Origin of the sequence: Micromonospora sp. RP3T (assembly GCF_003027925.1) — a bacterium.
Lineage (GTDB): Bacteria > Actinomycetota > Actinomycetes > Mycobacteriales > Micromonosporaceae > Micromonospora.
The window spans coordinates 1-57,671 of the sequence record NZ_PYPS01000044.1 but is presented as its reverse complement, the minus strand read 5'-3'; the positions used below and the strand labels follow the sequence as shown (position 1 = coordinate 57,671).

Genomic DNA, 57,671 nt, shown 5'->3' with positions numbered 1-57,671 from the left:
GCCGGGTCGGCGCGCAGGTGCCGGGACAGCCGCTGGGCCTGCCGGGCGAGCCCGTCGCGGGTCCGCGCCGACACCGGCCAGGCGGTGACGGCCGCGTCGAGCAGGCCGGGCCGGACGGCGTCCGCCTCGGTGGACGCCTCGTCGGGCAGTTCGAGGATGACGTGCGCGTTGGTGCCGGAGATGCCGAACGAGGACACCGCCGCCCGACGGCCGGACCCGCTGCCCGGCCACTGCCGGTTCTCGGTGACCAACTCCACCGCGCCGGCCGACCAGTCGATGTGCGGCGAGGGCGCGTCCACGTGCAACGTCATCGGGACCACCCCGGCCCGCATGGCCAGGATCATCTTGATCACGCCGGCGACGCCGGCGGCGGCCTGGGTGTGGCCGATGTTCGACTTCACCGAGCCGAGCAGCAGCGGTTCGACGTCGGCGCGGCCCTGCCCGTACGTGGCGATGAGCGCCTGCGCCTCGATCGGGTCACCGAGCGTGGTGCCGGTGCCGTGCGCCTCCACCACGTCCACGTCGGCCGGGGACAGCCGCGCGGCGGCCAGCGCCGCCCGGATCACCCGCTGCTGCGACGGGCCGTTCGGGGCGGTCAGCCCGTTGGACGCGCCGTCCTGGTTGACCGCGCTGCCGCGCAGCACGGCGAGCACCGGATGCCCGTTGCGGCGGGCGTCGGAGAGCCGTTCGACCAGGAGCATCCCCACGCCCTCCCCCCATCCGGTTCCGTCGGCGGCGGCGGCGAACGCCTTGCACCGCCCGTCGGCGGCGAGGCCACGCTGGCGGGAGAACTCGACGAACAGCCCCGGGGTCGACATGACGGTCACGCCACCGGCGAGCGCCAGGTCGCACTCGCCGCGTTGCAGCGCGGCCGCCGCCAGGTGCAGCGCGACCAGCGACGACGAACACGCCGTGTCCACCGAGACCGCAGGTCCTTCCAACCCCAACACGTACGCCACCCGCCCCGAGACAACGCTCGCCGCGTTCCCGGTGCTCGCGAACCCTTCGACCTCGTCCGCGGACACCATCAACAGGGCCCCATAGTCCTGTCCGTTCGTGCCGACGAACACCCCTGTTCGTGAACCCCGCAAGCCACCCGGGTCAACCCCTGCCCGCTCGATGGCCTCCCACGACGTCTCCAGCAGCAGGCGCTGCTGCGGGTCCATGGCCACGGCCTCACGGGGTGAGATGCCGAAGAACCCGGCGTCGAAGTCAGCCACGTCGTAGAGGAACGCGCCGGTGCGGACGTAGGAGGTGCCGGCGGAGTAGGGGTCGGGGTCGTAGAGCCGGTCGACGTCCCAGCCGCGATCGCCGGGCAGGTCCGAGACCGCGTCCCGGCCGGCGTGCAGCAACTGCCAGAACCGCTCCGGGTCGGTGACGCCGCCCGGGAACCGGCAGGACATGGCGACCACCGCGATCGGCTCGTCGTCGGCCAGCGGCGCGGGGCCGGCGACCGCCTCGGTCTCGGCGCCGCCGCCCAGTTCCTCGTCGAGGTGGCGGGCCAGCGCGGTGGCGGTCGGGTAGTCGAAGACCAGCGTGACCGGCAGGCGCAGCCCGGTGGCGGTGCCGAGCCGGTTGCGCAGCTCGACCGCGGTGACCGAGTCGAAGCCGAGGTCCCGGAACGCGTGGTGCGGGTCGACGGCCTGGCCGCCGTCGTACTTCAGGACCGTGGCCGCCTGGTCGCGGACCAGGTCGAGCAGCGCCTGCCGGCGCTGCGCGGACGCCATCCGGGCGAACGCGCCGACCGGCTCGACCTCGGTGGTCTCCTCCGGTTCCCGTTCGGCGGCGAGCCGCCGCACCTCGGGGATCTCGGCGATCAGCGGGGCCGGGCGGGTGGCGGTGAGCGCGACCCGGAACCGGTCCCAGGCGATGTTGGAGATGGTCAGGAACGTCTCGTCGTGGGCGAGCGCCTGGTGCAGCGCGGCGATCGCGAGCCGGGGCGGCATCTCGGGCGCGCCGTGCCGGTGCAGCATCCGGCCGAACTCGCCGTCGGCCATGCCGCCGCCGCCCCAGGCGCCCCAGGCGATGGAGGTGGCCGGCAGGCCGAGGTCGCGGCGGTGTTCGGCGAGCGCGTTGAGGTAGGCGTTGCCGGGGGCGTAGTTGCCGACGCCGGAGCTGCCGACCGTGCCGGCCATCGCGGAGAACAGCACGAACGCGTCGAGGTCGAGGGCGCGGGTCAGCTCGTGCAGGTTGACCGCGGCGGTGACCTTGGCGGCGAGGGCGTGGTCGAGCTGGTCGAGGGTGAGCGCGCCGATCACCGCGTCGTCGAGCACGGCGGCGGTGTGCACGACGGTGCGGAGGGGATGCTCGGCGGGCACGTCGGCCAGCACGGCGGCGAGCGCGTCCCGGTCGGCGGCGTCGCAGGCCGCCACCGTGACCCGGGCGCCCGACGCGGTCAGCTCGGCCTCCAGCTCGGCGACGCCGTCACCGGACCGGCCGCGCCGGCTCAGCAGCACCAGGTGGTCGACGCCGTTGGTGGCGAGCCAGCGGGCCACGTGCCCGCCGAGCGCGCCGGTGCCGCCGGTGACCAGCGCGGTGCCGGTGGGTCGCCAGTCGCGCGGGGCGGGGGTGTCGCCGAGTGGGGCGCGCCGCAGCCGCCGCCCGTACGCGCCGGTGGGGCGCAGCGCGACCTGGTCCTCCCCGTCGGCGCCGGCGAGGACGCGGGCGAGCCGGACGGCGGTGCGGTCGTCCGGGGTGTCGGGCAGGTCGATCAGGCCGCCCCAGCGGTCCGGGTGTTCCAGCGCGGCGATCCGGCCGAAGCCCCAGGCGAGCTGCTGCGTCGGGTGGGTCAGCGGGTCGCCGGGGCCGGTGGCGACCGCGCCCCGGGTGAGCGTCCACAGCGGCGCGCGGACGCCGGCGTCACCGAGCGCCTGGGTGAGCGTGACGGTGCCGGCGAACCCGGCCGGCACGTGCGGGTGGCCGGGCAGCGGCGCCTCGTCGAGCGGCAGGAGCGAGACCACGCCGGCGGGCGGCGTGTCCCGGTGCGTGTCGCGCAGCCGGTCGGTGAGCGCGTCCCGGTCGGGCGCGCCGGTCAGCGCGATCTCGACGACGGTGGCGCCGTGCCGACGCAACGCGTCCGCCACGAAGCCGACCGCGGCGTCGGCGGGGGCGTCCGCGTCGGCCCCGGCGGCGGTGACCAGCCACCAGGCGCCGGTGAGGGTCGGCGCGGCGGAGCCGTCGGGGGCGACCGGGAGCCAACCGTCGCGGTAGCGCCACGAGTCGATGGTGGCCTGGTCGCGGTGGCGGCGACGCCAGGCGGCGAGCGCGGGCAGCAGCGCGGTGAGGGCGTCCTCGGACACCTCGGCGACGTCGGCCAGCTCGGCGCCGACCGCGGCCGGGTCCTCGGCCTCGACGGCCGCCCAGAAACGGGCGTCCACCTCGTCCACCTCGACCGTGCCGGCCGTGGTCGCGGCGGTCGCGGCGGCGGCCGGGCGCGGCCAGTAGAGCTGCCGCTGGAACGGGTACGTGGGCAGATCGAGCCGGCGGGTGGGGCGGCCGGCGAACGCGGGCCGCCAGTCGACGGCGGCGCCACCGGCGTACACCTCGGCGACCGCGCGGTGGAAGCGGGCCAAGCCGCCCTCGTCGCGGCGCAGCGTGCCGGTCACGGTGACCGCGGCCGGGTCGACGGCGGCCGACTCGACGCTCTCCTGCATCGCCATGGTCAGCACCGGATGCGCGCTGACCTCGACGAACGTCTGGTGGCCGGTGGCGGCGAGGTCGCGGACGGCGGCGTCGAAGCCGACCGTCTGCCGCAGGTTGCGGTACCAGTAGTCGGCGTCCAGGCCGGCGGTGTCGGTCCACTCACCGGTCACCGTGGACCGGAACCGGATCCCGCCGGTACGCGGGCGCAGGCCGGCGAGCAGCTCCCGCAGCCGATCCCGCAGCGGTTCGACGTGCGCGGAGTGCGACGCGTAGTCCACCGGCACCCGGCGTACCCGCACGTCCCGCCCCTGGTAGTGGGCGACCAGCTCGTCGAGCGCGGCGGAGTCGCCGGAGACCACCACCGCGGTCGGGCCGTTGATCGCGGCGAGCGACACCCGGCCGTCCCAGCGGCTGATCGTCGCGGTGACCTCGTCGGCGGTGGTGGCGACCGAGACCATGCCGCCGTCGCCGGCGATGCCGGCGATGATCCGGCTGCGCAACGCCACCACGGCGGCGGCGTCGTCCAGGCTGAGCCCACCGGCGACGTACGCGGCGGCGATCTCGCCCTGGGAGTGGCCGACCACGGCCGACGGGTGGACGCCGTAGGAGCGCCACAGCGCGGCCAGGGACACGCCGACCGCGAACAGCGCCGGCTGCACCACGTCCACCCGCTCCAGCGACGGCGCGCCGGGTACGCCGCGCACCACGTCGGTCAACGACCAGTCGACGTGCGGGCGCAGCGCCGCCGCGCAGGCGGCGAACGTCTCGGCGAACACGCCGGCGGTGTCGAGCAGCTCGGCGGCCATGCCGGTCCACTGCGAACCCTGGCCGGGGAAGACGAAGACCACGTCGCCCGGCGTACCGGGGGCGCGGGTGACGGTGTCCGGCGCTCCACGGCCGTCGGCGAGCGCGCCCAGCGCGGCGCTCAGGTCGTCGCGGCCGGCGGCGAGCACCACCGCGCGGTGCTCGTGGGCGCTGCGGGTGGTGGCCAGCGACCAGGCCAGGTCGGGCAGCGCGGCGTCCGGCACGGCGTCGAGGTGCGCCCGCAGGTCGCGGGCGCGGGCGGCGAGCGCGGCGGCGCTCCGCCCGGACAGCGCCCAGGGCAGCTCCCCGGCGGGCCCGGCGTCGTCGTCCGGCGCGGTCTCCTCCGGCGGCGCCTGCTCCAGGATGGTGTGCACGTTGGTGCCGCTGATGCCGAACGAGGAGACGCCGGCCCGGCGGGGCCGGTCGTCGGCCGGCCAGGGGCGGGCCTCGGTGAGCAGCGCGACCGTGCCGGCGGACCAGTCGACGTGCGGGGTGGGCTCGTCCACGTGCAGCGTGGGCGGCAGCACGCCGTGGCGCAGCGCCAGCACCATCTTGATCACGCCGGCCACACCGGCGGCGGCCTGGGTGTGGCCCAGGTTCGACTTGACCGAGCCGAGCCAGAGCGGCCGGTCGGCGTCGCGGGCCTGCCCGTAGGTGGCGATCAGGGCCTGCGCCTCGATCGGGTCGCCGAGCGTGGTGCCGGTGCCGTGCGCCTCGACGGCGTCGACCTGGTCGGGGGCGAGCCCGGCGTTCGCCAGGGCCTGTCGGATGACCCGCTGCTGGGCCGGCCCGTTGGGGGCGGTGAGCCCGTTGGACGCGCCGTCGGAGTTGACCGCGCTGCCGCGTACCACGGCCAGGACCGGGTTGCCGTCGCGGCGGGCGTCGGAGAGCCGCTGGAGCACCAGCAGGCCGACGCCCTCACCCCAGCCGGTGCCGTCGGCGGCTCCGGCGAACGGCTTGCAGCGGCCGTCGGCGGCCAGGCCGCGCTGCCGGGAGAAACCGACGAAGATGCCGGGCGTGGCCATCACCGTGGCGCCGCCGGCGAGCGCCAGGTCGCACTCCCCCGCCTGCAACGCCTGCGCGGCGAGGTGCAGCGCGACAAGCGACGCCGAGCAGGCGGTGTCGACCGTGACGGCCGGGCCGTGCAACCCGAAGGTGTACGCGAGCCGGCCGGAGATGACGCTGGCGGAGACACCGGTGGCGAGGTAGTTCTCGTCGCCGTCCCCGGAGGCCAGCAGCAGCGAGCCGTAGTCCTGCCCGTTGGTGCCGACGTAGACGCCGGTACGGCTGCCGCGCAGCGCGGCCGGGTCGAGCCGGGCCCGTTCGAACGCCTCCCAGCTCGCCTCCAGCAGCAACCGCTGCTGCGGGTCCATGGCCAGCGCCTCACGCGGGCTGATGCCGAAGAACGCCGGGTCGAACTCGCCGGCGGAGTCGACGAAGCCACCCTCCCGCACGTAGCTGGTGCCGAGGTGCTCGGGGTCGGGGTGGTACAGCTCGGCGACGTTCCAGCCGCGTTCCTCGGGCATCGGCGACAGCGCGTCGGCGCCGCCGGCGACCAGGTCCCAGAGCTGCTCGGGGCTGGCCACGCCGCCGGGGAAGCGGCAGCTCATCGCCACGATGGCGACGGGTTCGCGGTGCCTGTCGACGTCGGCGGCGACGACCGCCCCGCCGGTGTGGTCGTCGGCCTGGCCGTGCAGGTACGCGGCGAGTTCGGCGACCGTGGGGTGGTCGAAGACCAGGGTGGCGGGCAGCGTCATGCCGGTCTCGGCGGCGAGCCGGTTGCGCAGCTCGACCGCGGTGAGCGAGTCGAAGCCCAGGTCGCGGAACGTGCGGTCGGGCAGCGGCCGGCCGGCCGGGTGGCCGAGCACCAGCGCGGCCTGGGTGCGGACCAGCTCGGTGAGCTGCGGCAGGGACCGGCCGACCACCATCGCCGGGGCGACCACGGCGGGTCCGGTGGGCACGCCGGGCAGGCCGGCGAGCAGCGGCGCGGGCCGGCCGCGTACGGCGGCGAGGCGTCCCCAGTCGACGTCGGCGACGGTGACGGCCGGCGCGGCGGCGCCGACGATCCGGCCGAGCGCGGCGGCGGCCGACTCGGCCGGCAGCGGGTTGACGCCGCCCCGGGTCAGCCGCGCGGTCAGCTCGGCGCTGGCGGCGGCCATGCCGTCGGCGGACCAGGCGCCCCAGGCGATCGCGGTGGCCGGCAGCCCGAGGTCGCGGCGCCAGGCGGCGAACGCGTCCAGGAAGGCGTTGGCCGCCGCGTAGTTGCCCTGCCCGGCGCTGCCGATCACGCCGGCCAGCGAGGAGAACAACACGAACGCGTCGAGCCGGCGGTCGGCGGTGGCGTCGTGCAGCACCCGCGCGGCGCGGACCTTGCCGTCCAGCACGGCCGCCAGGCGGGTCAGGTCGAGGCCGTCGAGGATGCCGTCGTCGACGACGCCGGCGGTGTGCACCACGGCGGTCAGCGCGGGCAGGTCGGTGACCAGCGCGGTGACGGCGGCGGGGTCGGTGACGTCGCAGCGCACCACCCGGGCGCCGGGCAGCTCGGCGGCCAGGTCGGCGGCGCCGGGCGCGTCGGGGCCGCGCCGGGAGGCGAGCACCACCTCGGTCGCGCCGGCGGCGAGCAGCCACCGCGTGACCTGCCGGCCGAGCGCGCCGGTGCCGCCGGTGACCAGCACCGTGCCGGTCGGCCGCCAGCCGGGGCCGGCGGGGACTGCGGCGGGGACGAGCCGGCGGCCGAACGTGCCGTGCGGGCGGACGGCCACCTCGTCGTGGCCGCCGTCGGCGAGCACCGCGCGCAGCGCGTCGGCGTCGATCCGCTCGGGCGTGGCGTCGGCGGGCAGGTCGACGAGGCCGCCCCAGCGGTCGGGTTGTTCCAGCGCGACCGTCCGGCCGAGGCCCCAGGCAGCCGCCGCGTACGGGTCGGTGAGCGGTTCGCCGCCGCCCACCGAGACCGCGCCCCGGGTGACGCACCAGAGCCGGCCGGCCCGGCCGGTGTCGGCGAGCGCCTGCACCAGCGTGAGCAGCAGCGCGGTTCCGGCCGGCACGGCGGGCGCGTCGGGTCGCGGCGCGTCCGGGCCGGGCAGCACGCAGAGCACGCCCCGCCAGCCCGCCTCGTCGTGGCCGCGCAGCAGGCCGGCCAGGTCGCCACGGTCGGTGTCGGCGGGCACGGTGAGCACGTCGACGTCGGCGCCGGCCACCGCGAGCGGCGCCGCCCAGGTCGCCGGGTCGTCGACGGCGACGACCAACCAGCGGCCGGTCAGCGTCGGGGTGGGCGCGGGACGGACCGGCTCCCACTCGATCCGGTACGACCAGCCGTCGAGCACCGCGTCGCGTTGCCGGGCCCGCCGCCACGACGACAGCACCGGCACGGCCGGGCCGAGCGCGGCCACCGCGTCCGGGTCGTCCTGCACGGCCAGTTCGGACGCCACGGCCGGCAGGTCGCCGCGTTCCACGGCGGCCCAGAAGTCGCCGTCGGCGGCGTCCGGGCGGGGCTCCGGCCGGATCGTGCCGTCACCGGCCCAGTAGCGCTCCCGCTGGAACGCGTACGTGGGCAGGTCGACCCGGTTCGCGCCGGTGCCGGCGAACCAGTCGGTCCAGGTGACCGGGTGGCCGTGCACGTGCAGCTCGGCCAGCGCCGCCAGCAGCGCCTCGACCTCGGGACGGTCGCCGCGTTGCGCGGCGACGGCACGGACCGGCTCGCCGGGCAGGATGTCGGCGGTCAGCGGGGTGAGCACGGCGCGGGGGCCCAGCTCCAGGAACGTGTCGGCGCCGGCGGCGCGCAGCGCGTGCACGCCGTCGGCGTGGCGGACCGCCTCCCGGACGTGCCGCACCCAGTAGTCAGCGGTGCGGATCTCGTCCGGGTCGGCCAGCTCGCCTGTCACGTTGGACACCACCGGCAGCGTCGGCGCGGCGAACGTCAGCCGCTCCAGCACCGCCCGGAACCGCGCCAGCACCGGCTCCATCAGCGGGCTGTGGAACGCGTGGCTGACGGTCAGCCGGCGGGTGCGTACACCCCGGTCCCGCCAGAGCTGCGCCAGCCGGTCCACGGCGTCCACCGTGCCGGAGAGCACCACGGCGGCCGGGCCGTTGACGGCGGCCACGTCGACCGGCTCGTCCGGGTCGGTCAGCGTGGCGCGCACGTCGGCCTCGGGCGCGGCCACGGCGAGCATCGCGCCGCCGGCCGGCAGCGCCTGCATGAGCCGGCCCCGCGCGGCGACCAGCGCGGCGGCGTGCTCCAGCGTCAGCACGCCCGCCACGTGCGCGGCGGTGACCTCGCCGATGGAGTGGCCGCCGACCAGGTCGGGGGTCAGCCCGAACGACTCGACGAGACGGAACAGCGCCACCTCGACCGCGAACAGGCCGGCCTGGGTGAACTGGGTCTGATCCAGCAGGTCGCCGTCGTCGAACAGCACCTCCTTCAACGGCCGGGGCAGCGCCCGGTCCAGAAAGGCGCACACCTCGTCGAGCGCGGCGGCGAAGACCGGGAACTGCGCGTACAGCTCGCGGCCCATGCCGGCGCGCTGCGCGCCCTGCCCGGAGAAGAGCACCGCGAGCTGGCCACGGGGCGTGCCGGTGCCGGTGTGCACGGTGCCGGCCGGCTCGCCGGCGGCGAGCGCGCGCAACGCGGCGAGCAGGTCGTCCGGGCCGGCGGCGGCGACCACCGCCCGGTGGTCGAGCACGGACCGGGACACCACCGAGGCGTACGCGACGTCGAGCGGGCGCGTGTCGGGCGCGGCGGCGAGCCAGGCGGCCCAGCGGCCGGCCTGGGCGGCGAGCGCGTCGGCGGACCGGGCGGAGAGCAGCACCGGCGCCACCGGCCGGGCGGTCGGGGTCGGTGCCGGCTCGTCCTCGACCGGTTCCGGCTCGGGCGCCTGCTCGATGATGGTGTGCGCGTTGGTGCCGGACACGCCGAACGAGGACACCGCGGCGCGGCGCGGCCGGTCGGTGGCCGGCCACGGCATCGCCTCGGTGGCGAGCGTGACCGCGCCGGCGGTCCAGTCGATGTGCGGCGAGGGCGCGTCGACGTGCAGCGTGGGCGGGACCACGCCGTGCCGGACGGCCAGCACCATCTTGATCACGCCGGCCACCCCGGCGGCGGCCTGGGTGTGGCCCAGGTTCGACTTCACGGAGCCGAGCAGCAGCGGCGTCTCCCGCTCCTGCCCGTACGTGGCGAGCAGCGCCTGCGCCTCGATCGGGTCACCGAGCGTGGTGCCGGTGCCGTGCGCCTCCACCACGTCGACCTGCTCCGGGGTGAGCCGGGCGTTGGCGAGCGCCTGCCGGATGACGCGCACCTGGGACGGGCCGTGCGGGGCGCTCAGCCCGTTCGACGCGCCGTCCTGGTTGACGGCGCTGCCCCGGATCACCGCGAGCACCGGGTAGCCGTGCTTCTGCGCGTCGGAGAGGCGGGCCAGCAGCAGCATGCCGACGCCCTCGGACCAGCCCGTGCCGTCGGCGGCGGCGGCGAACGGCTTGCACCGGCCGTCTGCGGCCAGGCCGCGCTGGCGGCTGAAGCCGACGAACACCGCCGGGGTGGGCATCACGGTGACGCCGCCGGCCAGCGCCAGTTCGCAGTCGCCGTTGCGCAGGCCCTGCACGGCCAGGTGGATCGCCACGGACGACGAGGAGCAGGCGGTGTCGATGGTGACCGCCGGCCCTTCCAGGCCGAGCGTGTACGCGATCCGGCCGGAGACGATGCTCGTCGAGTTGCCGGTGAGCGAGTGGCCCTCGGCGTCCTGCCCGGCCTGGGCGAGGATCGCGTCGTAGCCGTGCGCGGCGGCGCCGACGAACACGCCGGTGCGGCTGCCCCGCACCGCCGGCAGCGGCAGCCCGGCGCGTTCGAACGCCTCCCAGCTCGCCTCCAGCAGCAGCCGCTGCTGCGGGTCCATGGCGACCGCCTCGCGGGGGCTGATGCCGAACAGGTCGGCGTCGAAGTCCCCGGCGTCGTAGACGAAGCCGCCCTCCCGCACGTAGCTGGTGCCCGGGTGGTCCGGGTCGCTGTGGAACAGTCGGTCGAGGTCCCAGCCCCGGTCGGCGGGGAACGGGCCGATCCCGTCGCGGCCGTCGCGGACCAGCTCCCAGAGCTGCTCGGGCGAGCCGACGCCGCCCGGGTAGCGGCAGGTCATCGCCACCACCGCGATCGGCTCGGTGTCGCGGGCCTCCAACGCCCGCAGCCGCCGCCGGGTGCGCCGCAGCTCCGAGGTCGTACGCTTCAGGTACTCGACGTACTTCTCGTCCTCGCTGTTCACCGTGGTCCTACCCTCACTCGGCGTACCGATGTCGTCGCGGCCGGCGGTCAAGACGTCTCCAGCTCGCGGTCGATCAGGTCGAAGATGTTCTCGGTGGTGGCCGACTCCAGGTCGCCGTCGTCGGCGGTCGTCTCCCGCGCGGTCAGCCGGTCCAGCAGACCGTGCAGCCGCTCGGTGATACCGCGGAACGCCTCGTCGTCCGGGTCGAGCCCGGCCAGCGCCGCCTCCAGCCGGTCGAGGTCCCGGCCGACACCGCCGGTGGCGTCGGTCGCGCCGTCGGGCACGGCGATCCGGGTGGCGAGGTGGGCGGCGAGCGCGGCCGGCGTCGGGTTGTCGAAGACCAGCGTGGCCGGCAGTCGCAGCCCGGTGGCCGCGCCGAGCCGGTTGCGCAGCTCGACCGCGGTGAGCGAGTCGAAGCCGAGTTCCCGGAACGCGCGGTCCGGTTCCACCCCGGCGGCGTCGCCGACGCCGAGCACCACGGCGACGTGCGCCAGCACCAGGTCCCGCAGCGCCCGCTCGCGTTTCTCGCCGGACAGGCCGCGCAGCGTCTCCGCGTACGCCGGACCGCCGGCCGCCTCGGTGACCGCGCCGCGGCGCGTGCCGGCGCGGACCAGCGCGGTGAGCAGCGGGTGGACCGGGCCGCCGGTGCCCTGCGTGCTGATCTTCGCGGGCATCAGCGTGGGTCGTTCGGAACGCCAGGTGGCGTCGAACAGCGCCAGCGCCTCGTGGTCGGCGAGCGCCACCAGGCCGCTGCGTTCCAGCCGCCGCCGGTCGACCGCGCCGAGGTGGCCGGTGATCCCGCTGGCGGTGGCCCACAGGCCCCAGACCAGGGAGACCGCCGGCAGGCCGGACGCGCGCCGGTGCTCGGCGAGGGCGTCGAGGAACGCGTTGCCGGCCGCGTAGTTGCCCTGGCCCGGCCCGCCCATCAGGCCGGCGGCGGCGGAGTAGAGCACGAACGCGGTCAGCTCGTGGTCGCGGGTGGCGCGGTGCAGGTTCCAGGCCGCGTCGACCTTGGGGCGCAGCACCGCGGCGAGCCGCTCCGGGGTGAGCTTCTCGACGGTGGCGTCGTCGACGACGCCGGCGGTGTGCACCACGGCGCGCAGCGGGTGCCGCTTGTCCACCAGGGACAGCACGTCGGCGACCGCCTCCGGGTCGGCCAGGTCGGCGGCGACGAGCTGCACCTCCGCGCCGCCGGCCTTGAGGTCGGCGAGCAGCTCGTCGGCGCCCTCGGCGTCCGGGCCGCGCCGGCTGACCAGCAGCAGGTGCCGGGCCCCGTGTGCGGCGACCAGATGCCGGCAGAGCAGCGCGCCGAGCGTGCCGGTGGCGCCGGAGACCAGGACGGTGCCGTCGAGCCGGGGCGTCGGCGGGATGGTCAGCGTGAGCTTGCCGACGTGCCGGGCCTGGCTGAGGAAGCGGAACGCCTCGGGCGCGCGCCGGACGTCCCAGGTGCGGCGCGGCAGCGGGCGCAGCGTGCCGGCGGCGAACAGCGCCATCAGCTCCGCCAGCATCCGCCCGACCGTGGCCGGGCCGGCCGCCATCAGGTCGAAGCCCTGGTAGCTGACGCCGGGGTGGTCGGCGGCGACCCGGGCCGGATCACGCGGGTCGGTCTTGCCCATCTCGACGAACCGGCCGCCGCTGTCGAGCATCCGCAGCGACGCGTCCACGTACGCGCCGGCGAGCGAGTTGAGCACCACGTCGACGCCGCGCCCGGCGCGGCGGGCCCGGAACTCGTCGACGAAGTCCAGGGAGCGGGAGGAGGCGATGTGCGCGTCGTCGAGGCCGGTGGCGCGCAGCACCGGCCACTTGCCGGGGCTGGCCGTGCCGTAGACCTCGGCGCCGAGGTGCCGGGCGATCTGCACGGCCGCCATGCCGACGCCGCCGGTGGCGGCGTGCACCAGCACCGACTCGCCGGCGGTGAGCCGGCCCAGCTCGACCAGCCCGTACCAGGCGGTGAGGAAGACCACCGGCACGCCGGCCGCCTCCGCGTACGACCAGCCGTCCGGGATGCGGGTGACCATGCGGTGGTCGGTGACGGCGACGGTGGCGAACGAGCCGGCGAAGATGCCCATCACCCGGTCGCCGGGCTTCAGGTCGGTGACGCCGGGGCCGACCTCGCGGACCACGCCGGCGCCCTCGCTGCCGAGCACCTCCTGGCCGGGGACCATGCCGAGCGCCAGCACCACGTCCCGGAAGTTGAGGCCGGACGCGCGCATCTCGACCGCTACGTGTCCGGCCGGCACCGCGCCGGCCTCGACCGGCACCGGCAGCAGCGCCAGGTTCTCCAGCGTGCCCTTCTCGGTGACGTCGAGCCGCCACGGCTGCCGGTCGCCCGGTGGCGTCAGCACGCCGGTGTCCCGGGCCCGGCCCAGTCGGGGGGTCAGGGCAGCGCCGTCGCGGAGCGCGAGCTGCGGTTCGCCGGACGCGAGCGCGGCGGGCACCGCGTCGAGCGTGGTGGCGGCGTCGTCCAGGTCGAGCAGCGTGAACCGGCCGGGGTGTTCGGACTGGGCGGAGCGGACCAGCCCCCACACCGCGGCGCGGGCCGGGTCGCGGGGGGCCTCGCCGGGCGCGGCGGCGACCGCGCCCCGGGTGGCGAGCACCAGGCGGGCGGCCTCCAGGCGGGGTTCGGTCAGCCACCGGTGCAGCAGCGCGAGCGTGTCGCGGGCCGCGGCGTGGGCGTCCGCGTCCACCCGCTCCGGGTCCGGGCCGGGGCCGCCGCGCAGGTCGACCACGATCTCCGGTACGTCGTCGCCGCCGTCCACGGCGGCGAGCAGCGCGTCCAGGTCGGGGTGGACGGTCACCCGGTGCCCGGCTCCGGTCAGCGCGGCGGTCAGCCCGGCGAGGTCGCCGCCGGGCGCGCCGACCTGATCGCCGCCGGCCGGGTCGGTGCGGTCGCCGGTGAGCAGCGCCCAGCGGGTCGGTGCCGGGGTGTCGGTGGCCGGCAGTGGCGTCCAGTCCAGGTGGAACACGGCGGTGCGGCGCAGCGCGGCGGCGGCGTCGTCCTGACCGGCGGCGACCGGGCGGAACGTCAGCGACTCGACGGTGGCGACCGGTCGGCCGGCCGGGTCGGCGAGCGTGACGGCGACCGTGTCCGGGCCGAGCGAGCGGATCGTCACCCGCAGCCGGGTGGCGCCGTGGGCGTGCAGCGTGACCGCGCGGAGCGTGAACGGCAGCCAGCCGCTGCCGGCCTCGGCGGGCGTGCCGAGCAGCGCGGTGGGGCCGGTGGCGTGCAGGGCCGCGTCGAACAGCGCCGGGTGCAGGCCGAACCGGGCCGCGTCGGCGGCCTGCGCCTCGGGCAGCGCCACCTCGGCGTACACCTCGTCGCCGTGCCGCCAGACGCGGTGCAGGCTGCGGAACGCGGGACCGTAGGTGAGGCCGGCCTCGGCGGTGCGGGCGTACCAGGCGTCCAGGTCCGCGTCGACCTCGACGGCGCCGGCCGGCGGCCACTCCCCCGGCCCGGGTTCGGGTTCGGGAAGCTGCGGCAGCAGCAGACCCTCGGCGTGCCGGGTCCAGTCGGCGTCGCCGTCGTCGGCGGGCCGGGAGTGCAGCGTGACGGCCCGTTCGCCGGTGTCGCCGGGCGCGCCGACGCGTACCTGCACCTGGACGGCGCCGGTGGCGGGCAGCACGAGCGGGCTGATCAGCGTGAGGTCGCCGACCTGGCCGGCGTCGACCTCGTCGCCGGCTCGGATCACCATGTCGGCGAGCGCGGTGCCGGGGACGACGACGGTCCGGCCGACGACGTGGTCGGCGAGCCACGGGTGGGTACGCGTGGACAGCCGTCCGGTGAGCACCACGGTCCGGTCGTCGGCGACCGGCAGCGCGGCGCTGAGCAGCGGGTGCCCGGCGTCCTGGAGGCCGGCGGAGGCGACGTCGTGGGTGGGGCGGGCGGTGGTGGTGAGCCAGTACCGCTTCCGGTCGAACGCGTACGTGGGCAGGTCGACGGTGGTCGCGGGGGCGAGCACGCGGGTCAGGTCGACGGGCAGGCCGAGGGTGTGCGCGGCAGCGAGGCTGGTCAGCAGCCGGGTCGCGTCGTCGTCACCGCGGCGCAGCGTGGACAACGCGTGTCCCGCCGTGTCGGTGTCGTCGAGGATCGCGGTCACCGGCATGGTGAGCACCGGATGCGCCGACACCTCCACGAACGTGCGGTGCCCAGCCCCGAGCGCGGTCCGCACCGCCTCCTCGAACCGCACCGGCTGCCGCAGATTCGTGTACCAGTACCCGCCGTCCATACCCTCCGGATCGGCCCAGTCCCCGGTCACCGTCGACACCATCCCGATGTGACCCGCCTGCGGCGACAGCCCCGCCAGATCCGCGAGCATCCGGTCCCGGACCGGCTCCACGCCCGGGTTGTGCGAGGCGTAGTTGAACGGCACCGGCTTCGCCCGCACCCCCTCGACCACCCACCGCTCCCGCAGCTCCGCAAGCGTCTCCGGCGGACCGGACACCACCACCTGCCCCGGACCGTTGAGCACCGCCACCACCGTGCCGGGCACACCCTCGATCCGCGCCTGCACCTCATCGGCGGGCAGATCCACCGCCAACATCCCGCCCGAACCGGCCAGCGTCGCCAGGGAACGCGCCCGCAGGATCACCGCCTTCGCCGCATCGTCCAACGACAGCACCCCGGCCACACACGCCGCGGCCATCTCCCCCTGCGAATGCCCGATCACCACCGACGGCTCCACCCCGGCAGCCCGCCACACCTCCGCCAGACACACACCCACCGCGAACAACACCGGCTGCAAGATCTCCACCCGGTCCAACCAGGCGTCGTCGTCGCCGGTCAACACCGACACCAGATCCACGTCCAGCAACGGCGCGAACGCCCGCTGACACTCCGCCAACCGCGCGTCGAACGGCGCGCACCGACCCACCAGACCGGCCGCCATCCGCACCGACTGACCACCCTGACCCGGAAACACGAACACCGGACCCGGGCCGTGCTCGACGACCGAACCCGACACCACGTCTCCCGTCGGGGTGCCCGACGCGAGCGCGTCCAGCGCCGTCAGCAGCTCGTCGCCGGTGGTGCCGACCACTGCGGCGCGGTGCTCGAACGTCGAGCGGGTGGTGGCGAGGGACCAGGCCACCGCCGCCGGGTCGAGCTGCCCGCCGGCGCGCAGGTGGGCGGCGAGCCGGGCGGCCTGCGCGGCGACGCCGGCCCGGGTACGGGCCGACACCGGCCACAGCCGGACGTCGGCGTCCACCAGGCCCGGGGCGGTGGGCACCGGCCGCGCGTCGGGCTCGTCGGCCTGTTCGATGACGACGTGGGCGTTGGTGCCGGAGATGCCGAACGACGACACCGCCGCCCGACGCGGCCGGTCCACCGCCGGCCACTGACGCGCCGACGTCACGAGGTCCACCGCGCCGGCCGACCAGTCGATGTGCGGCGACGGCTCGTCCACGTGCAGCGTCGGCGGCACCACGCCGTGCCGCATCGCGAGGACCATCTTGATGATCCCGGCGACGCCGGCCGCGGCCTGGGTGTGCCCGATGTTCGACTTGATCGACCCGAGCAGCAGCGGCTCGGCCCGGTCCTGCCCGTACGTGGCCAGCAACGCCTGCGCCTCGATCGGGTCACCCAGCGTGGTGCCGGTGCCGTGCGCCTCCACCACGTCCACGTCCGACGTGGACAGACCCGCATCCGCCAACGCGGCCCGGATGACCCGCTGCTGCGACGGACCGTTCGGCGCGGTCAGCCCGTTCGACGCGCCGTCCTGGTTGATCGCGCTGCCGCGCACCACGGCGAGCACCGGGTGACCGTTGCGGCGGGCCTCGGAGAGCCGCTCCAGCACCAGCACGCCGACGCCCTCACCCCAGCCGGTGCCGTCGGCGCCGGCGGCGAACGCCTTGACCCGGCCGTCGGCGGCCAGTCCACGCTGGCGGGAGAACTCGACGAACAGCCCGGGGGTCGCCATCACTGTCACACCGCCGGTGAGCGCGAGGTCGCACTCGCCGCGCCGCAACGCCTGCACGGCCAGGTGGAACGCGACGAGCGACGACGAGCAGCCGGTGTCCACCGACACGGCCGGTCCTTCCAGGCCCAACGCGTACGACACCCGGCCGGACACCACGCTCGCCGCGTTGTCGGTGCCGCCGAAGCTCTCGTCCGGGGCGACCAGCACCAACGCGCGGTAGTCCTGCCCGTTGGTGCCGGCGAACACACCGGTCCGGGAGCCGCGCAGCGATTCCGGCACCACGCCGGCCCGCTCGATCGCCTCCCAGGACGCCTCCAGCAGCAGCCGCTGCTGCGGGTCCATGGCGGCGGCCTCGCGCGGCGAGATGCCGAAGAACACCGGGTCGAAGTGGCCGGCGTCGGCGACGAACGCGCCCTGGTCGGTGTAGGTGGTGCCGGCCGACGCCGCCGCCGGGTCGACGAGCGTCTCCGGGTCCCAGCCCCGGTCGGTGGGGAAGTCGCCGACCGTGTCCACGCCGTCGGCGACGATCCGCCACAACGCGTCCGGGTCGCTGACGCCGCCGGGGAAGCGGCAGGCCATCGCCACCACGGCCACCGGCTCCTCGCCGGACGCGACGGTGGTGACCGGGGTCCCGGCGGGCGTCGGGTCGGCGCCGAGCAGCGTGTCCCGCAGCAGCCGGGCCAGCGCCACCGGCGTGGGGTGGTCGAAGACCAGCGTGGTGGGCAGCGGCTGGCCGGTGGCGGTGACCAGCCGGTTGCGCAGCTCCACCGCGGTCAGCGAGTCGAAGCCGAGGTCCCGGAACGCGGTGGTGGCCGGGATCGCGGCGGCGTCGGCGTGGCCGAGCACGTCGGCGGCGAGTTCCCGGACCAGGTCGGCGAGCGTCTCCTCGCGGCGGGCCGGGTCCAGGCCGGCGAGCCGGGCCCGCAGCGTCGCCGCCGGTCCGTCGTCGGCGTCGCCGTCGGCCGGCGCGCCGCCGTCGAGCGCGGCCTTCGCCTCCGGTACGCCCTCCAGCAGCGGCCGACGCCGGGCGGACGCGTACGCGGGGGCGAACCGGGACCAGTCCACGTCGGCGACGGTGAGCGTCACGTCGTCGTGGTCGAGGGCCTGCCGCAGCGCGCTCATCGCGACGTCGGCGTCCATCGGCGGCACGCCCCGGCGGCGCAGCGCCCGGTCGGAGTCGGCCACGTGCATGCCGCCCTCGCCCCACGAACCCCAGGCGATGGCGGTGCCGGCCAGCCCGTCGGCGCGTCGCCGCTGCGCCAGCGTGTCCAGGTAGGCGTTGCCGGCCGCGTACCCGGCCTGCCCGGCGCTGCCCCAGGTGGCGGCGATGGACGAGTAGACGACGAACGCGTCCAGCTCGTCGTCGGCGAGCAGGTCGTGCAGGTGGGCCGCGCCGGCCACCTTGCCGGCGGTCACCTCGGCCAGTTCGGCGGCGGTGACGGCGTCCAGCGGGGTGGTCTGCGGCAGGCCGGCGGTGTGCAGGACGGCGCGGATCGGCGGACCCTCGGCGCGGAGCCGGTCGAGCAGCGCGGCGACGGCGGCCCGGTCGGCGAGGTCGCAGGCGGCGACCGTGACGCGGGCGCCCCGTTCACGCAGTTCGGCGGCCAGGTCGGCCGCGCCGGGCGCGTCCGGGCCGCGCCGGCTGACCAGCACCACGTGTGCGGCGCCGGCGTCGGCGAGCCAGCGGGCGGCGCGCGCGCCGAGCCCGCCGGTGCCGCCGGTGACCAGCACGGTTCCGGTGGGCGTGAAGTGGCGTACCGGGGGGCGGTCGCCGATCGGCGCGCGGACCAGGCGGCGGCGCAGGACGCCGGGGCCGCGTACGGCGAGCTGGTCCTCGCCGGCCGGCGCGGCGAGCAGCGCGGCGAGCCGGCCGGCGGCGCGCGCGTCGGGCTCGGCGGGCAGGTCGACGAGGCCGCCCCAGCGGTGCGGGGCCTCCACGCCGGCCACCCGGCCCAGCCCCCAGACCGCGCCCTGGGCCGGGTCGGTGCCCCGGTCGTACGCGGTGGCGGCCACCGCGTTGCGGGTCACCAGCCACAGCGGCGCGGCCAGGCCGGTGTCGCCGAGCGCCTGGGTGAGCGCGAGCGTGGCGGCCAGGCCGGGCAGGAGCGGGTCGGTGGCGGGCGCCCAGGACAGCAGCGAGACCACCCCGCCGACGTCGACGCGGCCGGCGCCGGCTTCGGTGAGGTCGGCATCCGTGGCGCTGGTATCCGTGGCGTCGGCGAGCGCGGCGGCGATCGTGGTCCGGTCGGCGTCGGGTGCCACGGTCAGCGGACGCACGTCGGCGCCGGCGGCGGCGAGCGCGTCGCGGACGCCGGCCACCGCCGGGTCGTCGTCGAGACCGGCGGGAACCGCCAGCAGCCAGGTCCCGGAAAGCGCGGCAGCGGCCGGTTCGGGCGTGGCCTGCCACTCGATCCGGTAGCGCCAGGCGTCGAGCTGGTCGTGCTGCTGCTGCCGACGTCGCCAGCCGGCGAGCACCGGCAGCAGCGTCCGCAGCGACTCGGCCGCCTCGGCGTCGTCGACGGCCAGGGTGTCACGCAGCGCGTCCAGGTCGGCGCGGTCGACGGCGTCCCAGAACCGGTGGTCGAGCAGGGCGGCGCCGGCGGCCGGGACGGCCGGCTCGTCGGCGGGCACCCAGTAGTGCTGCCGTTGGAACGGGTAGGTGGGCAGGTCGACCAGGCGACCGGGCCGGTCGGCGAACGCGGGCTGCCAGTCCACCGTCGTGCCGGCGACGTGCAGCGCCGCGACGGACCGGTGGAACCGGTCCAGGCCGCCCTCGTCGCGGCGCAGCGTGCCGGTGACGGTGGCGGCGTCCGGGCCGCCGGCGGCCTCGGCGCTGTCCTGCACCGCCATGGTGAGCACCGGGTGCGCGCTGACCTCGACGAACGTGCGGTAGCCGGCGTCGACGAGACTGCGGACCGCGTCGTCGAAGTGGACCGTCTGGCGCAGGTTGCGGTACCAGTAGTCGGCATCGAGGCCGGCGGTGTCCAGCCAGTCGCCGGTGACGGTGGAGCGGAACCGGACCGTGCCGCTGTGCGGGGTCACGTCGGCGAGCCGGGCCAGGAGCTGGTCGCGCAGCGGCTCGACGTGCGGGGAGTGCGAGGCGTAGTCCACCGGCACCCGGCGGACCCGGACGTCCCGGGCCTCGTAGTAGGCGACCAACTCGTCCAGCGCGGCGACGTCGCCGGAGACCACCACCGCGGTCGGGCCGTTGACCGCCGCGAGGGAGATCCGCCCCGCCCAGCGGGTGATCGTCTCGGTCGCCTCGTCGGCGGTGGTCGCCACGGACACCATGCCGCCGTCGCCGGCCAGCTCCGCGATGACCCGGCTGCGCAGCGCCACCACGGCGGCGGCGTCGTCCAGGGTCAGGCCGCCGGCGACGTACGCGGCGGCGATCTCGCCCTGCGAGTGGCCGATCACCGCGGACGGCTGCACGCCGTAGGACTGCCACAGCGCGGCGAGGGACACGCCGACCGCGAACAGCGCCGGCTGCACCACGTCCACCCGGTCCAGCGACGGCGCGTCCGGCGCGCCGCGCAGCACGTCGAGCAGCGACCAGTCGACGTACGGGCGCAGCGCCTCGGCGCAGGCGGTGAGCTTCGCCGCGAACACCGGCGCGGTGTCGAGCAGCCCGGCGGCCATCCCGACCCACTGCGAGCCCTGGCCGGGGAAGACGAACGCGACCTCGCCGGGCTGGCCGGCGGCGCCGGTGACCAGCGGCGGGGCGGTGCGGTCGTCGGCGAGCGCGTCCAGCGCGGCGGTCAGCTCGTCCCGGTCGGCGGCGAGCACCACGGCGCGGTGCTCCAGCGGCGAGCGGGACACCACCGACGTCCAGGCCACGTCGGCGGGCGCGAGGTCCGGGTCGGCGGCGAGCCGCCGGGACCAGCGTTCGGCCTGCTGGCGCAGCGCGGTACGGGTGCGGCCGGTGAGCAGCACCGGTCCGGTCCGGTCGGCCGGCGTGGCCGGGGCCGCCGTTTCCTCCGTGGGCTGCTCCAGCACGATGTGGGTGTTGGTGCCGCTCATGCCGAACGAGGAGACGGCGGCCCGGCGGGGCCGGTCCACGGCCGGCCACGGCGTCGGCTCGGTGACCAGCCGGACCGCGCCGGCGGTCCAGTCGACGTGCGGGGTGGGTTCGTCGACGTGCAGCGTGGCCGGGACGATCCCGTGCCGCATGGCGTGGATCATCTTGATGATCCCGGCGATGCCGGCGGCGGCCTGCGCGTGGCCGAGGTTCGACTTGATCGAGCCGAGCAGCAGCGGCCGGTCGGCGGGCCGGTCCTGCCCGTACGTGGCCAGCAGCGCCTGCGCCTCGATCGGGTCGCCCAGCGTGGTGCCGGTGCCGTGTGCCTCCACCACGTCGACCAGGTCGGGGGTGAGTTTCGCGCCGGCCAACGCGGCCCGGATGACGCGCTGCTGGGACGGGCCGTTGGGGGCGGTGAGGCCGTTGCTCGCGCCGTCCTGGTTGACCGCGGAGCTGCGGATGACGGCCAGCACCGGGTGGCCGTTGCGGCGGGCGTCGCTGAGCCGTTCCAGCAGCAGCACGCCGACGCCCTCGGCCCAGCCGGTGCCGTCGGCGGCGGCGGCGAACGACTTGCACCGCCCGTCGGCGGCCAGCCCGCGCTGCCGGGAGAATTCGACGAACGGGCCGGGGGTGGCCATCACGGTGGCGCCGCCGGCCACCGCCAGCCCGCACTCACGTTCCCGCAGCGCCTGGGCGGCCAGGTGGACCGCGACCGACGAGGACGAGCAGGCGGTGTCCACGGTGATCGCCGGGCCCTCCAGCCCGAACGTGTAGGCGAGCCGGCCGGAGACCACGCTGGCGGCGGTGCCGGTGAGCACGTACCCCTCGGCGTTCGGCGCGCGGTGCAGCACGGCGGCGTAGTCTTGGCCGGACGTGCCGACGAAGACGCCGGTGCGGCTGCCGCGCAGCGACAGCGGGGCCAGGCCGGCGCGTTCGAACAGCTCCCAGGTGACCTCCAGCAGCAGCCGCTGCTGCGGGTCCATGGCGACCGCCTCGCGGGGCGAGACGCCGAACAGCGCGGCGTCGAACTGCCCGGCGTCGGCCAGGAACCCACCGGCCGCGGTGTACGAGGTGCCGGCGTTCTCCGGGTCGGGGTGGTGCAGCAGGTCGAGGTTCCAGCCCCGGTCGGTCGGGAAGTCGCCGATGGCGTCGCCGCCGTCCGCGACGAACCGCCACAGCTCCTCCGGGGAGCTGATCCCGCCGGGGTAGCGGCAGCTCATCGCCACCACCGCCACCGGCTCGGACTCCTCGGCGGTGACCTCGCGCAGCCGCTGGCGGGTCTGGTGCAGCTCGGTGACGACCCGGGTCAGATACTCCCGGAGCCGTGCCTCGTCCCCGGCCGGTCCGGTGGTGCCCACTGCCGTGTCCGCCATGGTGGATTCCGCTCCCTGGTGTGCCACGCGTGCCTCAGGACAACCCGAGATCGCGGTCGAGAAGGTCGAAGAGCTCCTGGTTGCTGGCCGTCCGCAGCCGGTCGGCCACGTCCTCGCCCGGTTCCGCCGGCTCGTCGGCGCCGAGCCGCTCCAGCAGCCGGTGCAGCCGCATGGTGATCCGCACCCGGCCGAGGTCGTCGCGCTCCCGCAGGGTGAGCGCCTCCTCCAGCCGGTCCAGTTCCTCCACGGTGGGCAGCTCCCGCTCCGAGGACTCGTCGACGAGCTGGGCGCGCAGGTGCTCGGCGAGGGCCTGCGGGGTGGGGTAGTCGAACACCACCGAGCTGGCCGGCGCGAGGCCGGTGAGCCGGGCCAGCCGGCCGCGCAGCTCCACCGCGGTCAGCGAGTCGAACCCGAGGTCCCGGAACGGCCGGTCGGCCTCCAGGGCGTACGGGCTGTCGTGGCCGATCACCTCGGCGGCGGCGGTGCGGATCAGGTCGACAAGCAGCCGGTTCTGCTCGGCGGCGGTCAGGTCGGCGAGGCGCTTGCGCAGCTCCGCGAGCGTCTCCGCGCCGCCGGTGTCGGCCGGGTCGGCGCCGGCGGGCGGGGCCGCCACCTCGGGCAGGTCGCCGATCAGCGGTCGGGGCCGGGCGGCGGCGAAGACCGGGGCGAAGCGCGCCCAGTCCACGTCGGCGACGGTGAGCACGGGGTCGTCGCCGGAGATCGCGGCGCGCAGCGCGGCCATCGCCGGTTCCCGGTCGAGCAGCGTGACGCCGCGCCGGCTCATCGCGGCGGCGTGGTCGGCGTCGACCATGCCGCCGCCGGCCCACGGTCCCCAGTTGACCGACACCACGCGCGCCGGCCCGGCCGGGCGGGACTGCGCCCAGGCGTCCAGGAACGCGTTGGCGGCGGCGTACGCGCCGTGGTCGCCGACGCCCCACGCGGCGGCGATGGAGGAGAAGTAGACGACCAGTTCCAGCGCCGCCGGGTCGAGCAGTTCGTCGAGGTGGCGCGCGCCGGCGGTCTTGCCGGAGACCACGTCGGCGAGTTCGTCGGTGGTGACCGCGCGCACCGGGTTGAGGCGGCCGACGCCGGCGGCGTGCACCACCGCGCGGACCGTCTCGCCGTCGGCGCGCAGCCCGTCGACGAGCGCGGCGACGGCGGCGCGGTCGGCCAGGTCGCAGGCGAGCACCCGGGCCTGTGCGCCGAGCGCGGCCAGTTCGGCCACCGTCTCGGCGACGCCGGGCGCGTCCGGGCCACGCCGGCTGACCAGGATCAGCGTGCGGGTGCCGTGCCGGGCGAGCCAGCCGGCGGCGTACCGGCCGATGGCGCCGGTGCCGCCGGTGATGAGCACGGTGTCCGGTGCCGTCCAGGTCGGGGCGTCCGGCCGGGCCGGGCGCGGCGCCCGGACGAGTCGGCGCAGGTGCACGCCGGCCGGACGGACCGCGAGCTGGTCCTCGCCGTCGGTGTTGGTCAGCGCCCGCAGCAGGTGCTCCCCGGTCGCGGGGTCGAGGTCGGCCGGCAGGTCGAGCAGGCCACCGGCGTGCGCCGGGTGTTCCAGCGCGGTGACCAGCCCGAGGCCCCAGGTGGTGGCCTGGTCCGGCCGGGCGAGCGGGTCACCGGTGCCGGTGCTGACCGCCTGCCGGGTGAGCAGCCACAGTGGCCCGGTCGGTGCGACGTCGGTGACGGCCTGGACCAGCGCGAGGTTGCCGGTGAGACCGGCCGGCACGCCCGGGTACGCCGGGTGCGGGCGCTCGTCCAGCGCCAGAAGCGACACGATCCGGCCGGGCCCGTCCGGCAGGTCACCGGCCAGGTCGGCGCGGGTGACGGTGGCCGGGTCGACGGTGAGCGTGCGCACCGTGCCGCCGTGCGCGGCGAGCAGCTCGGCGATCCGCTCCGCCGGTTCGGTCGCCGCGTCGCCGGGCGTCACGAGCAGCCAGGCCCCGGTGGCGGGGCCGGCGGTGAGCTGCCGTCGCGGCCAGGTGATCCGGTAGCGCCAGCCGTCGGCGACCGCGTCGGCGCGACGTCGCTGGTGCCAGTCGGCGAGCGTGGGGAGCTGGTCGCGCAGCGGCCGGTCCGGGTCCACGCCGAAGCGGGTCGCCAGGGCGTCGCCGTCGCCGGCGGTGACGACCTGCCAGAACGCGTCGTCGGCGGGGTCGGCGGCGGCCGGCGCGGCGACGCCGACCAGTTCGCCGTCGGCGACCGGCCAGAAGCGCTGGTGGCGGAACGGGTAGGTGGGCAGCGCGACCGGGTCGGCGTCGGGCAGCAGCGCCGCCCAGTCCACCGGCGTGCCGTGGCAGTGCAGTCGGGCCAGCGCGCCGAGCAGCGTGGCGACCTCGTCCCGGCCGGGACGTTGCACGCCGGTGACCAGCGGCCCGCCCTCCGGCAGCAGGTCGGCGGCGAGCGAGGTGAGCACCGTGTCCGGGCCCACCTCCAGCAGCGTACCGACGCCGAGGTCGCGCAGGTGGGTGACCGTGTCGCCGAAGCGCACCGCCTCCCGGACGTGCCGCACCCAGTAGTCGGGGGTACGGATCAGGTCGGCGTCGACGACGCGACCGGTCAGGTTGGACACCAGCGGCACGACCGGCGCGGCGTATTCCAGGCCGGCGGCGACGGTGGCGAACTCGGCCAGCATCGGCTCCATCAGCGGGCTGTGGAACGCGTGGCTGACGGTGAGCCGCTTGGTGCGTACGCCGAGGGTGGTGAAGTGGTCGGCGAGCGCGGACAGCGCCTCGTCGGCGCCGGCGACCACGACGGCGGCCGGTCCGTTCACGGCGGCGACGGCGGCCCGGTCGGCGTGCCCGGCGAGCGCGCCGGTCACCTCGGTCTCCCCGGCGGCGACGGCGAGCATCCCGCCACCGGCCGGCAGCGCCTGCATGAGCCGGCCCCGCTGGCCGACGAGCGTGCAGGCGTCCGGCAGCGACAGCACGCCGGCGACGTGCGCTGCGGTGATCTCGCCGACGGAGTGCCCGGCCACCAGGTCGGGGCGGACGCCCCAGTCGGCGAGCTGCCGGTGCAGCGCCACCTCGACGGCGAACAGCCCGGCCTGGGTGAACGCGGTCTGGTCGAGCAGCGTGGCCTCGGCGCTGCCGTCGGGCGCGAACAGCACGCTCTTCAGCGGGCGGGGCAGGTACGCGTCGAGGTGCTGGCAGACCTCGTCGAGCGTCTCGGCGAACGCGGGCAGCGCCTGGTACAGCTCGCGGCCCATGCCGGCGTGCTGGGCGCCCTGGCCGGAGAAGAGCATGGCGAGCGTGCCGGGCGTGGCCACGTCCCGCCGCACGGCGCTGTGGCTCTCCCCCGCCGCCAGCGCGCGCAGCGCGGCCTGCCGGGTGTCCGGGTCGGTGGCCAGCAGCACCGCGCGGTGCCGCAGGTGGGAGCGGGCGGTGGCGAGGGTCCGCGCCACCGCGGCGGCCTCGTCGTCGTGGTCCGTCGCGGCCAGCCGGGCGGCCTGCGCGCGCAGGCTCTCGTCGTCGGCGGCGGAGAGCGGCCAGGGCAGCAGCGGCAGCGCCGGCCGGGGCGCGGCGTGGTCCGGCTCGGTCGGGGCGTCGTCGGTGGGCGGGGCCGCTTCCAGGACGACGTGGGCGTTGGTGCCGCTGACGCCGAACGCGGACACCGCCGCGCGGCGCGGCCGGTCCGTCTCCGGCCAGGGCCGGGCCTCGGTGAGCAGCGCCACGCCGCCGTCGGACCAGTCGACGTGCGGGGTGGGCTCGTCCACGTGCAGCGTGGGCGGGAGCTGGCCGTGCTGGAGCGCCAGCACCATCTTGATCACGCCGGAGACGCCGGCGGCGGCCTGGGTGTGGCCGATGTTCGACTTGACGGAGCCGAGCAGCAGCGGCCGGTCGGCGGGGCGGTCCTGCCCGTACGTGGCGAGCAGCGCCTGCGCCTCGATCGGGTCGCCGAGGCGGGTGCCGGTGCCGTGTCCGTCGACCGCGTCCACGTCGGCCGGGGTGAGCCCGGCGTTCGCCAGGGCCTGCCGGATGACCCGCTGCTGGGCGGGACCGTTCGGGGCGGTCAGGCCGTTGCTCGCGCCGTCCTGGTTGACGGCGGAGCCGCGCACCACGGCCAGCACCCGGCGGCCGTCGCGGCGGGCGTCGGAGAGTCGTTGCAGCAGCACCAGGCCGGCGCCCTCGCCCCAGCCGGTGCCGTCGGCCGAGCCGGCGAACGACTTGCACCGGCCGTCGGCGGCGAGGCCGCGTTGCCGGGCGAACTCCAGGAACGGCCCGGGGGTGGCCATCACGGTGACGCCGCCGGCCATCGCGAGGTCGCACTCGCCGGCCCGCAGCGCCTGCACCGCGAGGTGCAGCGCGACAAGCGACGACGAGCAGGCGGTGTCCACGGTGACGGCGGGGCCCTGCAACCCGAACGTGTAGGACAGCCGGCCGGAGACCACGGCGGCGGCGTTGCCGGTGGCCTGGTAGCCCTCGGTGTCGGCGCGGGCCGCCATCAGCAGCGTGGCGTAGTCCTGCCCGTTGGTGCCGACGAACACGCCGGTGCTGCTCTCCCGCATGTCGGCCGGGGCCAGGCCGGCGCGTTCGAACAGCTCCCAGCCGGTCTCCAGCAGCAGCCGCTGCTGCGGGTCCATCACCAGCGCCTCGCGGGGCGAGATGCCGAACAGGCCGGCGTCGAAGCCGCCGACGTCGGTGACGAAGCCGCCCTCCCGGGCGTACGAGGTGCCGGGCGTGTCCGGGTCGGGGTCGTAGATGGCGTCGAGGTCCCAGCCCCGGTCGGCGGGGAACGGGCCGATCGCGTCGCGGCCCTCGGCGACCAGCCGCCAGAACTCCTCGGGGCTGTCCACGCCGCCCGGATAACGGCAGCTCATCGCGACCACGGCGATCGGTTCGTCGAGTGCGGCGACGGCCCGGGTGGGCGCGGACGCCGCGTCGGTGACGCCGAGGATGCGGTCGGCGAGCCAGCCGGCGAGCAGCGCCGGGGTGGGCCGGTCGAAGACCAGCGTGGCGGGCAGCCGCAGCCCGACCGCCTCGGCGATCCGGTTGCGCATCTCGACCGCGCTGAGCGAGTCGAAGCCGATGTCGCGGAACGGCCGGTCCGCGCCGACCGCCTCGGCGGAGGCGTGGCCGAGCACGGCGGCGGCGTTGCTCCGGACCAGTTCCAGCAGGGCGCGACGGCGGTCCGGTTCGGCCAGGCCGGCGAGCCGGCCGCGCAGCGGGGACGCCTCGGCCGGCTCGTCGTCGGCGCGGGTGGCGGCGAGCAGGCGGGCCACCTCGGGCAGGTCCTCGATCAGCGGGCGCGGGCGGGCCAGCGCGTACGTCTGGTGGAACCGGTCCCAGGCGATGTCCGCGACGGCGAGCGTGACCTCGTCGGTGGCGAGCGTCCGGGCCAGCACGGCGACGGCCAGGTCGGGGCGCATCGGCCGGACGCCGGAGCGGAACATCTGGTCGGCGGCGCCCTCGGTGTCCATCATGCCGCCGCCGTCCCAGGCGCCCCAGGCGACGGCCGTGGCGGGCCGGCCGCGTCGGCGGCGGTCCTCGGCGAGCGCGTCGAGGAACGCGTTGCCGGCGGCGTAGCCGCCCTGGAGGCCGCCGCCCCAGACGCCCGCGCCCGAGGAGAAGAGCACGAACGCGGCGACGTCGTCGCCGAACGTCCGGTCGAGGTTGACCGCGCCGGCCACCTTGGCGTGCAGGCCGTCGGCGAGCGCGGCCAGGTCGGTGCCGTCGAGCGGGCCGGCGTGCGCGACGCCGGCGGCGTGGAAGACCGCGTCGACGCGGACGTCCTGCCCGGCGAGCCGGTCGACCAGGTCGCGCAGCGAGTCGGGGTCGGCGACGTCGCAGGCGGCCACCGTGACGCGGGCGCCGAGCGCGGTGAGCTCCGCCTCCAGCTCGGCGGCGCCGGGGGTGGCCGGGCCCTGCCGGCCGGTGAGCACGAGATGCTCCGCGCCGTCGGCGGCCAGCCAGCGGGCCACGTGCGCGCCGAGCGAGCCGAGGCCGCCGGTGACCAGGACCGTGCCGGCGGGCCGCCAGCCGGTGGTCCCGGGCGGGGTGTCGCCGCCGGCGCGGGCGAGCCGCCGGCCGAACAGCCCGGAGGGGCGGACCGCGAGCTGGTCCTCGTGTCCGACGCCGGCCAGCACGACGGCGAGCCGGCCCCGGGCACGGCGGTCCAGGACGGCCGGCAGGTCGACCAGGCCGCCCCAGCGGTCCGGGTGTTCCAGCGCGGCGACCCGGCCGAGGCCCCAGACCAGGGCCTGCGCGGGGTGGTCGAGCGGGTCGGCGCGGCCGGTGGTGACCGCGCCCCGGGTGGCGCACCACAGCGGCGCGGCGCAGCCGACGTCGCCGAGCGCCTGGACGAGCGCGAGCGTGCCGGCGAGCCCGGCGGGCACGACCGGGCGGTCCGGGTGGCCGGTCTCGTCCAGCGCGAGCAGGGACAGCACGCCGGTGAGCGTGTCGGTGTCGAGCCCGGCGAGCTGCCCGGCGAGGACCGCCCGGTCCGGGTCGTCGACGGTGACCGGCACGACGCCGGCACCGGCCTCGCCGAGGGCGGCGACGACCTGACCGACGAGCGGGTCACCGGCGTACGCGGCGGGGGCGACGAGCAGCCAGGTGCCGGTGAGCCGGGCGGATGTCGCGGCGGTGAGCGGCGTCCAGCGCACCCGGTACCGCCAGGCGTCCACGGTGGACTCGTCGCGGCGGCGTTGCCGCCACTCGGTGAGCAGCGGCAGCGCCTCGCCGAGTGCCCGGGCGGCGCCGCCGTCGACGTCGAGGGTGGCGGCGAGCGCGTCCGCGTCGGCGCGTTCGACGGCGTCCCAGAACTGCCGGTCGGCCTGGTCCTCGACGGACGCGACCGGGCCGGTGCGGACCGGCGACTCGGGCCAGTAGCGCTGCCGGTGGAACGCGTACGTGGGCAGCGGCACGGGCGCGGCGGCGCTGACGCCGCAGACCGCGGCCCAGTCCACGCCGACGCCGTGGGTGTGCAGCTCGGCGAGCGCGGTGAGCACGCGCGGCCAGCCGCCGGCGTCGCGGCGCAGCGTGTTCACCACGGCGGCGTCGTGCTCGGCGTCGTCGATGGTCTCCTGCATGCCGAAGCTGAGCACCGGGTGCGGGCCGACCTCCAGGAACACCTGGTGGCCGTCGGCGAGCAGGGTCCGCACGGCCTGCTCGAAGTTCACCGTCTGGCGCAGGTTGCGGTACCAGTAGTCGGCGTCGAGCGTGGTGGTGTCGACGGGCCGGCCGGTGAGCGCGGAGTAGAACGGCACCTCGGCGGGGCGGGCGGTGAGCCCGGCCAGGCTGGCCAGGAGCCGGTCGGCGACCGGTTCGACGTGTGGCGAGTGGGAGGCGTAGTCGACGTCGAGCGGGCGGACCCGCACGTCGTCGGCGACACAGGCGGCGACCAACTCGGCGAGCGCGTCCGGGTCACCGGCGACCACCACCGAGCCGGGTCCGTTGACCACCGCCAGGCAGAGCCGGCCGGGCCAGCGGTCGAGCATCCGTTCGACCCGCTCGGCGGGCAGGCCCACGGAGGCCATGCCGCCCTTGCCCGCGATGTCGGCGAGCACCTGGCTGCGCAGCGCCACGATCCGGGCGGCGTCCTCCAGGGAGAGCGCGCCGGCCACGCAGGCGGCGGCGATCTCGCCCTGGGAGTGCCCGACCACGGCGCCGGGCCGGACGCCGAGGGAGCGCCAGAGCCGGGCCAGCGAGACCATGACGGCCCAGAGCGCGGGCTGGACGACGCCGGAGGCGACGAGCGGCGGCGCGCCGTCGGCGCCGCGCAGCACGTCGGTCAGCGACCAGTCGACCCAGGGCGTGAGGACGGCCTCGCACTCGGCGATGGACGCGGCGAAGACGGGCGAGGTGTCCAGCAGGTCGACGGCCATGCCGGGCCAGTGGCCGCCGTGGCCGGAGAAGACGAAGACGGGCGCCGGATTGCGCAGCGCGGTGCCGGTGACCACGGTGGGCACGGTCTCGCCGTCGGCCAGCGCGGTGAGGCCGCGGGTCAGTTCGTCGGTGTCCCGGCCGAGCACGACGGCGCGGTGCGGGAAGGCCGCCCGGCTGCTGGTCAGCGCGTGGGCCACCTCGGCGGGCGCGAACTCGGGGTACGCGGCGAGGTGGGCGCGCAGCCGGACCGCCTGGTCGGGCAGCGCGGCCCGGTCGGCGGCGGAGAGCACGAACGGGATCACGCCGGCGTCGACGGCGGCGCCGGGCCGGAACTCGGCCGGGGCGGCGGGCGCGGGAGCGTGTTCCAGGATGACGTGGGCGTTGGTGCCGGAGATGCCGAACGACGACACCGCCGCGCGGCGGGGCCGGTCCCGGTCGGGCCACGGCGTCGGGGCGGTGGCGAGAGTGATCGCCCCGGCGGTCCAGTCGACGTGCGGCGACGGCTCGTCCACGTGCAACGTCGGCGGGACGATGCCGTGGCGCATCGCCAGGACCATCTTGATGATCCCGGCGACCCCGGCCGCGGCCTGGGTGTGGCCGATGTTCGACTTCACCGACCCGAGCAGCAACGGCGTCTCGCGGTCCTGCCCGTACGTGGCCAGCAGCGCCTGCGCCTCGATCGGATCACCCAACGTGGTGCCGGTGCCGTGCGCCTCCACCGCGTCCACGTCCGACGTGGTCAACCGCGCGTTCGCCAGAGCCTGCCGGATCACCCGCTGCTGCGACGGTCCGTTCGGCGCGGTCAGGCCGTTCGACGCACCGTCCTGGTTGACCGCGCTGCCCCGCACGACGGCCAGGACGCGGCGGCCCTCGCGTTGCGCGTCGGCGAGTCGCTGCACCAGCAGCACGCCGGTGCCCTCGCCCCAGCCGGTGCCGTCGGCGGCGGCGGCGAACGACTTGCAGCGACCGTCCGGGGACAGACCCCGCTGGCGGGAGAACTCGATGAACGTGCCCGGCGTCGCCATCACCGTCACACCACCGGCCAGCGCCAGATCACACTCGCCCGACCGCAGCGCCTGCACCGCCAGGTGCAACGCCACCAGCGACGACGAGCAGGCCGTGTCGACGGTGACGGCGGGGCCCTCCAGGCCGAACGAGTAGGCGACCCGACCGGAGAGCACGCTGGCCGAGGTGCCGGTGCCGATGTAGCCCTCCACCTCGGCGGGCAGCTCCATCAGGCGGGACGCGTAGTCGTGGTACATGACGCCCGCGAACACCCCGGTCCGCGAGCCGCGCAGCCCGGCCGGGTCGAGGCCGGCGGACTCGAACGCCTCCCAGGACGTCTCCAGCAGCAGCCGCTGCTGCGGGTCCATCGCCAGGGCCTCCCGCGGCGAGATGCCGAAGAAGCCGGGGTCGAACTCGGGCGCGCCGTAGAGGAAGCCGCCGTGTCGGGTGTACGAGGTGCCGCTGTGGTCCGGGTCGGGATCGAACAGCGACTCCAGGTCCCAGCCCCGGTCGGCGGGGAACTCGGAGATGCCGTCGCCGCCGGCGGCCAGCAACTCCCAGAGCTGCTCCGGGTTCTCCACCCCGCCGGGATAGCGACAGGCCATGCCGACGATCGCCACCGGCTCGTCCAGGCCGGTGGTGGTGGCCGCCTCCGGGGCGCCGGTGGTGTCGGTGCGGGCGCCGGCCAGTTCGGCGTACACCTGGCCGGCCAGGATCTGCGGCGTCGGGTAGTCGAACACCAACGTGGACGGCAGCCGCAGCCCGGTGGCCGCGTTGACCCGGTTCCGCAGGTCCACCGCGGTCAGCGAGTCGAAGCCCAGTTCCCGGAACGCCCGGTCGGCGGCCACCGCGTCCGCGCCGCCGTGCCCGAGCACCTGGGCCACCAGGCCACGGATCAGCGCGTCGACCTGGTCGCGGGCGTCCTGCGGGTCGAGGCCGGCGAGGCGGTCGGCCCAGTTGCCCCGGCCGGCCTGGCGGCGGGTGGTGACCGGGCCGAGCAGCGCCCGCAGCAGCGACGGCACCCGGCCGCCGACGATCTGGGCCCGCATCGCGGGTACGTCGATGACGGCCGGCACGAGCATGGCCTGCCCGGCGGTGAGCGCGGTGTCGAACAGTTCCAGGCCGACCTCGGGGCTCATGGCGCCGAGGCCGGCGCGGGTGGAGCGGGCCCGGTCGACGTCGGACTGGGCGGCGGCCATGCCGTCGGTGTCCCACATGCCCCAGGCCAGGCTGACCGCCGGCAGTCCGTCCTGCCGGCGCTGCGTGGCGAGCGCGTCGAGCACACCGTTGGCGGCGGCGTACGCGGCCTGGCCGGGTGAGCCGAGCACGCCGGCGACGGACGAGAACAACACGAACAGGTCCAGATCGAGATGCCGGGTGGCCTCGTGCAGCCACCACGCCGCCGTGACCTTCGGCGCGAGCACGTTCGCCAACCGCTCCGCGCTGATCGACGACACCACCCCATCGTCCAGCACACCCGCGGTGTGGACCACGCCGGCCAACCGGCCCGGCACACCCGCCACCAGACGCGCGACCTGATCGCGATCGGTCACGTCACACGCCACCACCGACACCGACGCACCCAAGCCGGACAACCGCTCGACCAGCGCGTCCGCGCCCGGCGCGGCCGGGCCCTGCCGCGACACCAGCACCAGCGACCGCACCCCGTGCCCGGTCACCAGGTGCGCCGCCACCAGGGCGCCGAGCGACCCGGTGCCGCCGGTCACCACCACCGTCCCGGCACCGACACCCCGGCCACGGTCGGGGTCACCGGCCGTCGCGGCGTCGGCCACCGGGGCGGACGCCGTCTCCGTCGCCGGGAGCGCGGCCCGGACCAGGCGCGGCGTCAGCACCACGTCGCCGCGTACCGCCACCTGCCCACCCGTTGCCGGCAGGTCACCCAGCACACCGGCCAGCACCGACAAAACCCCGCCGTCGACGTCCCGATCCAGATCGGCCAACACGATCCGCTCCGGATGCTCCGACTGCGCCGACCGCACCAACCCCCACACCGCAGCACCCGCCAGATCGGTCACCCGATCGTCGCCCGCCGCCACCACCGCACCCCGGGTCACCACCACCAACCGCGACTCGGCAAGCGACTCCGCCGCCAACCACCCCTGCACCACCGCCAACACCTCCGACGCGGTCACCCGCACCGCGTCGGGCACCTCCCCGTCGGACGAGCCGACCACCGGCAACACCAACGTGTGCGGCAACCCCTCCCCCGCGTCGACCACCGCCGACACGTCCGGATACGACGACAGCCCGTCGACGGACGCACCGAGCACCGCCCAGCCGGCGAGGTCGTCCCCGGCCGGCACCGGCTCCGGCTGCCAGGACACCTCGAACAGGGAGCGGGCCGCCGCGCCGGGCGCGGTCAGGCCGGTCATCTCGCGCAGCACCAGGGAGTCCACCGACACGACAGGCGCGCCCGCGTCGTCGGCGGCGACCAGGCGCACCGCAGCGCCGTCGCGGGCGAGCCGCACCCGCAGCGCGGTCGCGCCGACGGCGTGCACCTGCACGCCCTCGAACGCGAACGGCACCCGGGGGCCCCCGCCGTCGGCGGCGAGCAGCAGGCCGATCGGGTGCAGCGCGGCGTCCAGCAGGGCCGGGTGCACCGCGAAGCCGGTGCCGGTGACGTCTTCGGGGAGCGCGATCTCGGCGTACACCTCGCCGTCGCCGGTCCAGGCGCGGCGCAGGCCCCGGAACGCCGGCCCGTACGCCAGGCCGTGTTCGGCGAGCGTGTCGTACCAGCCGGCCAGGTCGACCTCGGTGGCGGTGGTCGGCGGCCAGGCCGGCAGGCCGGGCTCGTCGGCGACGGCCGGTTCCAGCACGCCCTCGGCGTGCCGCACCCAGCCGGCCTCCGGGTCGTCCTCGGCCTGGGCGTGCACGGTCACCGCGCGGGCGCCCGCCTCGTCGGCCGGGCCGACCCGCACCTGCACGCGGACGCCACCGGCCGCGGGCAGCAGCAGCGGCGCGGCGATGGCCAGCTCACGCAGCCGGGACACGCCGACCTCGTCACCGGCCCGGACCACCAGCTCGACAAGCGCCGCGCCGGGCAGCACCACCACGTCGCCGACCTGGTGGTCGACCAACCAGGGGTGGGTGCCGGCGGAGAGTCGGCCGGTGAGCAGCACCATGTCCTCGCCGGCCACGGAGACGGCGGCGCCGAGCAGCGGATGCCCGGCCGCGCCGAGACCGGCGCCGGAGACGTCGGCGAGCCGGCCGACCGGCTCCAACCAGTACCGCTCGTGGTGGAACGCGTACGTGGGCAGGTCGACCGGGCGGGCGCCGGCGTCGGCGAGCAGGGCGTCCCAGTCGACGGTCAGGCCGGCGGTGTGCAGCCGGGCCAGCGCCTCCAGCACGGCGCGGGGTTCGGCGCGGTCCTTGCGCACCAGCGGCACCAGCACGGCCGCCGGGTCGGCGAGGGCGCCCTCGGCCATCGCGGTGAGCACGCCGCTGGGCCCGAGTTCGACGTACGTGCCGACACCGGCCTCGGCGAGCCGGTCCACCGCGTCGGCGAAGCGCACCGCCTCGCGGACGTGCCGCACCCAGTAGTCGGCGGTGGTGATCTCGTCGGCTTCGGCGATCCGGCCGGTCAGGTTCGACACGATCGGCACGGTCGGCGGGGCGTAGTCGAGGCCGGCGGCGACGGAGGCGAACTCGGCGAGCATCGGTTCCATCAGGGCGCTGTGGAACGCGTGGCTGACCCGCAGCCGGTGGGTGGGCGTACCCCGGTCGGCCCAGTGCGCGGCGAGCGCGTCGATCGCCTCGGCGTCGCCGGAGACCACCACCGCGGCGGGCCCGTTGACGGCGGCGATGCCGGCCCGTCCGGTCACGTCGGCCAGCGACGCGGTCACGTCGGCCTCGCCGGCGGCCACGGCGAGCATGGCGCCACCGGCGGGCAGCGCCTGCATGAGCCGGCCGCGCGCGGCGACCAGCCGGGCGGCGTGGGCCAGCGACAGCACGCCGGCGACGTGCGCGGCGGCCAGCTCGCCGATCGAGTGGCCGACGAGGTAGTCCGGGGTCAGCCCGAACGAGCGGGCCAGCCGGTGCAGCGCCACCTCGACGGCGAACAGGCCGGCCTGGGTGAACTGGGTCTGGTCCAGCAGGTCGCCGGCTTCGAACAGCACCGGCTTGAGCGGCTGCGGCAGCAGCGGGTCGAGGTGCGCGCAGACCTCGTCCAGCGCGGTCGCGAAGACGGGGAACGCGGCGTACAGGTCGCGGCCCATGCCGGCGCGTTGCGCGCCCTGCCCGGAGAAGAGGAACGCGACCCGGCCGCGCGGTGCGGCGGCGCCGGTGACCACGGTCGGGGTGGGCTCACCGTCGGCGAGCGCGCGCAGCCCGGCGAGCAGTTCGTCGCGGTCGGCGGCGAGCACCACGGCCCGCGCGTCCAGGTTGGCGCGGCGGCGGGCGGCGGCGGCCCAGTCGACGGGGTGGGCGTCGGGGGTCACGTGGTCGGCCCAACGGCGGGCCTGCGCGGCGAGGGCCTCGGGGTCGCGGGCGGAGAGCAGCACCGGCGCCAGCGGCGGCGGCGTGCCGGGCGTGGGCTCGGGCTCGTCGACGGCCGGCGGCTGCTCGACGATGACGTGCGCGTTGGTGCCGCTGATGCCGAACGACGACACCGCCGCCCGGCGGGGCCGGTCGGACTCCGGCCAGGGCCGGGCCTCGGTGAGCAGGGTGACCGCGCCGGCCGACCAGTCGATGTGCGGGGACGGCTCGTCCACGTGCAGCGTGCGGGGCAGCACCCCGTGTCGCATCGCCTGGACCATCTTGATGATGCCGGCGGCGCCGGCCGCGGCCTGGGTGTGGCCGAGGTTCGACTTGACCGAGCCGAGCCAGAGCGGGTCGCGCCCGTCGCGGTCCTGCCCGTACGTGGCGAGCAGCGCCTGCGCCTCGATCGGGTCGCCGAGCGTGGTGCCGGTGCCGTGTGCCTCGACCACGTCCACGTCGGCCGGGGACAGCCGCGCGTTCGCGAGGGCCTGCCGGATGACGCGTTCCTGGCTGGGGCCGTTCGGGGTGGTGAGGCCGCTGCTGGCGCCGTCCTGGTTGACCGCGCTGCCCCGGATGATGCCGTGGATGCGCCGGCCGTCGCGTTGCGCGTCGGAGAGGCGTTGCAGCAGCAGCATGCCGACGCCCTCGGCCCAGCCGGTGCCGTCGGCCGACGCGGCGAACGACTTGCACCGCCCGTCGGCGGCCAGCCCGCGTTGCCGGGAGAACTCGGCGAACACGCCGGGGGTGGAGAGCACGGTGACGCCACCGGCGAGGGCCAGGTCGCAGTCACGCTGGCGCAGCGCCTGCACGGCGAGGTGCACCGCGACCAACGACGACGAGCAGGCGGTGTCGATGGTGACGGCCGGGCCCTCCAGCCCGAACGTGTACGCGACCCGCCCGGACACCACGCTGCCGGAGTTGCCGGTGCCGAGGTAGCCCTCCACGCCCTCCGGCAGGTCCAGCACCCGGGACGCGTAGTCGTGGTACATCACGCCGGCGAACACGCCGGTCCGGCTGCCGCGCAGCCGGTGCGCGTCCAGCCCGGCGGACTCGAACGCCTCCCAGGTGCTCTCCAGCAGCAGCCGCTGCTGCGGGTCCATGGCGAGCGCCTCGCGCGGCGAGATGCCGAAGAACGCCGGGTCGAACTCGGTGGCCTCGTAGAGGAAGCCACCCTTGTCGGTGTACGACGTGCCCGGGTTGTCCGGGTCGACGGAGAAGAGCCGCTCCAGGTCCCAGCCCCGGTCGGTCGGGAAGTCGCCCACCCCGTCACGGCCGTCGGCGACGAGCTGCCACAGCTCGTCCGGACCGTGCACGCCGCCCGGATAGCGGCAGGCCATGCCCACGATGGCCATCGGCTCGCGGTCCTTGGCCTCCACCTCGCGGACGCGCCGCCGCGCCTCGCGCAGGTCGGTGGTGGCGCGGCGGAGGTAGTCGAGGAACTCTGCCTCAGTGGGCATCGGGGCGCTCCGTATCGGGATCAGAGGTCCGGGGCATCTCAGGCGGTTCCGAGTTCGTCGTCGAGGAGGTGGAACAGTTCCTCGGCGCTGGCGGAGCTGAGGTTGCCGTCACCCGCGGTGGGGTCGTCGGCGCCGCCGTCGGCGTACGTCCAGAGCGACAGCAGTTCGCGCAGCCGGACGGCGACGGCGGCGCGGTCGGTGTCGTCGTCGGCGATGGCACGCATCGCGGTCTCCAGCTTGTTCAGCTCACCGAGCACGGTCAGCGCGGAGGTGCTCCGCTCGGCGAGCAGCGCGCCGCGCAGGTGCGTGACCATCGCGGCGGTGGTGGGCCGGTCGTAGATCAGCGTGGACGGCAGGCGCAGCCCGGTGGCGGCGCTGAGCCGGTTGCGGAACTCGACCGCGGTCAGCGAGTCGAAGCCCAGCTCGACGAAGCCCTTCTCCTCGTCCACGTCGCGGATCGAGGCGTAGCCGAGCACCGCCGCCGCGTGCGTACGGACCAGGTCGGAGAGCACCCGGTCGCGGTCCGCCTCGGCGGTGGCGGCGAGCGTGTCGCGCAGCGCCGCCGCCGCGTCGCCGGCCGGGGCCGCGGCCGGTCCGGCGCCGGCGGTGGTCCGGACCAGGCCGTGCAGCAGCCGGGGCAGCGCCGGGCCGAGCCGGCCGAGCACCGCGTGGTCCAGGTTGACCGGGGCGATCGCCGGTTCGTCGTGGCGCAGTCCCTCGCTGAACAGCGCCATGCCCTCGTCCGGGCCGAGCGGCCGGAAGCCGGCCCGGCTCATCCGCTGCTCGTCGACGTGGCCCTGCGGCCCGCCGGGCTCGGCCGGGTTGGCCCACGGCCCCCAGGCCATGGACGTGACGGCGAGGCCACGCGCCCGGCGGTGGTGGGCGAGCCCGTCGAGGAAGGCGTTCGCGGCGGCGTGGTTGGCCTGGCCGGGCCCGCCGAACAGGCCGGCGGAGGAGGAGAACAGCACGAACGCGGCGAGGTCCAGCTTCTCGGTCAGTTCGTGCAGGTGCCAGGCGGCGTCCACCTTGGGCGTGAGGACGGTGTCGAACCGGGCCGGCGTGAGCGCGGGCAGCACGCCGTCGTCGAGGACGCCGGCGGCGTGCACCACGCCGACCAGCGGCCGGTCGGCGGGGATCTCGTCGAGCAGCACGGCGAGCGCGTCCCGGTCGCTGACGTCGACGGCGACGACCTGCGCGGCGGCGCCGAGCGCGGTCAGCTCGGCGACCAGGTCGGCCGCGCCGGGCGCGTCCGGGCCGCTGCGGCTGGCCAGCAGCAGGCGCGGCACGCCGTGCCGGGTGACCAGGTGCCGGGCGACGAGGCGGCCGAGCGCGCCGGTGGCACCGGTGACCAGCACGGTGCCCGCGGACAGCTCCGGTTCGGGCCGCTCCGGCGGCGGGCCGAGGCGGACCAGCCGGGGTACCCGGAGCTGGCCGGCGCGCAACGCGAGCTGCGGTTCGCCGGTGCCGAGCGCGGCCGGCAGCGCCACCGGGGAACGGGGGTCGTCGTCGAGGTCGAGCAGCACGAACCGGCCCGGGTTCTCGGACTGGGCGGAGCGGATCAGGCCCCACGCGGCGGCGGCCGGCAGGTCGGTGGGGCGGTCGCCGGACTCGGCGCGGACCGCGTTGCGGGTGACCACGACCAGCGGGACGTCGGCGAGCGGTTCGCGGGTGAGCCAGTCCTGCGCCAGCGCCAGCGTCTCGTGGGTGAGCAGGTGCGCGGCACGGGCCGGGTCGGGTTCGTCGGCGCGCTGCCCGGTGACGGTGGCGACGACCGCGTCGGGCCGGGCCGCGCCACCGGTCACGGCCGCGACCAGCCCGTCCAGGTCCGGGTACGCCTCGACGCCGGGCCACTCGTCGGCGTCGCCGAGCACGGCGAGGCGGGACGGGCGGCGGTCACCCGGTTCGGGGGTGATCCAGTCGAGGCGGTGCAGCGACCGGGCGGCCGCGCGGCGGGCGGTGTCGAGCTGGTCGGCGCTGATCGGGCGCAGCACGAGCGCGTCGAGGGAGGCGACCGGCACGCCGCCGGTGTCGGTGACGGTGGCGGCGACCGCGCCGTCGGTGGGGGTGAGCCGAACCCGCAGTTCCCGGGCCCGGGTGGGCTGGATCGCGAGCCCGGTCCAGGAGAACGGCAGCCCGGGGGCCGCGGTCGGCGTGATCGCGGCGTCTCCGGCCGGCGCGGTCGTGGTGGCGCGGTGCAGCGCGTCGGCGCCGAGGGTGTGCAGCGCGGCGTCGAGCAGCGCCGGGTGCAGCGTGAACGGGTCGGCGGGGGCGTCGGTGTCGAGCGCCACCTCGGCGAGGAGGTCGTCGCCGCTGCGCCAGGCGGCGCGCAGCGCCTGGAACGTCGGGCCGTAGCCGTAACCCTGCGTGGTGAGATGCGGGTAGAGCGCGTCCAGCGGGATCGGTTCGGCGTCGGCGGGCGGCCAGGCCCCGCCGGCGGCCACGGTGACCGGGCGGGTGGGGGCGAGCAGGCCGGTGGCGTGCCGCTGCCAGGTGCGGCCGGCGGCCGGGGTGTCGCCGTCGTCGTCGAGGTGGGAGTGGATGCTGACCGGCCGGCAGCCGTCGTCGTCGACGGCGCCGACGCGGACCCGCAGGTCGACGCCGCCGGTGGGCGGGACGACGAGCGGCGCTTCCAGGACCAGTTCGGTGACGTGGGCGGTGTCGACGGCGCGTCCGCTCCAGGACGCCAGCTCCACCAGTGCGGTGCCGGGGAGCAGGACGGTGCCGAGCACGGCGTGATCGGCCAGCCAGGGGTGGGTGGCCAGGGTGAGCCGGCCGGTGAACAGCAGGCCCTCGTCGCCGGGCAGGTCGGCCACGGCGTGCAGCAGCGGGTGGTCGACGGCGTCGAGTCCGGCGGCGGGCAGCCCGACCGGGCCGGAGCCGCCGCGCGCCAGCCAGTACCGGTCCCGCGCGAACGGGTAGGTGGGCAGGTCGACCGGGTCGGCGGGGGTGAGCACGGCGGTCAGGTCGATCGGGAGGCCGATGGTGTGGGCGACCGCGAGGCTGGTCAGCAGCCGGGTCGGATCGTCGTCGCCACGGCGCAGCGTGGACAGGGTGTGTCCGGTGGTGTCGGTGTCGTCGAGGATCGCCGTCACCGGCATGGTGAGCACCGGATGCGCCGAGACCTCCACGAACGTGCGATGCCCGGCCGCCAACGCGGTGCGCACCGCCTGCTCGAACCGCACCGGCTGGCGCAGGTTCGTGTACCAGTACCCGCCGTCCATGCTCTCAGGGTCGGCCCAGTCCCCCGTCACCGTGGACACCATCCGCACCTGACCTTGCTGCGGAACCAGCCCCTCCAGATCGGTCAGCATCCGCTCCCGGATCCGCTCCACACCCGGGTTGTGCGAGGCGTAGTTGAACGGCACCGGCTTCGCCCGCACCCCCTCGACCACCCACCGCTCCCGCAACTCCGCAAGCGTCTCCGGCGGACCGGACACCACCACCTGCCCCGGACCGTTGCGCACCGCCACCACCGTGCCCGGCACACCCTCGATCCGCGCCTGCACCTCATCGGCGGGCAGATCCACCGCCAACATCCCACCCGAACCCGCCAGACTGGACAGGGAACGCGCCCGCAGAATGACGGCCTTCGCCGCGTCGTCGAGCGACAGCACCCCGGCCACACACGCCGCGGCCATCTCACCCTGCGAATGACCGATCACCACCGACGGCTCCACCCCGGCAGCCCGCCACACCTCCGCCAGACACACACCCACCGCGAACAACACCGGCTGCAAGATCTCGACCCGGTCGAGCCAGGCGTCGTCGTCACCGGTCAACACCGAGACCAGGTCCACGTCCAGCAACGGCGCGAACGCCCGCTGACACTCCGCAAGACGCACATCGAACGGCGCACACCGACCCACCAGACCGGCAGCCATCCGCACCGACTGACCACCCTGACCCGGAAACACGAACACCGGACCCGGATCGTGGTCCACGCTGGCGCCGGTCACGACATTCGCGGCCGGCGTGCCCGAGGCGAGGGCGTCCAGGCCGGCCAGCAGGTCGTCGCGGTCCGTGCCCACGACCGCGGCACGCTGGTCGAGCGCGGCGCGGGTGGTGGCGAGGGACCAGGCCACCGCCGCGGGCGGCTGGTCCGGGTGCGCGCGGACGTGCCGGGCGAGGCGTTCCGCCTGGCTGGTCAGTGCGGCGGTCGAGCGGGCGGACAGCGGCCAGATCACCGCGTCGGTCCGGAGCAGCCCCGACGCGGGCTCGTCGGGTCGCCCGGTGACCGCGTACGCGTCGGGCGCCTCGATGATCACGTGGGCGTTGGTGCCGGAGATGCCGAACGACGACACCGCCGCCCGACGCGGCCGGTCCACCGCCGGCCACTCCCGCGCCTCGGTCACCAGCTCCACCGCGCCGGCCGACCAGTCGATGTGCGGCGACGGCTCGTCCACGTGCAGCGTGGCCGGCACGGTCGCGTGGCGCATCGCGAGGATCATCTTGATCACGCCGGCGACCCCGGCCGCTGCCTGCGCGTGACCCATGTTCGACTTGATCGAGCCGAGCAGCAGCGCCTGCTCCCGGTCCTGGCCGTACGTGGCCAGCAACGCCTGCGCCTCGATCGGGTCACCCAGCGTGGTGCCGGTCCCGTGCGCCTCCACCACGTCCACGTCCGACGTGGACAGTCCCGCGTCCGCCAACGCGGCCCGGATGACCCGCTGCTGCGACGGACCGTTCGGCGCGGTCAGCCCGTTCGACGCGCCGTCGGAGTTGACGGCCGAGCCGCGGACCAGCGCGAGCACCCGGTGGCCGTGCCGGCGGGCGTCGGAGAGCCGTTCCACCAGCAGCATGCCGACGCCCTCGGACCAGCCGGTGCCGTCGGCGGCAGCGGCGAACGACTTGCACCGGCCGTCGCCGGCCAGCCCGCCCTGGCGGGAGAACTCGGCGAACGTGTCCGGGGTGGCCATCACGGCGACGCCGCCGGCCAGCGCCAGGTCGCACTCGCCCCGACGCAGCGACTCCCCGGCCAGGTGCAGCGCGACAAGCGACGACGAGCAGGCGGTGTCCACGGTGACCGCCGGCCCTTCGAGCCCGAGCGTGTACGCGACCCGCCCGGAGATGACGCTGTGCGCCCCACCGGTCATCAGGTAGCCCTCGGTGCCCTCCGGCACCTCGGTCAGCCCGGTGCCGTAGCCGGAGGTGGACGCGCCGACGAACACGCCGGTACGGCTGCCGGCCAGGCCGGTCGGGTCCACGCCGGCCCGTTCCAGCACCTCCCAGGCGGCCTCCAGGGTGAGCCGCTGCTGCGGATCCATGGCGAGCGCCTCGCGCGGCGAGATGCCGAAGAACGCCGGGTCGAAACCGGTCGCCTCGGGCAGGAACCCGCCGGCCGGCGTGTAGCCGCTGTCCGGTGCCGGCACCGCCCAGCCCCGGTCGGTGGGGAAGCCGCCGATCGCGTCGACGCCGTCGGCGACGAGGCGCCACAGCTCCTCCGGGCCGTCCACGCCGCCCGGGTAACGGCAGGCCATACCGACCACCACGATCGGCTCGTCCGTCCCGGCGGTGACGGTCGGCGCGGCCGGCGCGGTGGCGTCCGCGCCGAACGCGGTGACCCGCAGGTGCCGGGCCAGCTCGGCCGGGGTGGGGTGGTCGAAGACCAGGGTGGACGGCAGCCGTAGGCCGGTGGCCTCGTTCAGCCGGGTCCGCAGGTCCACCGCGGTCAGCGAGTCGAAGCCGAGGTCCTTGAACGGTCGGCCGCGCAGGTCGTCGGCGGTGGCGTGGCCGAGGACCCGGGCGGTCTGCTCGTCGACCAGCCGCAGCAGCTCCCGCTCCTGCTCGGCCTCGGGCCGGCCGGCCAGGTGGCGCAGCGCCTCGGTGACGCCGGCCGGCGCGGCGGCGTCCCGCGCCGCCTCGGCCTCGGTCAACGCGCGGACCTGCGGCAGTTCGGACAGCAACGGGCTGGGCCGGGTGAGCGTGAACGCCGGGTGGAAGCGGCTCCAGTCGACGTCGGCGACCGTGACGCCGGCGGCGGGCCGGTCCAGCGCCCGGTCCAGCGCCACCAGGGCCCGCGCCGGGTCGATGGTGGGCAGACCCATCCGGTGCAGCTGCTCGGTGGCGGTGTTCTTCGCGGCCATGCCGTCGGCGCCGCCCCACGCGGTCCACGCGACGGCGGTGGCGGTGAGCCCCCGGTCGCGGCGGTGCACGGCGAGCGCGTCGAGCAGCGAGTTGCCCGCGCCGTACGCGCACTGGCCGGCGCTGCCCCAGGTGCCGGAGACGGAGGAGAAGAGCAGGAACGCGGCAAGCGGCCGGTCGGCGAGGCACTCGTCGAGGTGCAGCGCGCCGAGCACCTTGCCGGCGACGACGTGCGCGAACTCGTCGAGCGTGGTGCCGGTCAGCGGGGTGAGCTGGTCGGTGCCGGCGGCGTGCACCACCGCGCTCAGGTCGGGCAGCGAGTCGAGCAGCGCGGCGACCGCCGTACGGTCGGTCATGTCGCAGGCGGCGGCGGTGACCCGGCCGTCGGCGCCGTGCTCGGCGAGCAGCGGGGCCAGGCCGGGGGTGTCGGCGCCGCGCCGGCCGGCCAGCACGACCCGCCGGGCGCCGCGCTCCAGCAGCCAGCGGGTGACGTGGCCGCCGAGCGCGCCGGTGCCGCCGGTGACCAGGACGGTCGCGTCGGTCCAGCGGTCGCCGGTCGGCTGCTCCGGTGCGGGGGCGGGGACGAGCCGCCGGCCCCAGACGCCGCCGGCGCGGACCGCGACCTGGTCCTCGCCGCTGCCGCCGGCGAGCACGGCGGCGAGACGGCGGCGGACCGCGTCGTCGGGCGTGGCCGGCAGGTCGATCAGGCCGCCCCACCGGTGCGGCTGTTCCACGGCGGCGGCCCGGCCGAGGCCCCAGACCAGGTTCTGCACCGGGTCGGTGAGCCGGTCGGCGGGTCCGGCCTTGACCGCGCCGCTGGTCAGGCACCAGACGGGCGCGGGAAGGTCGAGGTCGGTCAGCGCCTGGAGCAGCACCAGCGTGGTGGCGGCGGCGACGCTGACGCCGGGGTGCTCGGGCAGCAGCCGGTCCTGGCCGGCGACCAGGTGCAGCACGCCGGCCACCGGCGCGTCACCGAGCGCGGCGCGCAGCCGGTCGGCGAGCGCCTTACGGTCCAGGTCGTCGGCGCCGAGGCGCAGCACGATCGCGTCGTCGACGAGCGCGGGCAGCTCGTCGGCCCAGCCGGGAGCGGCGTCCGCGGGCAGCAGCACCAGCCAGCGGCCCGCCGGCCGGTCCCCCTCGGCGACCGCTACCGGTTGCCACCGCACCTGGTACGACCAGCCGTCCACCACGGACCGGTCGTGCCGGCCGCGACGCCACGCGGAGAGCACCGGCAACGCGGGTCGCAGCGTCTCCACCGGGTCACCGCCGGCGGCGGCGCCGAGCTGGTCGCGCAGCGCGTCGACGTCGGCGCGTTCCACGGCGGCCCAGAACTCGGCGTCCGCGCCACCCTCCTCGACGGCGGGCGCGGCGGCCGGCGGCTCGGGCCAGAACCGCTGGCGGTGGAACGCGTACCCGGGCAGCCGGACCCGGTGCGGGTCGGCGCCGGCGAACAGCTCCCGCCAGCCGACCGGGACGCCGGCGACGTGCAGTTCGGCGAGCGCGGTGAGCACAGCCTCCGGTTCCGGGCGGTCGCGGCGCAGCAGCGCCACGGCGGTGGCGTCCGGGCCGGTCACCTCCCGGGTCAGCGCGGTCAGCACACCGCTCGGCCCGACCTCCAGGAACGTGCCGGCGCCGAGCGCGCGCAGCCGGGTCACGCCGTCGGCGAAGCGGACCGTCTCCCGGACGTGCCGCACCCAGTACCCGGGGGTGCGGATCTCGTCCGGGTCGACCGGCTCGCCGGTCAGGTTGGACACGATCGGCAGCGTCGGCGCGTGCCGCTCCAGCCGTTCGACCACGGCGGCGAACGCGGCGAGCATCGGCTCCATCAGCGGGCTGTGGAACGCGTGGCTGACGGTGAGGCGCTTGGTGCGTACGCCCCGGGTGGCGGCGCGGCGCTCGACGTCGGCGATCGCGTCGGCGGCGCCGGAGACCACGACGGCGGCCGGCCCGTTGACGGCGGCGACACCGACCGGCCCGTCCACGTCGGTGAGGAGCGCCTCGACGTCGGCGGGCGCGGCGGCCACGGAGAGCATCGCGCCGCCGGCCGGCAGCTCCTGCATGAGCCGGCCGCGCGCGGCGACCAGCGTGGCGGCGTCGGCGAGGCTGAACACGCCGGCCACGTGCGCGGCGACCACCTCGCCGATGGAGTGGCCGGCGAGCAGGTCCGGCCGTACGCCCCACGAGTCCAGCAGCCGGCACAGCGCCACCTCGACGGCGAAGAGCGCGGCCTGGGTGTACTCGGTCCGGTCGAGCAGCGCGGCGTCGGCGGTGCCCGGCTCGGCGGCGAGGATCGGCCCGAGCGGGCGGGGCAGGTGCCTGTCGAGTTCGCGGCAGACCTCGGTGAGCCCGTCGGCGTAGGCGGGGAACGCGGCGGCCAGTTCCCGGCCCATCCCGGCGCGCTGCGCGCCCTGCCCGCTGAACAGGAACGCCACCTGCCCGCCGCGCGGGCCGGCGCCGGTGACCAGGCCGGACGCGGTGTCACCGGCGGCCAGGGCACGCAGCGCGTCGCGCAGCGCGTCGCGGTCCGGCGCGAGGACCACGGCCCGGTGGTCGAGCGCGCCCCGGGTGGTGACCGACGACCAGCCGATGTCGGTGACGGGGGCGTCGTCGGTGGCGAGCCAGTCGGCCCAGCGGGCGGCCTGGGCGGCCAGCCCGGCGGCGTCGCGCCCGGAGAGCAGCACCGGCACCAGGCCGGCGGCCACCACCGGCGCCGGACCGGTCACCGGCGCGGCGTCCGTGGAGGTGCCGGCGGCGGGCGGCGTGGCGGCAGCCGGCGAGGTGGCGGCGCTCGACGTGGTGGCGGCGCCGGCGTCCGGGGTCGCCGGGGTGGCGGCGGCCGGCTCCGGCGGCGGTGGGGCCTCCTCGACGATCACGTGGGCGTTGGTGCCGCTCATCCCGAACGAGGAGACGCCGGCCCGGCGGGGCTGCTCCCCCGGCGGCCAGGGCAGCGGCTCGCTCAGCAGCGACACCGCGCCGGCGGACCAGTCGACGTGCGGGGTGGGCGCGTCCACGTGCAGCGTGGCGGGCAGCCGGTCGTGCCGCAGCGCCATGACCATCTTGATCACACCGGCGACGCCGGCGGCGGCCTGGGTGTGGCCGATGTTCGACTTCACCGACCCGAGCCGCAGCGGCCGGTCGGCCGGTCGGCCCTGCCCGTACGTGGCGAGCAGCGCGGTGGCCTCGATCGGGTCGCCGAGGTTGGTGCCGGTGCCGTGCGCCTCGACGGCGTCGACCTGCTCCGGGGCGAGTCGGGCGCTGGCCAGCGCCTGGAGCACCACCCGCTGCTGTGAGGGGCCGTTGGGGGCGGTGAGCCCGTTGGACGCGCCGTCCTGGTTGACCGCGCTGCCCCGGATCACGGCGAGGACGGGATGGCCGTTGCGGCGGGCGTCGGAGAGCCGCTCCAGCAGCAGCACGCCGACGCCCTCGCCCCAGGCGGTCCCGTCGGCGGCGGCGGCGAACGCCTTGACCCGGCCGTCGGCGGCCAGCCCGCGCTGGCGGCTGAACCCGACGAACGCGGCCGGGGTGGACATGACGGTGGCGCCGCCGGCGAGCGCGAGCGTGCACTCGCCCTGCCGCAGCGCCTGGCCGGCGAGGTGCATCGCGACGAGCGACGACGAACACGCGGTGTCGACGGAGACGGCCGGTCCCTCGATGCCGAGCACGTACGAGATGCGGCCGGAGACGACGCTGGCGGCGGTGCCGGTGAGCACGTACCCCTCGACGCCGGGCGGGGGTGTCTGGAGCAGCGCCGCGTAGTCCTGACCGGTGGTGCTGGCGAACACGCCGACCTGGTGGCCGCGCAGCGTCGCCGGGTCGATGCCGGCGTGCTCGAACGCCTCCCACGACGTCTCCAGCAGCAGCCGCTGCTGCGGGTCCATGCCCAGCGCCTCGCGGGGCGAGATACCGAAGAAGCCGGCGTCGAACTCGGTGGCCGAGTCCAGGAAGCCGCCCTCACCGACGTAGGAGGTGCCGGGGTGGTCGGGGTCCGGGTGGATGAGCCGCTCCAGGTCCCAACCACGGTCGGTGGGGAACGCCGAGACCGCGTCGGTGCCGCTGTCGACCAGCCGCCACAGGTCCTCCGGGGAGCGCACCCCGCCGGGGAACCGGCAACCGATGCCGACGACGGCGATGGGCTCGCGGTTCGCGGCCTCCAACTCGCCGAGCTTCCGCCGGGTCTGGTGCAGGTCGGCGGTCATCCATTTCAGATATTCCCGGAGGGTGTCCTCAGTCGCCATCAGCGCCACCTTTTCGGGCCGGAACAACAGGCGACCCAATACCGTTCGGCGCGATCACGAATTGCGTTGACCAGCGCCCACCAGGTCTCACTTACGGTGAGGAAGGTAATTGCCTGGCCAGACGCGTCACAACCCCTAGCCCGCCCCTAGGGCCGCCCCTAGCAGGGACGCCGCCGCGAGGTGCGCAGGCTGGGCCGGTACGCCGCCGCGACCGGTCCGGCCGGACCGGTCGCGGCGGCGCCCGCCAAGCCCTCGCGACCGGCGGGGCCGGATCCCTCACAATGGCGCGCGAATTCGTTCAGAATTCGCCGCCCGGCCCGCCCAGCTCGCGATGGATGAAATCGAACAGTTCGGCGTCACTGGCCGCGCCGAGCGTGTCGGTCACCGGCGCTTCCGGCGTTCCCGCGCGCTCGTCGCCCCAGCGGGCGATGAACGCCTGCATCTGCACCAGCAGCTTCTGCCGGGTGAGCGGGTCCGGCGTGCCGGCGGTGAACAGGTCGTCCACCTTCTCCAGTTCGGCGAGCAGGCCGGTGGTGGTGGCGGCGCCGTCGGGCGCCAGCAGCGTCCGCAGGTGCCGGGCGAGCGCCAGCGGGGTCGGGTAGTCGAAGACCACACTGCCTGGCAGCGTGGCCCCGGTCGCGGCGCGCAGCCGGTTCCGCAGTTCGACCGCGGTCATCGAGTCGAATCCGACCTCGCGGAACGCCCGGCCGGGGCCGAGGTCGGCGGCGTCCGGGAGACCGAGCACCGCCGCGGCCTGGCCGGCGACGAGGTCGACCAGGATCGCGTCGCGCTCCGCGTCGCCGAGCGGGCGCAGCCGGTCCCGCAGCGCCGCCGCGGCGGCCTCGTCCGCGGGCTGCTCGGCGTGCAGGCCGTGCAGCGCCTCGGCGGCCTCGGGCAGGTCGGCGAAGAGCGGCCGGTCCCGGACCGCCGCGACGGCCGGCACGAACCGGTCCCACCGCACGTCGGCGACGACGAGCCGGTCGCCGTCGACGACCGCCTGACGGAGCGCGGCGACGGCCAGCTCCGGGTCCATGCCGGGCAGGCCGCTGCGGCCCAGGTGCGCCAGGTCGGTGTCGGTGAGGCCGTCCGCCCAGGGACCGAACGCCACCGACGTCACCGGCAGCCCGGCGTGCTGCCAACCGGCGGCGAGGACGTGCAGCAGCGCGTCGCCGGCCGCCTGCCCGTAGCGCCCGCCGGAGCCCCACACGCCGGAGGTGGACGAGCAGACCACCAGCGCGCCGAGCGCGCGCTGTTCCACCTCGTCGGCGTACCGGGGCAGGTCGCCGACGGTGGCGGTCAGGTCGGCGGCGAGGTCGGCCAGGGTGAGGTCGACAAGTGGCGCGGTGCCGGTGTCGGCCGGCACGTGCACCAGCCCGGTCACCGGCCGCCCGTCGGCGGCGAGCTGCGCCATCCGGTCGGCCAGCTTGCCGCCGGCCGTCTCGTCCAGCGGCACCACCGACGCCCCGGCCCCGTCGAGCCAGGCGGTGGTGTGCCGGGCGACCGGTCCGACGCCGCCGGTGAGCAGGACGCTGCCCTGCGGCGTCCAGCCGCCGCCCGTACCCGTGCCCGGGCCGGTGGCCCGGACCAGCCGGCGGACGAGCGGACCGGACCCGCGCACCGCGACCTGGTCCTCGCCCTCCCGGTTGGTCAGCGCGGCCAGCAGTCCGGCGGCGGCCTCGGCGGTCACCGTGCCGGGCAGGTCGACGAGCCCGCCGACGTGCCGGGGGTGTTCCAGCGCGGCAGCCAGGCCGAGGCCCCAGCTGGTGGCCTGCCACGGCCGGGTGGCGGGTTCGCCGTCGGTGGCGGCGGCCCCGGCGGTGGCGAGCCACAGCGGTGCGCCGCCGTCGCGGGCGACGTGCGCCTGGAGCAGCAGCAGGTTGGCCGCGAGCCCGGCCGGCAGGGCGTCCTGCCCGGGGTGCGGGGCCTCGTCGAGCGCGAGCAGCGACAGCAGCGCGGTGGGCCGGTGGTCGGCCTCGGCCCGGGCCAGGGCGTCGGCGAGGCCGTCCCGGTCCGCGGTGGCCGGGTCGACGGTGAGCAGCCGTACGTCGGCGCCGCCGGCCCGCAGCGCGTCGGCGACCGTGTCGGCGGTCTCGCGTGGCGGCGCGACCAGCAGCCAGCGGCCCGGCTCGCCGCCGGTCAACGCGCGCCGGTGCCAGGCGACCCGGTAGCGCCAGCCGGCCAGCACGCCGTCCTGGCGGCGCCGGCGTCGCCACGCGTCGAGCTGTGGCAGCACGTCGCGCAGCGGCTGCCCGGTGTCGATGCCGAGCCGGTCGAGGTCGCCGTCGCCGACCGCCCGCCAGAACTCGCCGTCGTCCGCCGCCGCGCCGCCGACGGGGGTGCTCAACGTGGGCCAGTACCGCTGCGGCTGGAACGCGTACGTGGGCAGCTCGGGCAGGTCCCGGACGGCGGGGCGGGGGCCGGCCAGCGGCGTCAGCAGCGCCGGCCAGTGCGGGTCCCGCCCGGCCGCGTAGCCGGTGGCGACCGCGGTGAGCAGGCTGGTGACCTCCGGTACGCCGGCACGCAGCGCGGCGACCGCGCTGGTGTCGTCGGGCAGCAGGTCGGCGTTCATCGGGGTCAGCACCGCGGCGGGCCCGAGTTCCAGGAACGTGTCCACGCCGGTGTCGCGCAGCGCGGCGATCCCGTCGGCGTACCGGACCGCCTCGCGCACGTGCCGTACCCAGTAGTCCGGCGTGCGCAGGTCGTCGCCGGCGGCGAGCGCGCCGGTCAGGTTGGACACCACCGGCAGCAGCGGCGCGGCGAAGCTCACCCCGTCGAGCACGGTCCGGAACTCGGCCAGCATGGGCGCCATCAGCGGGCTGTGGAACGCGTGGCTCACGGTGAGCCGGCGGGTGCGGACGCCCCGGTCGCGCCAGGCGCGCTCGATCCCGTCCAGCGCGTCGGTCGGGCCGGACACCACCACCGACGACGGGCCGTTGACCGCCGCGATCCCGACCTCCGGGTGCCCGGCGACCGACGTGGCCACCTCGGCCTCGGGGGCGGCGACCGCCAGCATCCCGCCGCCGGCCGGCAGCGCCTGCATGAGCCGGCCGCGCGCGGCGACGAGCGTGCACGCGTCGGTCAGGGACAGCACACCCGCCACGTGGGCGGCGACGATCTCGCCGACCGAGTGGCCACCGACGGCGTCCGGCACGATCCCGAACGACTCGACGAGGCGGAACAGCGCCACCTCGACCGCGAACAGGCCGGCCTGGGTGAACCGGGTCTGGTCCAGCAGGTCGCCGTCGTCGAACAGCACCGGCTTGAGCGGCTGCGGCAGCAGCGGGTCGAGGTGCGCGCACACCTCGTCCAGCGCGGCGGCGAACACTCCGAACGCCGCGTACAGCTCCCGGCCCATGCCGGCGCGTTGCGCGCCCTGCCCGGAGAAGAGGATCGCGGTCCGGCCGGTCCGTGCCGGCGCGGCCGGGACGAGCGCCGGGTGGGTGTCGCCGGCGGCGAGCGCGGTCAGCGCGGCCAGCCGGGTCGCCGGGTCGGCGGCGACCACCACGGCCCGGTGGGCCAGGTGCGCCCGGCCCTCCACCAGCGCCCACGCGGTCGTGCCCGGATGGGCCGCGAACAGCGGGTCGGTCGGGTCGGTGAGGCGCCGGGCCAGCCGGTCGGCCTGCTCCCGCAGGCCGGCGCCGGTCGCGGCGCTGACCGGCCAGGGCAGCGCCACGTCCACCCGCCCCGACCCGGTGTCGCCGGTGGCGGGGCGGTCGTCGGCGGCGCCGGTGGTCGGCGCCTCCTCCAGGATCACGTGGGCGTTGGTGCCGCTGATGCCGAACGACGAGACGCCGGCCCGGCGCGGCGCGTCACCGGGCGTCCACGGGCGGGCCTCGGTGAGCAGCGCCAGCGGGCCGGACGCCCAGTCCACGTGCGGGGTGGGCGCGTCGACGTGCAGCGTGGCCGGGAGCGTCGCGTGGCGCAGCGCCAGCACCATCTTGATCAGGCTGGCCGCGCCGGCGGCGGCCTGGGTGTGGCCCAGGTTCGACTTGACCGAGCCGAGCCAGAGCGGCCGGTCGGCCGGCCGGTCCGGCCCGTACGCGGCGGCGAGCGCCTGCGCCTCGATCGGGTCGCCGAGCGTGGTGCCGGTGCCGTGCGCCTCGATCGCGTCGATGTCGGCCGGGGCCAGGCCGGCGTTCGCCAGGGCGGCCCGGATGACGCGCTGCTGGGCCGGCCCGTTCGGGGCGGTCAGCCCGTTGGACGCGCCGTCCTGGTTGACAGCGCTGCCGCGGACCACGGCGAGGATCCGCCGGCCGTCGCGTTCCGCGTCGGAGAGGCGTTGCAGCAGCAGCACGCCGACGCCCTCGCCCCAGCCGGTGCCGTCCGCGGCGGCGGCGAACGCCTTGACCCGGCCGTCCTCGGCGAGCCCACGCTGCCGGGAGAACTCCAGGAACGCGCCGGGCGTGGACATCACGGTGACGCCGCCGGCCAGCGCCAGGTCGCACTCGCCGGAGCGCAGTGCCTGCGCGGCCAGGTGCAGCGCCACCAGCGACGACGAGCAGGCCGTGTCGACGGTGACGGCGGGTCCGTGCAGGCCGAACGCGTACGCCAGCCGGCCGGAGACCACTGACGCGCCGTTGCCGGTGGCCTGGTAGCCCTCCACCTCGGACCGGGCGCCGAGCAGCAACGTGGCGTAGTCCTGCCCGTTGGTGCCCATGAACACGCCGGTGGCGGAGCCGCGTACCCGCTGCGGGTCGAGGCCGGCGTGCTCGAACGCCTCCCAGGTGGTGTGCAGCAGCAGCCGCTGCTGCGGGTCCATGGCGAGCGCCTCGCGCGGGTTGATGCCGAAGAACGCGGCGTCGAAGCCGGCCACGTCGGCCAGGAAGCCGCCGCTGCGGGTGTAGCTGGTCCCGACGCGTTCCGGGTCGCTGTCGAACAGGCCGTCGAGGTCCCAGCCCCGGTCGGTGGGCATCGGCGTGACCGCGTCCCCGCCGTCGGCGAGCAGCCGCCACAGCTCCTGCGGGGAGGACACCCCGCCGGGGAAGCGGCAGGCCATCGAGACGATGGCGATCGGTTCGTCGGCGGCCGGCCGGATCACCCGGGTGGCCTCGGCCGGGGCGTCCGCGCCGGCCACCATCTCGCTACGCAGGAAGCGCGCCAGCTCGGCCGCCGACGGGTGGTCGAAGACCACTGTCGAGGGCAGCGTGGCGCCGGTGGCCCGGCCCAGCCGGTCGCGCAGTTGCACGGCGGCCAGCGAGTCGAAGCCGAGTTCGCGGAACGCCCGACCGGCGGGCACCTGGTCGGTGGAGGTGTGCCCGAGCACCGCGGCGGCCTCGGCGCGTACCAGGTCGAGCAGGAGCGTCTCCTGCCCGGCGGCCGGCAGCGTGGCCAGCCGGGCGCGGAGCCCACCGTCGGCGGTTTCCGGTTGCGTCCGGTCGACGGCGACGGTCGGGGCGACCCGGTCGAACAGGTGGCTGGGCCGCGCCGCGGTGTACGCGGCCACGAACCGGGACCAGTCCACGCCGGCGATCACCGGGGCCGGCTCGGGGGCGTTGACCCAGCGGCCCAGCGCGGCGACGGCGGCGGCGGGCGGCAGCGGGTCGAGGCCGCGTCGGCGCAGCCCGTCCGCGGTCTCCCCGGCGGCCATACCGTCGGCGGCCCACGGCCCGTAGGCGAGCGCGGTGGCCGGCCGGCCGGCGGCGCGCCGGGCCGCGACCAGCGCGTCGAGCAGGGCGTTGCCGGCGGCGTAGCCGGCCTGCCCGCCGCCGCCCCACACGCCGGCGACGGAGGAGAACACCACGAACGCGTCCAGGTCGCGGCCCTGGCAGGCGGCGTCCAGGTGGATCGCGCCGAGCGCCTTGCCGGACAGCGTGCCGGCCAGCGCGTCGGTGGTCAGGTCGGTCACGGCGGCGGGGTCGCCGGTGATGCCGGCGGTGTGCACGACGGCGGTCAGTTCCGGCAGGTCGTCGACCAGGTCGGTGACGGCGACCGGGTCGCTGACGTCGCAGGCGACCACCCGTACCGCGCCGAGCGTGGCGGCCAGGTCGGCGGCGCCCGGGGCGTCCGGGCCGCGCCGGGAGGCCAGCACCACCTCGTCGGCGCCGTTGGCCAGCAGCCACCGGGCCACGTGCCGGCCGAGCGCGCCGGTGCCGCCGGTGACCAGCACGGTGCCGCGCGGCTGCCAGCCGCCGCCGACCGGTGGCGCCGCCGGGAGGAGGCGTCGGGCGAGGACGCCGGTGCGGCGTACGGCCACCTGGTCGTGGCGGCCGTCGGCGAGCACCGCGACGAGCGCGGCGCGGGTGGTGCGGTCGGCGCGGCCGGGCAGGTCGATCAGGCCACCCCACCGGTCGGGCCGTTCCAGCGCCACGACCCGGCCGAGGCCCCAGGCGGCTGCGGCGCGGACGTCGCCGCCCCGGTCGCCGGAGGTCACGGGCAGCGCGGCCCGGCTGAGCGCCCACACCCGGCCGGGCAGGCCGGTGTCGGTGAGCGCCTGGACGAGCGTGAGCAGCGCGGCGGTGCCGGCCGGGACGGCCGGCTCGTCGGGAGTCGGCCGGTCCTGGCGGGGCAGGACGCAGAGCACGCCGGTCCAGCCCTGGTCGCCGAGCCGCCGTAGCCGCTCCCCCAGTTCGGGCCGGTCGATGCCGGCGGGGACGGTGAGCGTGTCCACCTGGGCGCCGGCCGCGGCGAGCGTCTTCGCGACGCCCGCGTCGGCCCCGCCACCAACGGTGGTGACCAGCCACCGGCCGGTCAGTCCGGACGCGGCGGCGGGGCGCACCGGCTCCCACCCGATCCGGTACGCCGAGCCGGCGCCCCGGGTCCGCGCCCGACGCCAGTCGGCCAGGACCGGCAGCGCGGCGCTGAGCGCGTCGGCGGCGGTGTCGTCGCCGAGGTGCGCGGCGAGCGCGGCCGGGTCGCCGTGCTCGACGGCGGCCCAGAACTCGGCGTCCGGCCCGTCGGTGCGGGCGGGCGTGTCGGGCCAGAACCGTTGCCGTTGGAACGCGTACGTGGGGAGGTCGACGCGGTTCGCGCCGGTGCCGGCGAACCAGGGCGTCCAGTCGACGGGCACCCCGTGCACGTGCAGTTCGGCCAGCGCGGCCAGCAGCGCGTCCCGCTCGTCGCGGTCGTGGCGCTGGGCGGCGACCGCCCGTACGCCGTCGGTCTGGTCGGGGATCAGCGCGGTGAGCACGCTGCGCGGGCCGATCTCCAGGTACGTGTCCGCCCCGGCGGCGCGCAGCGCGGTCACGCCGTCGGCGAACCGCACCGCCTCCCGCACGTGCCGCACCCAGTAGTCGGGCGTGCGCAGCTCGTCGTCGGCCGCCAGCGCGCCCGTCACGTTGGACACGACCGGCAGCAGCGGCGCGGCGAACGTCAACCCGTCGAGGACCGAGCGGAACTCGGCCAGCATGGGCTCCATCAGCGGGCTGTGGAACGCGTGGCTGACGGTCAGCCGTCGGGTGCGTACGCCGCGCTCCTGCCAGTGGCGCGTGAGCGCGTCGAGCGCGTCGAGCGGTCCGGACACCACGACCGCCGTCGGTCCGTTGACCGCCGCGATCCCGACCTCCGAGTGGTCCGCGATCGACGCGGCCACCTCGGCCTCGGGGGCGGCCACCGCCAGCATCCCACCGCCGGCCGGCAACGCCTGCATCAGCCGACCCCGCGCCGCCACCAGCGCACACGCGTCCGGCAGCGACAACACACCCGCCACGTACGCGGCGGTCACCTCACCGATCGAGTGCCCACCCACGAAGTCCGGAATCACCCCGAACGACTCGACGAGCCGGAACAACGCCACCTCGACCGCGAACAGACCCGCCTGCGTGAACCGCGTCTGATCCAACAGATCGCCGTCACCGAACAACACCGGCCGCAACGGCTGCGGCAGCAACGGATCGAGTGCCGCGCACACCTCATCCAACGCGGACGCGAACACCGGAAACGCCTCGACCAACTCCCGACCCATGCCGGCACGCTGCGCACCCTGCCCCGAGAACAGCACCGCCACCCGGCCCCGCTGCTCCCGACCACCGACGACCACCGCACCCGACGGCCCACCGGCCGCCAACGCCCGCAGCCCGGCCAGCAGACCGTCCCGGTCGGCGGCGGCGAGCACGGCGCGCTGCTCCAACGGGGTACGGGTGGTGACGGACGACCATCCGACGTCGACCGGACGGAGCGTCTCGTCACCGGCCAACCAGGCCGCCCAACGGCCGGCCTGCGCGGCGAGCGCCGCATCGGTACGCGCCGACAGCAACACCGGCACCGGCCCACCGGCCGACTCACCAGCGCCCGTCGACTCGACGACGTCGGTGGGCTGCTCCAGGATGACGTGGGCGTTGGTGCCGGAGATCCCGAACGACGACACCGCCGCGCGGCGGGGCCGATCCCGGTCGGGCCACGGCGTCGCGGCGGTGGCCAGGGTGATCGCCCCGGCCGTCCACTCGACGTGCGGCGACGGCTCGTCCACGTGCAACGTCGGCGGCACGATCCCGTGCCGCATCGCGAGGACCATCTTGATGATCCCGGCGACCCCGGCCGCCGCCTGCGTGTGCCCCAGGTTCGACTTGACCGACCCGAGCAGCAGCGGCGTCTCGCGGTCCTGCCCGTACGTGGCCAGCAGCGCCTGCGCCTCGATCGGATCACCCAACGTGGTGCCCGTGCCGTGCGCCTCCACCGCGTCCACGTCCGACGTGGTCAACCGCGCATTGGCCAGGGCCTGCCGGATCACCCGCTGCTGCGACGGACCGTTCGGCGCGGTCAACCCGTTCGACGCGCCGTCCTGATTCACCGCGCTGCCCCGCACCACCGCCAGAATCCGCCGACCCTCACGACGCGCGTCGGAGAGCCGCTGCACCAGCAGCACGCCGGAACCTTCGCCCCAGCCAGTGCCGTCGGCGGACGCGGCGAACGACTTGCAGCGGCCGTCCGCCGACAGGCCCCGCTGCCGGGAGAACTCGATGAACGTGCCCGGCGTCGCCATCACCGTCACACCACCGGCCAGCGCCAGGTCACACTCCCCGGACCGCAACGCCTGCACCGCCAGGTGCAACGCCACCAGCGACGACGAACACGCGGTGTCCACGGTGACCGCGGGGCCCTCCAGCCCGAACGAGTACGCCACCCGGCCGGACAGCACGCTGCCGGACGTGCCGACGCCCACGTAGCCCTCGACCTCGGCCGGCAGTTCCACCAGCCGCGTGGCGTAGTCGTGGTACATCACCCCGGCGAACACCCCGGTCCGCGAGCCACGCAGCGCCACCGGGTCCACCCCGGCCGACTCGAACGCCTCCCACGACGTCTCCAGCAGCAGCCGCTGCTGCGGATCCATCGCCAGGGCCTCCCGCGGCGAGATGCCGAAGAAGCCGGGGTCGAAGTCGGCGGCGTCGTAGAGGAAGCCGCCCTGCGTCGCGTACGACGTGCCGCTGCGGTCCGGGTCGCTGTCGAACAGCGACGCGAGGTCCCAGCCCCGGTCGGCCGGGAACTCGGAGATGCCGTCGCCACCGGCGGCCAGCAGCTCCCAGAGCTGCTCCGGGTTCTCCACCCCGCCGGGATAGCGACACGCCATGCCGACGATCGCCACCGGCTCGTCCAGACCGGTCGGGACGGCGGCCCGCGCGGTTGCCGGGTCCGGCCGGCTTCCGGCCAGCTCGGACCACACCTGTCCGGCGAGCGCGGCCGGCGTCGGGTAGTCGAACACCAGCGTGGACGGCAGCCGCAGCCCGGTGGCCGCGTTGACCCGGTTGCGCAGGTCCACCGCGGTCAGCGAGTCGAAGCCGAGTTCCTGGAACGCCCGGTCGGCCGGCACCGTGCCGGCCCCGGCGTGGCCGAGCACCTGCGCGACCAGGCCCCGGACCAACAGGTCCACCTCGGCGCGGGCCTCGTCGTCGGTGAGTCGGGCGAGCCGGTCGGCCCAGCCACCGGCCCCGGCGAGGCGCCGGCCGGCGGGGCGGCCGACGAGCGTGGCCAGCATCGCCGGTACGGGTGCGCCGGCGGTCGCCGCGCGCAGCGCCGGCACGTCGATCACGGTGGGCACGAGCTGCGGTCGACCGGTGGCGAGCGCGGCGTCGAACAGGTCCAGACCGGTCTGCACGCTCATCGGCGTCAAGCCGGCCCGCGCCGACCGCTGCCGGTCCCCCGCCGACAACGACGCCGCCATCCCGGCGGTGTCCCACATGCCCCACGCCAACGACACCGCCGGCAGACCCTCGTGCCGACGCCACGCCGCCAACCCGTCGAGGAACGCGTTGCCCGCCGCGTAGGCGGCCTGGCCCGGCGAGCCGAGCACCCCGGCGACGGAGGAGAACAACACGAACAGGTCCAGATCGAGATGCCGGGTGGCCTCGTGCAGCCACCACGCCGCCGTGACCTTCGGCGCGAGCACGTTCGCCAACCGCTCCGCGCTGATCGACGACACCACCCCGTCGTCCAGCACACCCGCGGTGTGGACCACGCCGGCCAACCGGCCCGGCACACCCGCCACCAGACGCGCGACCTGATCGCGATCGGTCACGTCACACGCCACCACCGACACCGACGCACCCAAGCCGGACAACCGCTCGACCAGCGCGTCCGCGCCCGGCGCGGCCGGGCCCTGCCGCGACACCAGCACCAGCGACCGCACCCCGTGCCCGGTCACCAG

The 57,671-nt window shown here is 76.6% G+C and carries 5 protein-coding genes (1 of these 5 running past the window's edge); all 5 read right to left on the bottom strand.

The genetic code is table 11. From position 1 onward, the window contains the following. The coding region annotated (locus C8054_RS27590) for a type I polyketide synthase (protein ID WP_107161919.1) crosses the window boundary (this coding region is incomplete at its 3' end): on the bottom strand, nucleotides 1-10,691 show 10,691 of its 11,078 nt. 387 nt of the annotated region lie to the left of the window's left edge. Between the two features lie 47 nt (nucleotides 10,692-10,738). Further along, nucleotides 10,739-21,997 (bottom strand): type I polyketide synthase, encoded by an 11,259-nt coding sequence (locus tag C8054_RS27585; RefSeq protein ID WP_107161917.1) that lies wholly within the window; start codon nucleotides 21,995-21,997, stop codon nucleotides 10,739-10,741. Between the two features lie 34 nt (nucleotides 21,998-22,031). Next, on the bottom strand, nucleotides 22,032-36,779 hold the full coding sequence (locus C8054_RS27580) for a type I polyketide synthase (protein WP_107161915.1): 14,748 nt from the start codon (nucleotides 36,777-36,779) through the stop codon (nucleotides 22,032-22,034). A gap of 38 nt (nucleotides 36,780-36,817) precedes the next feature. Next, complete coding sequence (locus C8054_RS27575) at nucleotides 36,818-47,095, bottom strand: type I polyketide synthase (RefSeq protein WP_107161913.1); 10,278 nt, start codon at nucleotides 47,093-47,095, stop codon at nucleotides 36,818-36,820. A 298-nt stretch (nucleotides 47,096-47,393) separates the two neighbouring features. Next, entirely contained in the window at nucleotides 47,394-57,653 is a 10,260-nt protein-coding gene (locus C8054_RS27570; protein ID WP_233220207.1) for a type I polyketide synthase, read from the bottom strand. Between the last annotated feature and the right edge of the window lie 18 nt (nucleotides 57,654-57,671).

Coding starts and splice junctions, on each gene's coding strand:
- C8054_RS27580 (WP_107161915.1), bottom strand. CDS start 36,779: ATGCCCACTGAGGCAGAGTTCCTCGACTACCTCCGCCGCGCCACCACC.
- C8054_RS27585 (WP_107161917.1), bottom strand. CDS start 21,997: ATGGCGGACACGGCAGTGGGCACCACCGGACCGGCCGGGGACGAGGCA.
- C8054_RS27575 (WP_107161913.1), bottom strand. CDS start 47,095: ATGGCGACTGAGGACACCCTCCGGGAATATCTGAAATGGATGACCGCC.